This window comes from Emticicia sp. MM (assembly GCF_001649495.1).
Window position 1 is genome coordinate 1 of record NZ_LXHX01000067.1, and the last position, 44,623, is coordinate 44,623.

Annotated in this window: 33 protein-coding genes and 2 pseudogenes; 16 read left to right on the forward strand and 19 right to left on the reverse strand. The window is 36.6% G+C overall.

The features are described 5' to 3' along the window. Both A6M55_RS08275 and A6M55_RS08280 read right to left on the reverse strand, forming a co-directional pair. A pseudogene (locus A6M55_RS08275) lies at positions 1–772 on the reverse strand (F0F1 ATP synthase subunit beta); the annotation flags it as partial. 177 nt (positions 773–949) lie between these two features. After that, positions 950–2,161 (reverse strand): fibronectin type III domain-containing protein, encoded by a 1,212-nt coding sequence (locus A6M55_RS08280; protein ID WP_015028832.1) that lies wholly within the window; start codon positions 2,159–2,161, stop codon positions 950–952. Positions 2,162–2,499: 338 nt separating this feature from the next. Between A6M55_RS08280 and A6M55_RS08285 the strand changes: the two genes are divergently transcribed. Together A6M55_RS08285 and A6M55_RS08290 are read left to right on the forward strand one after the other, a co-directional pair. Next, positions 2,500–3,177 (forward strand): glycosyltransferase family 2 protein, encoded by a 678-nt coding sequence (locus tag A6M55_RS08285; RefSeq protein WP_064197203.1) that lies wholly within the window; start codon positions 2,500–2,502, stop codon positions 3,175–3,177. Positions 3,178–3,214: 37 nt separating this feature from the next. Continuing rightward, positions 3,215–4,687, forward strand: a complete 1,473-nt coding sequence (locus A6M55_RS08290) for a cellulose synthase family protein (protein WP_064197204.1) — start codon at positions 3,215–3,217, stop codon at positions 4,685–4,687. Between the two features lie 82 nt (positions 4,688–4,769). Here the strand turns inward: A6M55_RS08290 and A6M55_RS08295 are convergent, their stop codons facing one another. The 4 genes from A6M55_RS08295 to A6M55_RS08310 form a co-directional block, all read right to left on the reverse strand. Then, the gene (locus tag A6M55_RS08295) at positions 4,770–6,185 is read right to left on the reverse strand and encodes a pitrilysin family protein (protein ID WP_082892962.1); all 1,416 of its coding nucleotides are present in this window, start codon (positions 6,183–6,185) and stop codon (positions 4,770–4,772) included. Positions 6,186–6,216: 31 nt separating this feature from the next. Further along, positions 6,217–7,758 (reverse strand): Do family serine endopeptidase, encoded by a 1,542-nt coding sequence (locus A6M55_RS08300; protein ID WP_015028828.1) that lies wholly within the window; start codon positions 7,756–7,758, stop codon positions 6,217–6,219. Positions 7,759–8,029: 271 nt separating this feature from the next. Beyond that, the gene (locus tag A6M55_RS08305; RefSeq protein WP_064197205.1) at positions 8,030–8,455 is read right to left on the reverse strand and encodes an Hsp20/alpha crystallin family protein; all 426 of its coding nucleotides are present in this window, start codon (positions 8,453–8,455) and stop codon (positions 8,030–8,032) included. 266 nt (positions 8,456–8,721) lie between these two features. Beyond that, positions 8,722–10,047, reverse strand: coding sequence for a vanadium-dependent haloperoxidase (locus tag A6M55_RS08310; protein ID WP_015028826.1), 1,326 nt, complete (start codon positions 10,045–10,047; stop codon positions 8,722–8,724). Between the two features lie 164 nt (positions 10,048–10,211). Between A6M55_RS08310 and A6M55_RS08315 the strand changes: the two genes are divergently transcribed. Further along, positions 10,212–11,039 (forward strand): IS5 family transposase, encoded by an 828-nt coding sequence (locus A6M55_RS08315; protein WP_064197206.1) that lies wholly within the window; start codon positions 10,212–10,214, stop codon positions 11,037–11,039. A 42-nt stretch (positions 11,040–11,081) separates the two neighbouring features. Here A6M55_RS08315 and A6M55_RS08320 read toward each other — a convergent pair whose 3' ends face one another. After that, on the reverse strand, positions 11,082–12,407 hold the full coding sequence (locus A6M55_RS08320; RefSeq protein WP_015028825.1) for a PAS domain-containing sensor histidine kinase: 1,326 nt from the start codon (positions 12,405–12,407) through the stop codon (positions 11,082–11,084). 278 nt (positions 12,408–12,685) lie between these two features. Between A6M55_RS08320 and A6M55_RS08325 the strand changes: the two genes are divergently transcribed. After that, positions 12,686–13,024, forward strand: coding sequence for a PadR family transcriptional regulator (locus A6M55_RS08325; RefSeq protein ID WP_015028824.1), 339 nt, complete (start codon positions 12,686–12,688; stop codon positions 13,022–13,024). 106 nt (positions 13,025–13,130) lie between these two features. Then, positions 13,131–15,647 (forward strand): PspC domain-containing protein, encoded by a 2,517-nt coding sequence (locus A6M55_RS08330; protein WP_064197207.1) that lies wholly within the window; start codon positions 13,131–13,133, stop codon positions 15,645–15,647. 142 nt (positions 15,648–15,789) lie between these two features. Here A6M55_RS08330 and A6M55_RS08335 read toward each other — a convergent pair whose 3' ends face one another. Then, the gene (locus A6M55_RS08335; protein WP_064197208.1) at positions 15,790–16,128 is read right to left on the reverse strand and encodes an L-rhamnose mutarotase; all 339 of its coding nucleotides are present in this window, start codon (positions 16,126–16,128) and stop codon (positions 15,790–15,792) included. A gap of 211 nt (positions 16,129–16,339) precedes the next feature. Here A6M55_RS08335 and A6M55_RS08340 point away from each other — a divergent pair, with 211 nt between their 5' ends. The 3 genes from A6M55_RS08340 (at position 16,340) to A6M55_RS08350 (ending at position 19,658) form a co-directional block, all read left to right on the forward strand. Beyond that, positions 16,340–16,561: a DUF2795 domain-containing protein gene (locus tag A6M55_RS08340; RefSeq protein WP_015028821.1), complete on the forward strand. Its 222-nt coding sequence runs from the start codon at positions 16,340–16,342 to the stop codon at positions 16,559–16,561. A 97-nt stretch (positions 16,562–16,658) separates the two neighbouring features. Beyond that, positions 16,659–17,483 carry an SdiA-regulated domain-containing protein gene (locus A6M55_RS08345; RefSeq protein ID WP_064197209.1) on the forward strand — a complete coding sequence of 275 codons (825 nt, stop codon included), beginning with the start codon at positions 16,659–16,661 and terminating at the stop codon, positions 17,481–17,483. A 42-nt stretch (positions 17,484–17,525) separates the two neighbouring features. Then, entirely contained in the window at positions 17,526–19,658 is a 2,133-nt protein-coding gene (locus tag A6M55_RS08350; RefSeq protein WP_064197210.1) for a S9 family peptidase, read from the forward strand. 92 nt (positions 19,659–19,750) lie between these two features. Here A6M55_RS08350 and A6M55_RS08355 read toward each other — a convergent pair whose 3' ends face one another. The 3 genes from A6M55_RS08355 to A6M55_RS08365 form a co-directional block, all read right to left on the reverse strand. After that, positions 19,751–20,239 carry a DUF2911 domain-containing protein gene (locus tag A6M55_RS08355; protein WP_015028818.1) on the reverse strand — a complete coding sequence of 163 codons (489 nt, stop codon included), beginning with the start codon at positions 20,237–20,239 and terminating at the stop codon, positions 19,751–19,753. A gap of 95 nt (positions 20,240–20,334) precedes the next feature. Continuing rightward, positions 20,335–21,072, reverse strand: coding sequence for an ABC transporter ATP-binding protein (locus A6M55_RS08360; RefSeq protein ID WP_015028817.1), 738 nt, complete (start codon positions 21,070–21,072; stop codon positions 20,335–20,337). 80 nt (positions 21,073–21,152) lie between these two features. Then, positions 21,153–23,729 carry a M48 family metallopeptidase gene (locus A6M55_RS08365; protein WP_064197211.1) on the reverse strand — a complete coding sequence of 859 codons (2,577 nt, stop codon included), beginning with the start codon at positions 23,727–23,729 and terminating at the stop codon, positions 21,153–21,155. A gap of 143 nt (positions 23,730–23,872) precedes the next feature. Here A6M55_RS08365 and A6M55_RS08370 point away from each other — a divergent pair, with 143 nt between their 5' ends. After that, on the forward strand, positions 23,873–24,532 hold the full coding sequence (locus A6M55_RS08370; RefSeq protein ID WP_015028815.1) for a phosphatidylserine decarboxylase family protein: 660 nt from the start codon (positions 23,873–23,875) through the stop codon (positions 24,530–24,532). An 89-nt stretch (positions 24,533–24,621) separates the two neighbouring features. Beyond that, complete coding sequence (locus A6M55_RS08375; protein ID WP_015028814.1) at positions 24,622–24,972, forward strand: YraN family protein; 351 nt, start codon at positions 24,622–24,624, stop codon at positions 24,970–24,972. A gap of 114 nt (positions 24,973–25,086) precedes the next feature. Here A6M55_RS08375 and A6M55_RS08380 read toward each other — a convergent pair whose 3' ends face one another. From A6M55_RS08380 to A6M55_RS08390, 3 genes are all read right to left on the reverse strand, one after another. Then, complete coding sequence (locus A6M55_RS08380; RefSeq protein WP_064197212.1) at positions 25,087–25,782, reverse strand: DsbA family protein; 696 nt, start codon at positions 25,780–25,782, stop codon at positions 25,087–25,089. Positions 25,783–25,909: 127 nt separating this feature from the next. Next, entirely contained in the window at positions 25,910–27,007 is a 1,098-nt protein-coding gene (locus tag A6M55_RS08385; RefSeq protein WP_064197213.1) for a mannose-1-phosphate guanylyltransferase, read from the reverse strand. A 45-nt stretch (positions 27,008–27,052) separates the two neighbouring features. Continuing rightward, entirely contained in the window at positions 27,053–28,105 is a 1,053-nt protein-coding gene (locus A6M55_RS08390; protein WP_064197214.1) for a DUF3089 domain-containing protein, read from the reverse strand. A 133-nt stretch (positions 28,106–28,238) separates the two neighbouring features. On the opposite strand from A6M55_RS08390, the gene A6M55_RS08395 reads away from it, so the two are divergent. The 3 genes and pseudogenes from A6M55_RS08395 (at position 28,239) to A6M55_RS08405 (ending at position 34,241) form a co-directional block, all read left to right on the forward strand. After that, entirely contained in the window at positions 28,239–31,475 is a 3,237-nt protein-coding gene (locus A6M55_RS08395; RefSeq protein WP_015028810.1) for a carboxypeptidase-like regulatory domain-containing protein, read from the forward strand. A gap of 310 nt (positions 31,476–31,785) precedes the next feature. After that, positions 31,786–33,017: pseudogene (locus A6M55_RS08400) on the forward strand (isocitrate dehydrogenase (NADP(+))). 234 nt (positions 33,018–33,251) lie between these two features. Next, a complete protein-coding gene (locus tag A6M55_RS08405; RefSeq protein WP_015028808.1) occupies positions 33,252–34,241 on the forward strand; it encodes a Gfo/Idh/MocA family protein in 990 nt (329 codons plus the stop codon). Positions 34,242–34,312: 71 nt separating this feature from the next. Here the strand turns inward: A6M55_RS08405 and A6M55_RS08410 are convergent, their stop codons facing one another. Together A6M55_RS08410 and A6M55_RS08415 are read right to left on the reverse strand one after the other, a co-directional pair. Beyond that, entirely contained in the window at positions 34,313–34,732 is a 420-nt protein-coding gene (locus tag A6M55_RS08410) for a nucleoside-diphosphate kinase (protein WP_041694004.1), read from the reverse strand. A gap of 58 nt (positions 34,733–34,790) precedes the next feature. Continuing rightward, positions 34,791–36,062 (reverse strand): acyltransferase family protein, encoded by a 1,272-nt coding sequence (locus A6M55_RS08415; protein ID WP_064197215.1) that lies wholly within the window; start codon positions 36,060–36,062, stop codon positions 34,791–34,793. 314 nt (positions 36,063–36,376) lie between these two features. Here A6M55_RS08415 and A6M55_RS08420 point away from each other — a divergent pair, with 314 nt between their 5' ends. From A6M55_RS08420 to A6M55_RS08430, 3 genes are all read left to right on the forward strand, one after another. Beyond that, the gene (locus A6M55_RS08420) at positions 36,377–36,736 is read left to right on the forward strand and encodes a hypothetical protein (protein WP_156511009.1); all 360 of its coding nucleotides are present in this window, start codon (positions 36,377–36,379) and stop codon (positions 36,734–36,736) included. Positions 36,737–36,959: 223 nt separating this feature from the next. Continuing rightward, entirely contained in the window at positions 36,960–39,962 is a 3,003-nt protein-coding gene (gene secDF, locus A6M55_RS08425) for a protein translocase subunit SecDF (protein ID WP_064197216.1), read from the forward strand. Between the two features lie 349 nt (positions 39,963–40,311). Continuing rightward, positions 40,312–42,252 carry a KUP/HAK/KT family potassium transporter gene (locus tag A6M55_RS08430; RefSeq protein ID WP_064197217.1) on the forward strand — a complete coding sequence of 647 codons (1,941 nt, stop codon included), beginning with the start codon at positions 40,312–40,314 and terminating at the stop codon, positions 42,250–42,252. A 33-nt stretch (positions 42,253–42,285) separates the two neighbouring features. Here the strand turns inward: A6M55_RS08430 and A6M55_RS08435 are convergent, their stop codons facing one another. The 3 genes from A6M55_RS08435 to A6M55_RS17430 all read right to left on the reverse strand — a co-directional run. Next, positions 42,286–43,266 carry a GTP-binding protein gene (locus tag A6M55_RS08435; protein ID WP_015028802.1) on the reverse strand — a complete coding sequence of 327 codons (981 nt, stop codon included), beginning with the start codon at positions 43,264–43,266 and terminating at the stop codon, positions 42,286–42,288. Between the two features lie 93 nt (positions 43,267–43,359). Continuing rightward, positions 43,360–44,292, reverse strand: a complete 933-nt coding sequence (locus A6M55_RS08440) for a DUF1080 domain-containing protein (protein ID WP_064197218.1) — start codon at positions 44,290–44,292, stop codon at positions 43,360–43,362. Positions 44,293–44,409: 117 nt separating this feature from the next. Then, positions 44,410–44,623, reverse strand: a 214-nt coding sequence (locus A6M55_RS17430; protein WP_197491678.1) for a hypothetical protein, incomplete at its 5' end; no start/stop codon positions are given.

A 44,623-nucleotide genomic window follows, 5' to 3' on the forward strand; every position in this document is an offset into this window, starting at 1 on the left:
CAACTGTCAAACCAGAAAGAGCTACACGTGCACGTGCACCTGGAGGCTCATTCATTTGTCCGAAGATAAATGTAGCTTGTGATTCTTTCAATGCTTCTTTATCTACAGCACTTAAATCCCAACCACCTTCTTCCATTGAGTGTTTGAATTTATCGCCGTATTTTACGATACCCGATTCAATCATCTCACGGAGTAGGTCATTACCCTCACGAGTACGCTCACCTACACCAGCAAAAACTGAAAGACCAGAGTATGCTTTTGCAATATTGTTAATTAATTCTTGAATCAATACGGTTTTACCTACACCCGCACCACCGAAAAGACCGATTTTACCACCTTTTACATAAGGAGCAAGAAGGTCAATTACTTTGATACCAGTGAAAAGTACTTCAGTAGCAGTTGCTAAGTCTTCAAACTTAGGAGCTGCACGGTGAATAGACATACCTTTAGTATTCACTTCACCTAAACCATCAATCGCTTCACCAACTACGTTGAATAAACGACCTTTGATTTCTTCACCTGTTGGCATTGTGATTGGTGTGCCTAAGTGCACAACTTCCATACCACGTTGTAAACCTTCGGTTCCGTCCATCGCAATTGCACGAACACGGTCTTCACCAAGGTGTTGTTGTACTTCAAGAATTACTTTTTGACCGTTTGCCTTAGTTACTGACAACGCATCAAGAATTGGAGGGATTTGAGAACCTTCGCCTTCAAAGCTTACGTCCACTACGGGTCCGATTACTTGCGAGACTTTACCGATATTTGCCATTTATTGAGAACTTTTAAATTAAAATCAGAAACAGTTTTTAAGATGTACTCTTATTTCAGCGTGCAAAATTAGACAAACAAGTTCTGAAAAGCAAAACTTGTAGCAGAGTTTTTGTATTTTTTTTAGAGAAAAGTTCTTTTTCAGCCCTATTTGTTGGAGTAAAAGAGGAAATTTAGTTTAATTACAGACTTTATATGTGGCGGTTGGGTCTTTTTGCCACCTTATTTGGGGTTGGTTTAAGTTGCTTACACAAATGGTTTGGATTTTATTGTTTTGGCAATATAGGTTTTCCAAAATTGTATTTTTACTGATATCTAAATTTAATAATTGATTTTCCGAACAAGATAGAAGTCGTAATTTTGTGTTTTTACTAACATCTAAACTTGTTAGATTATTAACGAAGCAAGAAAAATTACGCAAAACTGTATTTTTACTTAAATCTAAACGTGTCAATTGATTATAACTACAATAGAACTCGTCTAAAAATGAATTGTTACTAATGTCTAAATTTACTAACGAATTGTAACTACAATCTAAATACCTTAAACCTATATTTTTGCTTAAATCTAAATGTGTTAATTGATTTCCACTACAAGTTAAACGTTCTAAATTTAGGTTATTACTAATGTCTAAATTTGTTACTTCATTTGAAGCAAACGCCAAAGACCTCATAGCTTTATTTTTACTTACATCTAAACTTATTAAATTATTCCCTCCGCAATCTATTTGAATAAGTTTTGTGTTTTTACTAATATCTAAACTATCCAATTGGTTGATATAACAGAATAAGTAAACCAAGTTTGTGTTTTTACTTACATCTAATGAAATTAATTGGTTATAGGTACAGTCCAAATATGTTAAATTTATAAAACTTTCAATTCCAGTTAAACTACTTATTTTATTATTACTCTTGGAATTATTGAGCCTTAAATCCGTAACTTTCTCAGCATTGCTTCTTAAAACCTGCCCGTCTTGAATATCGTCAATCTTTAACCTAATTAAGGCATTTTCAAAATTAATGTCTGGTATTTTAATATATAAGGAGGGTGTTTTGCTACTAAATTGTGCCACATTTGCCCCGCCTTTTAAATCTTTAGCCACAATACTTCCTTTCACTTCAGTATCATAAGGCACGTTTTTTATTATGTAGGTTGTATCATTCAAGTGTCTGATAAGCGTATCTTTATAAACAACTGTATAAGTTACGGCATCGCCGTCGGGGTCTTTGCTCTTTGTCCACTTTAATATGATGTCTTTTCCATTATCAGCCAGTGTTGCCGTAACGGTAAAAGGACTTGGTGGAGAATTAGGTTTAACAACCTCTTTTGTCTTACAAGAAAAACAAACACTTAAAATAAAGAAAGCAGCAAGAAAACGTAGATAATTCATAAAATCAGCAGGTATTTTGTGTGAAAAAAGTAAAATTCTGGTAAATATAATCACTTTGTTTATTTCTGGAAAATCTCAAATTCATATACTTTGTCAGCTTCCTTACCTTTGCGTATGTAGAAAAAGCCTAAATTGCAGTCGAAATAAAATAATTACAATATTGACATCCTCCTACCCCCTTCGAAGGGGGACTTTAAATCGGTAAAGTTTTTCTTTACAGATATTAACAAACGGAAAATTCCCCCTTTGAAGGGGGCAGCCTGACGAAGTCGGCGGGGGATGTGGTGAGCGAGAACATAATTATAAGCAGAAAAGTAGCGTACAACGCCAAAATTTTAATGAAAATAATCGTCATCATTCCTGCTTTCAACGAAGCAAAATCTATTGATAAAGTCATTGCCGAAATTCCACAAGATATTGTTGATGAAGTAATTGTGGTAAATAATAATTCGAGCGATGAAACCTCAAAAGTAGCACAAAGGGCAGGAGCAACAGTTTTAGACGAACTCCGCCAAGGCTATGGTTTTGCTTGCTTGAAAGGAATTGAGTACGCAAAAAAACAAAAACCCAATATCGTTGTTTTTTTAGATGCCGATTACTCTGATTACCCCGAAGAAATGCGTGAACTAATTAAACCCATTACTGAGCAAAACTATGATATGGTAATTGGTTCACGAGCCTTAGGCGAGCGTCAAGCAGGTTCGATGACAGTTCCTCAGATTTTTGGCAATTGGCTGGCTACAAATATGCTACGCTTATTTTATGGTGTACGCTACACTGATTTAGGCCCATTTCGTGCTATTAAATTTGATTCGCTTTTAGCTCTTAATATGCAAGATACCACCTACGGCTGGACGGTAGAAATGCAACTTAAAGCAGCCAAAATGAAAATGAAAACCACCGAAATAGCCGTTAATTACCGCCGCAGGGTAGGAAAATCAAAGATTTCGGGTACTGTAAAAGGCACTGTTTTAGCCGGCTATAAAATCATTACTACTATTTTTAAATACTTGTAGCTCTTTCAACTCTCCTACAGAGGTGGGTTTTATATATATGGAATTATTGTTTTTGATAATTTACGCCATTCCACTGGTTTTCATTTTTTCATATAGCCTAATTCAACTTAGTTTAATAATAAGTTATTTAGGAAGTAAACATTCGGTTGGAAATAGTCAATCAAGCTCATACACCCATACGGTGGATGGTAATCTTCCTTTTGTAACTATTCAACTTCCTATTTATAATGAACGATATGTAGTTGAGCGTCTGATTGATGCCATTACTGCATTTGAATATCCCAAAGAAAGGTTTGAAATTCAAGTTTTAGATGATTCAACCGACGAAACAATTGAGATAATCGCACAGAAGGTAAATGCGTATCAACAACTAGGCTTTCAGATTAATCACATTCGTAGAGCAGAACGGACTGGTTTTAAAGCAGGTGCACTTGCTTTTGGCTTAAAGAAGTCCAAAGGAGAGTTTATTGCCATTTTTGATGCTGATTTTGTTCCACCAAAAGACTTTCTCCAAGAAACTATACGACATTTTTCCTCGCTTGATGTGGGAGTTGTACAAACTCGCTGGAAACACATCAACGAAAATTATTCTTTACTTACGCAGTTGCAAGCTTTTGGCTTAGATGCCCATTTTACGATTGAACAAGGTGGCCGAAATGCCGACAAACACTTTATCAATTTTAATGGAACTGCGGGAGTTTGGCGAAAATCTACCATCGAAGATGCTGGAGGCTGGGAAGCAGATACGCTTACTGAAGACTTAGACCTAAGCTATCGAGCTCAAATGAAAGACTGGCGATTTGTGTATTTAGAAAATGTGGGCTGCCCTGCCGAACTTCCCGTAACGATGAGTGCGGTAAAGTCGCAGCAATACCGCTGGACAAAAGGAGCGGCCGAATGTGTGGTAAAAAATCTTCGAAAATTATTAACTGATAAACATTTAGGGTTTGGCACCAAACTTCATGGGTTTTATCATTTGATGAATAGTGCGGTCTTTGTTGCCGTACTATTACTTTCACTTCTTAGTGTACCGATGATGTTTTTAGGGAAAGATTCAAGTGTTTATGCTTCATTTTTTCGTTATTCGGCCTTATTTCAAGTTAGTTGGGTAATTTTAGGTTGTTTTTATTGGATTTCGTTCCAAAAAACTGGTTTAGGAATTTTTGAGTTTATTAAAAGATTTGTCTGGTTTTTACTTTTTATGATGGGTTTATCGTTTCATAATTCGGTGGCGGTTGTTGAAGGCTGGTTAGGGAAGAAAACGCCTTTCGTACGTACACCAAAGTTTAATGTAAATACCCAAAAAGACTCTTGGCGAGGCAATATTTACATTGTTCAAAGCATCAACAAAAGCACATGGATAGAGCTTTTTTTAATGCTTTATTTTATTTCTGCTTTAATTATTGAATTATCTCTTGGGCAGTGGGGGCTCGTTCCTTTTCATTTGATGCTCATTGTTGGCTATGGAAGCATACTTTATTATACCTTCCTGCAAAATCGAACTGCGTAAGCTGGCTTCTTATTAAAGAAAAAACCACTGACTAATACATCGTATAAATCAGTGGCAATCTTTTGACTTTATCTTATGGCTTTTACTTTCCACCAACCACAACTTCACAAAGCTCAGCGGCTTGAAGATATTTTTGAGCAATTTGCATTACATCTTCTGCTGAAACTCCACTTACTTTCTGAATATAATTCTGATAGAAATCAATTGGTAAAGCTTCGAGTATGACAATTTTTTGGCGGTCGGCTACTTCAAAAGGTGTATTAAGCGACCCCACAAAAGCACCAATCATATAGTTTTGAGCTGTTTCGAGTTCGTTTGCTGAAATTGGTTCGGTTTGTAATCGCACAATCTCTTTATGTATCTCATCAATCGTCTGTTGTGTAAACTCTTTTTTCACATCAGTACCTATTATTAAATACCCACCCTCTCGTTGCGGAATCAATGATGAAGAAATACCATAGGTAAATCCTTTTTCCTCACGTATATTTTTCATTAATCGGCTACCAAAGTATCCGCCAAAAATAGTATTTGTTACTACAAATTTAAAGAAATCTGGGTGTGAGCGATTGAAAAGTCTTCTTCCTAAGCGAATAGATGATTGAAGGTTTTCTGGGCGATTAATTAACAAGTTTTCACCAACTACTGGGCTTTCAGGGAATTGTTCACCTATTTTTTCTGGAGTAACCAAAGGCATTTGACCTAATACTTCATTCAAAGCCGAAATTTCTGTTTCTTCGAAGCTTCCTGATAAAAATATAGTAAAAGCCTTTCCTTTTATTTGCTTCCCGTAAAAATCTGTTACTGCTTCGCGTGTAATATTTTCGATAGTTGCTTGCGTAACCGATTTCCCGTAAGGATGATTTTTACCAAAAATTTGCTCTCTGAAAGCTTGACTCGCCACGAAAGCTGTTTTTTCGAGATTGACTTTGAGTGTCTGTGAGGCAATATTTCTTTGCATCTCAAATTCTTCACTCGGAAAGACCGATTCTGTGATTAATTCTTTCAGCATTGGCAATAATTTAGTCAAATGCTTAGTAAGACCATGCACAGTGATTGTCAGACGCTCAAATGCTTGATTGATTTCAATAAATGCTCCATATTGGTCGAAAAACTCGCTAATCTCAACTGCTTTAAAGTTTTTGGTTCCTTCCGTGAGCATTTTGGAAACAAAGAGCGATTCTCCACCTATGACATCAAATCTACTTCCTGCATCGAAAATAAGCTCTAATCGCACAACTGGCTGTTCGCCAGCACGCACACTGTATATTGTAACGCCGTTATTTAATGTATGTTTATCTGCCTTCGGAATATGAACGGTTTCTACTTTTCTCGATGGTGGAGCAATGGTACGGTCTAAAATCATCAAAAAATCTGAATAATATGCTGTATAAAAAGTGTCTAATTGCCAACTAAGGTGTAAATGTATAGCTAAAAAGATAAAAACCTTAGCCTTTGCATAGAAAAACGCACTTGCGATGATAAAAGTTTTATCAAACACAAGTGCGATGCGTTTATTTAACCGAAAATGCTTATTCTAAGCTAATACCGTAGCAAGTAGTACGAGAAGAGCTTTGATAAGTACCACAAATCATTACACCCTCTTCTTCGTTTTCTTTAGCTGCTTTAATAGCTGCTTTGAAATCATTGGCAGAATTAATGCGTTTATCGCCTACTTTCATAATCACAAAACCTTCACGCATTTGTGTATAGTCAGCAATGTCTCCTTCATAAATTTTCTTCACAATTACGCCATTTTGAATACCCATGCGTTGTTTTTCGCTTGAAGAAAGTTCTGATAATTCAATACCAAGTTGCTCGAAAAGTTTATTTTCAGAAACCACCGTATTTTTCACAATATCTTTTCCACCATCACGATTACGAAGTGTAACCTCATATTCTTTCAATGAGCCATTACGGTTGACTGTTACTTTTGTTGACTCACCCGGACGTTTACGACCTATCATTTCTTGCAATTTAGGACCGCTTTTTGTTTCAATTCCATCAACTTTTACAATTACATCACCTTTTTGGATACCTGCTGCTTTCGCTGCACCATTTTCAACAACATCTGCTACATAGATACCTTCATCAGTTTTGGTCTTTAACTCTTCTGCTTTCTTGCTATCTAGTTCCACTAAATTAATACCCAAATATCCTCTCTGAACATTTCCATACTTCACAATATCAGCTGTTACTTTTTTCACGATTTCAGAAGGAACTGCAAAAGCATAACCAGCATAAGCACCATTTGGACTAGCAATGGCAGTATTAATACCAATTAACTCACCTTTCAAATTTACCAATGCACCACCACTATTACCTGGGTTTACAGCAGCATCCGTTTGAATAAATGATTCGATAGCATCGCTTGTTCTTTGGCGGCCATCTTCACCATAACGACGATACATTTGTTGCTGTTGTTTTTCCGAAAGAATACCAATGCTGCGACCTTTTGCACTTACGATACCCGCCGTAACAGTCGATTCTAAATTAAATGGATTTCCTACCGCCAATACCCACTCACCTACACGTACATTATCTGAATTAGCGAAAGTAATTGCAGGTAGCTTTGTACCTTCAACCTTGATAACAGCAATATCAGTAGAGGGGTCAGTACCCACAATCTTAGCAGTATATGATTTATGGTCGGCTGTTACTACTTCAAGTTCTGTTGCACCTTCAACTACGTGGTTGTTGGTAGCGATAAAGCCATCGTTTGTGATGATTACTCCCGAGCCTGATGATTCTTGTTGTTGACTACGTGGCTGGCCAAATTGACCGAAAGGACTATCTCCACCAAAGAAATCATCGAAGATTGAGCGTTGTTGTGAAACCGCTCTGATAGATTTGGCTTTGATATGCACTACCGATGGAGTTGTGAGTTCGGCCGCATAAGTAAAATCGCCTGGAACACCCGCTGGACCATCATAATTTGCTAAGCGTGCAAGTGATGGTTTTGAGGCTTCGTTGAAAATTACATCATTTCCACCAAAGCCGAGCATACGAAAGCCTCCAATTGTTGCAATACTGCTCAATACTGCAATACCGACTGTTTTTAAATTGCTATTCATTTTCTTGACCGTTAATTTTACAGTTTATGCTTATTTACCTAACTGATTTTCTGATTCAATTATTAGTAAAGTATATTCAAATCTTTGTGTTTATAACGAAATAGGTTTGCTTTTGTTTATTGCAAAGTTAACGTAAAAGTATTGACTAAAATTCGTGTTCTTTGCGATTTTTAACAAATTTTAACGACTAAGATTTAGCCCGCTTCGATACGCAAAAAGCAAGGTATAGATTTTGCTTCTATACCTTGCCTTTTAAAATTAACTACGCTGATTAAGCAATTTCAATTAAACGAGGCTCTTTTGGCTTTGCTTCTTCTTTTTTAGGTAATTCTAAGCCTAATACACCATCATTGTAAGTTGCTACAATTTTATCTGTATCCACTGTTTTTGGTAATGTGAATGAGCGTTTGAAAGAGCTAAAGTTAAATTCTTTGCGAGTATATTTACCTACTGTTTCTTCGGTTTCTTCTTTTTTCTCCGTTGAGATAGTCAATGTGTTTTCGTGAACATTTACTTTGAAATCCTCTTTCTTCAAACCCGGAGCTGCTAATTCGATTTTGAAAGCATTTTCGTTCTCTAAAACATTTACTGCTGGAAATGATTGTTGATAAGCAGGAGCTACACGTTCAAAATCGTTCAAAAGGTTTCCGAATACTGTTGGGAATGCTGGTGCGAAATTTCTTACTAAAGTTGCCATAATCTTTATTGTTTAATGTTTGTTTCTTTATTGGTGCCACTTTATTGCAGCGATGACTCCAATTCATCAATTTGTGTACCACCCACAAAAACAAGACATTTTGTCTTGAAAATAAAAATACAACAATAAAATAAATGACAAATTGTCTTGAATTTATTTTTTATATGTGACGAGAAGTCAGCTTCTAGACATGTGTATATCTATTGAACAACAAAAAAGGATTTGACCAGTGCCAAATCCTTTCTATAGATTCTAAAGATATTTTCTTATTTCAGTGCTTTCTGAACAACCAACTTGCCAATTTCTTTACCAGATTTTAAACCTTCATCACAAGCCGAACGGAAGTGAATACCTCCATATACACGACTAATTGATGCTTGATCTGCGGCTTCTTGAAATGATTTGAATTGACCCACACCGTGCCCAAAACGAGCTTCTGTAGAATCTGTAAACGCTACATTATCTCCGAATAACTCTGTAAGTACTTCAGCCGATGCTCCAGAAATTGTACTATGCCCGCTTGTATATTCTGGGAAAGGTGGTGTTTGTAAAAATGGAACCCATTTCGTATCTACACTTGCATTTATAATTGTCTCTGGGCGAATTTTATGAAAACGATATTTTGTTTCCCAACATTGAATAAAAGCATCACGTAATGCCATCGAAACCAATAAATAGGCCTGTGCCGACTTCGCAAAATCTACTTTCTTATCTTTACATACTGTATGTACAATGGCTAACCAGTGCCCACCAGGGGTCATTTTTTTATCGGCAAACATCACGTGCCCCTGTACGTTCATCACAAAAGCATTGTCATCCCAGAACCAAGCAATACGTTTTTGTTCTTCTGAAAGGGTATTACCCATATTATATACTTCTAAAACTTCTTTCATAAATGGGCTCGTTTTAGCCAAATCATACTTGAATGGTGGAGGTGGCAGAAACTGAGAAGAAGAATCAATAATCATTGGTCTGATTTTTCCCCAGTTCGGCTCAATGGCATCGGCATACGAAGGAGGTGTTGGTGTCCAAGTACCTGGTTTATTCTGTAAAGTATAGCGTAAACCACGTGTCTGCGGGTAATTATCTTTTTTAGCATAAGCCAAAACAGCTTTTCCCATTTCTGTTCCATAAGCAACCGAACGCTCAATTACCTCGCTTGGCACTCCAGCCGCTTCAAATTTCTTATCTAAATCTTTTTCGAAAGCATCATATCTATCAACTGAAAAAGTTAAACCACGTGCAACAGTCATGAAAGCCTTAATACTAGCCAACTGATAGCAATACTCTTTTCCTGCTTCTGGCTTGGGGGCTTCATTAAAGTCTTTTACTTTTCCAACCATCGAAGGATAGTCTTTATTTCCTTGAACTAAGGCCTCATAGCCAGCCAAAGTAGCGTAAGAATAAATACGACTGGCAACTGGTGGTGTAAAAATATCATGTACGATTACATCTGTAAGTTGATTCACACAACTATGATAAAAATCAGCATTGTTTACTTGCTCGGCATACTCGGCAGCACTTTTTTGCTTACAGGCGTTTGTCAATGCCACAAACGCAAATACTGTTAGCAGGGTTTTAAGAGGTTTCATTGTTCAGACTAAAGTAAATGGTTAGTTTGCCCCCTCTTGGGGGCGTCACAAAAATACATGGTTTTCTTTAGAAAATATAGAACTTGTTTAAGATTATTTTGGGATTCAAATAGATGCTCAAGAAATAGGTAATTTTGTTTTGCGAATCAAAATATCTAAATCAAATGAGCATCTTAAGCAAAGATAGAGTTAAAAAATATATTCTACCTTATTTAAGCCAAGGTAAAAGAGGTAGAAACTTAACAGAAGATAAACGAGTAAGTATTGTTTTATCTATTTTTCATCGCTTAAAGACAGGTTGTCAATGGCGAGAATTACCATTAGAAAAATATTTCAAAGAAAATTATAGTTATGAATCTGTCTTTTATCACTTTAATAAATGGAGTAAAGATGGTTCTTGGGAAAGAATGTGGGCATGTTTATTGAATAAATATAAAACTTATTTAAACTTATCCAATATCCAGTTAGATGGTTCACAAACCAGAGCCAATAGAGGTGGTAATAAAGTAGGTTTTCAGTTCAGAAAAGCTGATGAGACTACTAATTTCCTGTATCTATCTGATAGTCAGGGTATTTTAATAGCAATTTCAGAACCAATAAGTGGTCAGCATCATGATTTAGCAGATATAAAACAACAATTTAGCCAAATGATAAATTGGCTAAATAAAGCCAATATTAGAACTGATGGATTATTCTTAAATGCAGATGCTGGTTTTGATAGTCAAGAATGCAGGTGTATCTGTACACAATTTCAAATTGAAGCTAACATAGCCTTCAACACAAGAAATGGTTCGATTAATGACAGAAAAGAGTATTTTGATGAACTTTTATATGAAAATCGTTATGTTATCGAGAGGGCCTTTGCTTGGTTGGATGCCTTTAAGGCTTTACTTATCAGATATGAAACAACAGCAATTAATTGGTTGAACCTCAATATTATAGGAATGATAGTCTGTTTCGTTCGAAAAATATCCTCTAAACTAAAATGTTAAACAAGTTCATATTTAAACTTCTGATTTAATGGAAAATGTATTTTAGAAGATAACTAGAAATTTAGTCCCTTCGCCCAATTTGGAAACTACCTTCAAATTTCCCCCGTGCATTTGCATAATTTGCCGAGAAAGACTCAAACCAATGCCCGAACCTGTTTTTTTAGTTGTGAAAAATGGAATAAAAATCTTTTCGATAGCATCAGGCTCTATACCGATTCCGTTATCAGAGATTTCTATAAACCTTTGATTATCGGCCTGATACAATCTTATTCTAATTTCAGGATTTAGCTTATTTTCAACTGCTTCAATGGCATTTTTCATCAGATTTATCAAGACCATTTCAATATGTTCAGCATCAACAACTAAAGAAAAATCATATTTTAAATCAGTTTCTAACACAATTCGCTTCTTTTTTAATTGGGGTTGAATCAGATTCAGCACTTGGCCGACCAGCGTTTTAGCAGTAGTTTCTGCAAAAATTGGTTTCGGAATTGTTGTAAATTCTCGATAAGCATTGACAAAGTTCATAATGCCTTTACTTCGATTTTCGATAGTTTGAAGAGCTTCTTTTAAATCATCGACCGTTTCTTTTATTTCCGTTTTTTCGGATAAATCAATTTCGATAATTTCTCGCATCGTGCTTGCTAATGAAACGATTGGCGTAACGGAGTTCATGATTTCGTGGCGTAAAACCTTGGTGAGGTTTTGCCAAGCATCTAATTCTTTTTCTTGCAACTCTGACTGAATATTTTGCAAGGAAACTAGCTTAATAATTCTCCCGCGTAAACTTACCGTAGTAGAGCTAATGGTAATTTGTTGCTCTTTAGAAGTTTCATAAAGAGCCTTTCCGCCAGAAGGTAAATCTTTCAGAATCTCAAATAAACGATTGTGCGTATTATTATTTAATTCATTGATATTACGTAATCTATAAATACCCAATGTTCGGAAAGCTGCATTATTAATAAGTTCAATCTTTCCAGAAGCATCAAACGACAGTAAACCCACATTGACATGCTGAACAATGGTATTAATAAAGTGAAGATTGGCTTCTTTTTCAGCACGTGCTTGACGAAAAGCATCTAGTACAGCATTTAGTTGTTGATTTATTTCCTGAAAACTTTCGCCTAAACTGTTATCCGACCTAAACTTAACTGTAAAATCAGCATAACGAACTGATTCAAAAAAACGAACCAACTTTCGGTTTACAGAAACAACGTAGCTGTAAGTTATATAAAACATGATTCCAGCCAATATAATTAATAAAGAAGCGGGCAACCACTGTTTACTCATTGCAAGGTTTATTCCCGTAAGCAACAATAGTGTAAGCATGGCCAACCGCCACAATACTCCTATCGAAAAATGTTTCATAACTGCTTCATGTTTAATGTAATAGCCTTTTATTAAATTATTGATTTTTGGAAATGATATTACTACAAATCATGTAATTTTCTATCATCAAAAATACGTCTTTTATATATTCTTTTTTACCACTCATCAGAAAAAGACAAAATCTTTCACCAAGTATCTTGCATTGCATAGTACCTTATTATATCTTTGTATCGTCAACTTCGGAAAGAAGCTGCTGAAAATAAAGGAAACTTAAACTTTTTAAATTCCCCCCTTTGAAAAAATAAGGGATTAAAGATATGGATTTAGAAAACGCACAAGTGCAGATGCGAAAGGGTATTTTGGAGTACTGCATCCTGCACATAATTTCGAGGGGCGAAATTTACGCTTCCGAAATTTTATATGAGCTCATCAATGCTAAGATAATGGTTGTTGAGGGAACGCTCTATCCGCTCCTAACTCGCCTCAAAAACGCAGGCTTATTAGATTATAAATGGGTAGAATCGACGTCAGGGCCACCAAGAAAATATTATGTATTGACCGATACAGGCCAAGTATTCCTTGATAACCTCAATAATACTTGGAACGAATTATCTGAATCGGTTTCAACAATTATCAGCAAAAAACAAAAGGATTGAGGGGGTTGCTAATATTTGAAAATATCTCTAACAACAGAACATAAACCGATAAGTACTCTGAAGTATTTTTGCTTCAGTCTATCGCTCAATCATTCAGCATAATACAATGAAAAAGACTATTCAAATCAATATAGCCGGCATGGTTTTCAATATTGAAGAAGATGCCTACGAAAAGCTTAACAACTACTTAGCTTCTATTAAACAATATTTTTCGAGCTACGAAGGTAGTCTAGAAATTGTTTCAGATATTGAAGCACGTATTGCCGAAAAATTCTGGACTAATCAAAAATCTGATGTTCAACCCGTTATCACAACTGAGGCAGTCAATGACCTCATCAAATCAATGGGCAGTGTAGCTGATTTTGAGGCGATTGAAGAAGAAGAAGACTTGAGAAATAGTACTCAAACGGCAACTAACAGTTCGCAATCAGGTACACACAACCAAACATTCACTGAAAATCCACAAGCACAAACTGGTAGCACACAGTCCGCACAACCAAAACGCCTTTACCGCGATGTAAAACGCAAAGCTTTAGGTGGAGTTTTAGCTGGATTGGCTCACTACTTCAATATTGATGTGGTTTGGGTACGTATCATTTTCTTATTCCTATTCATGGGGCTTCCGCCAATCAGCGAAGACTTTGGGCCGTTCTCTGGATTTGTATTTTTAGGTTATTTTATTTGTTGGATTGTATTCCCACCAAACTATAACCTCGATGAAGACAAAAAAATCAAAAAGTTTTACCGCGATAATGACGATAAGGTTTTAGGTGGCGTATGTAGTGGTTTAGGAGCATACTTTGGCGTAGATGCTACCGTTATCCGTTTATTATTTGTTTTAGGTGTATTCTTATTTGGTACTGGATTCTTAGCTTATATCATTCTTTGGATTGTGGCTCCAAAAGCACAAACACTTACCCAAAAAATGGAAATGAAAGGTGAGCCTGTAACTTTATCGAATATAGAAACAAATATCAAAGAAAGCATCAATGTGGATAAAAACGCTCCAGAAAATAGCTTAACAAAAGTGCTTCTTTTCCCTTTCAGATTGGTGGGTATGGTTATCAAAGGTTTAGGTGAAATCTTGAAACATCTCGGACCAGTTGCACGTGTATTAGCTGGTGTAATGTTAATGCTGTTCTCATTAGTGGCAATTGTTGGTGTGGTAGCAGCCGTAGCGGCTTTCTTTGGGGTAACTTCAGGTATTGAAGGAACAGAATTCTTTGATAACAGTCCATTCAAGATGTTCTCGCAAGATATTCACCCAATGGCTGGTTTCTTCGCTTTCTTGGCAATGTTCACACCATTTTTAGCACTTTTATTGACAGGTCTTACACTTTTATCAAACAGACGAATAGGCAACCGTAATTTCTGGATTTCATTATTGGGTCTTTGGTTGGCGGGTTTGATGGGTACGGGTATTTTAGCAACTAAATATGCCCTTAACTTCAAGAAGAAAGGTCGTGTTGAACAAGTAAAAAATTATCCTTTTACTTTGGTAGGAAAAACCTTGGTTTTAGATGCTAACAATAATCAAATAGATGATTTTGACGAATTCCATGTGAATGATGATGTAGAAGTTTATTTAGAAGGATATGATGGAACAGATTTGAAATTAGAACAACGTTTCGAATCCTCGGGCCCTACTCGTGCAGAAGCAGAAAATAATGCCAAGAACATTGTGTATAATCTTTCACAGAAAGATTCAACGCTTACTTTCGACCAAAAAATTAAACTTGCGGAAAATGCACGTTTCCGTGGCCAAGAACTTGAAATGACTCTTTACATTCCATTCGATAAACCATTCAAAATCACGAAGTCTTTCTACCATAGTGTATATAGAAGAGATTGGAACAAACATGATTTTGATATTGATGGCGATGATGTTGATAAATATACGTATGTCATGAAGCGTGACTCTGGTATGGTTTGTCGTGATTGTCCTAAATTAAGCGATGAAGAGCGTGAAGCACTCAGAGAGAGTAATTACGATGATGGAGATTCAGCTTTTGATTACGATGTTTTCGACCAAAAAGGTCAACACCAAAAGAAATTCGCTGATTTGAAGGGTTTTGACAAACTAAATGTAGCGGGTGCATTTGTTGTAACCGTTCATCAAGGTAGTTCATTTGAAGTGATTGCCGATTCTGACGACCAAGACGTTTTAGATGATATAGACTTTGATTTACGTGGAAATACGCTCGAAATTGACCATAAGGATAAATTTTCTTTCGGTCGCAGAAATTCCACTATTAGAATCAATATCACATTGCCAACTTTAGAAAGACTCGATGTTTCGGGAGCATCTACAATCAAGGTATTAGGATTCAAAGATAAAAACCGTGACTTAGCCATCGAGCTAACTGGTGCTTCAAAAGCGGCTATTGATGTAGAAGCTCGTAAAATCGAATTCGATGCTTCGGGTGCATCAAAAGCAGATTTAAGAGGCTCGGCTGAAAAAATCAATGTTGATGTTTCAGGAGCTTGCCAAATCAATGCCACGCGAATGGAAATTAAACAAGCCAAAGTTGAGGCAAGCGGAGCAAGCCATGTAGATTTCGGAAAACTTGAAGATTTAGACTCAAATACCAGCGGAGCAAGTAAGGTTAGTAGAGATAATTAGTAGAAACTTGAGGCATCTTAAATTTTGAAAGAAATATTACTCATTGCCGTCAGTTAACTGACGGCAATATACATCAATTACACTAAGCTTTTTTAGTAGATAATACACTTTTGTGTGAAGAGGTTTGGGATGATTATTTTATTTATTGGTCAGTAAGCTTAAAGATTCGTTCCATTAAAATCCACTTTTCTCCAGTTTTGGCCATGGGCAAGGCTTGTTGATATTTCCACATTAGTGCCTCCCATTCCTGTACTTTAGGATTATCGGCATCCATTGCTGACTTCTTCTCGAACGAAAAATCATCAGTAGTATCCATAATCATAAACAAGCGATTTCCTACCCGATAGATTTCCATTTCCGTAATTCCTGCATCGGTTATACTCTTGGCTATTTCATCCCAAATTTTCTTATGATAGGCCTCATATTCGGCTATTAATTGAGAGTCATCTACCAAATCAAGGGCAAGTGTGTAGCGTTTCATAGGGTATTTTTTGAATATTTTTATATTTATAAATTACTGATAGTCAACATTTTCATCGAAAAACAAAAATGTTTTTTTCGTTTTCAACAATATTTTTCGTAAAAATCGTTTGAAATTAAACAGATTTTTTCGTTATTTCATTTGAGAAGTAAATATTTGTTATACTTTTGCAGCCTTAAATTTTTTGTAACACTAAAAAGGATTAAATACTATGTATTGGACACTCGAACTTGCGTCGTATCTGGAGGACGCCCCGTGGCCCGCTACAAAAGATGAGTTGATAGATTTTTCGATTCGTTCGGGAGCACCCATTGAAGTGATAGAAAACCTACAAGAACTTGAGGACGACGGACAACCCTACGAGAGCATTGAGGAGATTTGGCCAGATTATCCGACCAAAGATGACTTTTTCTTTAATGAAGATGAATATTAAGCAGAGTTTCTGATTCAGTAGCGTATTCTGATTTAAAAACATTACCTATAAAGCAGCAGTTAGACCTCTAATTGTTGCTTTTTTATTTCTCACTAACATGAACTTTGTTTCGAGCATTATCATCCTGCTGGCTTTAGCTTTGGTCGTTTACGCTTGCCTTCCAAAGAAAAAAACAGAAAATTACGTTTTCAAATACAATATCAAAGCACCCAGTGCTAAAATGGAATTACCCCAAAATTTAAAGGAAATTTCAGGGCTTTCGTTTTATCAAGAGAATCAACTCGCCTGTGTGAATGATGAAAATGGGAGCGTCTTTATCTATGATTTAACTCAAGAAGCTGTCATTGAAAAAATTGATATCGGTAATAACGCCGACTACGAAGGCATTGAAGTGGTTGATGGAGAAATATTTATCATGAAAAGCAATGGAAAAATCAAAGGTTTTAGAATAAGCGATGCCACCGAACGAAAAATAGACTGTACAGATAAAGATGTAAAAGAATATGAAGGCCTTAGCTATCATCCCCAAACTCAAAGCCTTTTGTTGGTGAGCAAAGAAAAAGATAAGGATAAAAATGACAAGAAAACGATTTATGCCTATTCTTTAAAAACAGAGCGTTTTGGTAAGTTCTTGAGTATTGATGAAGACCTCGTACGCGGAAACGATGGTAAAAAAACATTTGCCCCTTCAGGCATTGCCATTCACCCGATAACTGGCGAGATTTTTATCATTTCTTCCCAAGGTAAAAAACTAATAGTACTCTCAGCAAATGGGGATAAAAATTGCCTAATCGAACTTGACCCCGAAACATTTGTTCAACCCGAAGGTATCTGCTTTACACCCAATGGAGATTTATATATTTCTTCGGAAGGAGAAAACGAAAATGGGTATATTTTGAAGTTTGAGTATCAACAAAGGTAATTTTTGTAATTTTACTCATGTAAACTTCAAAAACAATCAATCATGAGAATAATTCTAACCCTTATCTTCATCTCAAACTTTGTATTTGCTCAGGTTGGCAAAGAAAAAGTTTTAGTAACTGATCTTACAAAAATTAAGCAAATTGGAGCAATCAATGTTTCTCCTGATGGTAAAAAAGCTATTTACTCAGTTCGTACTACCGAACAGTCGGAAGAAAATAAGCTTGAATATGATTACCGCTCGCATCTTTACCTAACCGATTTTCAAACTACCAAACAAATTACTCGTGGTACAGAAAGTGTAGGAAGTGCTGTTTGGTCGCCAGATAGTAAGCAAATTGCTTTTGCTAGAAATGTAAAAGGCAAATCGCAGATTTTTATAATGCCTCTTGATGGTGGCGAGGCATTCCAACTTACTGATGTAAAATACGGTGCATCAAACCCTAATTGGTCGAAAGATGGTTCAAAAATCTCGTTCAGTGTAGGGCTTTCTCTTTCAGAACTTGTAAAAGATACACTTCTTAATCCTACGAAAAGCCTTCCAGCTTGGTCTTTAGAAAAACCAGGTTTTGCGAAAAACGAATTTTTAAAGCCTTCAAAAGGTGTAAAACCAAACCCTGATGGAACTATTGAAGAAATTAGAGCTTATTTAGAGAAAGATGTTGAAGATAAAAAAGCAAAAGTAATCAATCGTCTGAATTTCCAAGGAGAAGCTACGACTCAACCCGAACTCAATTTTTCACATATCTACGTAATTGATGCTCGTGAAGGTGCAAAACCAATGCCTGTAACCGCTGGTTTTAATAGTTTTGGCGGTGGTGCGTGGCTTCCAGATGGCAGATTAGCTTTTGTAACAGCTCTTGATTCTCTACAACACCCAGACCGCGAACAAGACAACAAAGTATCGTTAATGAATGCCAATGGCTCAAACCGCAAAGTGATTTTATCTGAAAAAGGCAAATCTTTTGGCGGTGTTTCTTTTTCCCCCGATGGGCAAAGTATGGTTTATACTAAATCGAATTCACAAGGTGTGAATATTGGAGAACTCTTTTTAGCGAAAGCTGATGGTTCTAATTCACAACTTATTAAATTTGACCGCTCGGTTAGTGGACTTACTTGGTCGAAAGATTTGAAATATGTTTACTTTACTGCTCAATCGAATGGTGGACAACCTATTTATAGAATTGATGTAAATAGCAAAAAGGTTGAACAATTGACTGATTTCGATTCTGGTATTCTTGGCTTCGACCTTTCTGCTGATAAAATCATTTATTCAAAAACTGAAGTTGCCAATCCAAATGAACTTTATGTAGCAGATTTACAGATGAAAAACCCTGTAAAAATTACATCAATCAATGATTGGGTAAAAAATAAAGCTCTTAGTTTTCCAGAAAAACGTACTTATACCAACTCAAAGGGGCAAAAAATTGAATATTGGATAATGAAACCAAGCAATTTTGAGGCAGGAAAAAAATATCCACTTTTATTAAATATGCACGGAGGCCCAACTGCGATGTGGGGCCCTGGAGAGTTTTCGATGTGGCATGAGCATCAGTATTTTTGTTCACAAGGCTACGGTGTAGTTTACGCCAATCCACGCGGTTCAGGCGGTTATGGTTTAGAATTTATGCGTGCTAATATTAAAGATTGGGGAACTGGCCCAACAGAAGATGTATTGGCCGCTGCTACCGATGCAGCTAAAGCAGCATGGGTTGATACTGCTCGCCAAGTAATTACTGGCGGTTCTTACGCTGGTTATCTTACTGCTTGGATTGTTGCTCATGACCACCGCTTCAAAGCTGCATTTGCCCAACGTGGTGTTTATGACCTCACCACATTCTTAGGTGAAGGTAATGCGTGGCGTTTGATTCCAAGTTATTTTAATTATCCGTGGAATGATACGCAAGAAAAAGTATTAGAAAGTAACTCTCCTTATACATTCGTTGATAAAATTCGTACGCCATTGCTTATCAAGCACGGAGAAAATGACCTACGTACAGGGGTAATTCAAAGCGAAATGATGTATAAATCAATGAAAATAATGGGCAAACAAGTAGAATACGTACGTATGCCGGGTGGAACCCATGAACTTTCTCGTTCGGGGAATGTTCGTCAACGCATTGACCGTATGCTTCGTATTTATGAGTTTTTTGAAAGATTTGTTGGAACGAAGTAATTCCCTTCGGCTTCGCTCAGGGAACGGAGACTAAAAAGACAAAAAAAGCCGAGGCAAGACCTCGGCTTTTTATTACTACACTTACCTAAACCCTAAAACTCCATAGGTACGCTCACACTCGTCGTATCCCAGGAAATGGTTAAAGTCTTATCATCAGTAGTGATTGTTAATTTTTCCACTACATCACTTAATTTCTTTACAGGAACAGTTACTTCTGCAACATTTTTATCTTTGATTTTCTCGTAACCGTAAGCACCCCACTGTTTCAATTCGCTATTAAGAATGATTGTCCATTCTTTTTCACCTAATTTCGAGAATAATGAATACGTACCAGCTTTAACTGATTTTCCTCCAAACTTCACATCTTTCTTAAAAGTAATTTCGGTAGCTTCATTGGCACCTGTACGCCATACAGTTCCGAACTTCTCTAAACCGCCAAAAACTACACGACCTTTTTTAGATGGTTGACCATACGACACTTTTACGTTAGTACTTTCAGCTGAAACTCTTGGGCTAGCTTGTCCAATTGCTAAAGTGCTGATTGTAAGCATTAAGGAGAAAAAGAATAATACTTTTTTCATATAAGTTATTAAGATTGAAAATTAGTTGATTTATTTCTATTAACGTGAAAACTTGTCTTTTAGTTTGAATAGTTTATAATATTTATATTAAGCGGTTATTCTTTTACTCGCTCTGCAAAAATCTTAGCCATTTCTCGTGGATTAGTTGGTTCAGGATTAATTTTATCCGATTCTACTAATCCATCTCTTAAACGAATAATACGGTGAGAATATTTGGCAATATCTTCTTCGTGAGTTACCATTACGATGGTGTTTCCTTTTGAGTAAAGTTGGTCGAAAAGCTCCATAATTTCGTACGAAGTTTTGGTATCTAAGTTTCCCGTTGGCTCATCGGCTAATAAAATACTTGGGTCGTTTACCAATGCACGGGCAATGGCTACGCGTTGGCGTTGTCCACCCGAAAGTTCGTTGGGTCGGTGATGTGCACGATTATCTAAACCTACATTTTTTAATGCCAACATGGCTTTTTCCGTACGCTGAGATTTGGTATAACCTGCATAAATGAGTGGTAATGCCACATTTTCAAGAGCAGATTGGCGTGGAAGTAGGTTAAAGGTTTGGAATACAAAGCCAATTTCCTTGTTTCTAACCTCCGCCAATTCGTTTTCTGACATTCGGCTTACATCATTATTGTTCAGAATATATCTACCTCCTGTAGGCGAATCTAAGCAACCAATAATATTCATGAGTGTTGATTTCCCAGAACCTGATGGCCCCATAAATGCCACATATTCGCCTTTATCAACCGATATAGTTACCGATTTCAAGGCATCAATTATTTCGCTACCCATGATGTAGCGTTTTGAAATATTGGTGGTTTCGATAATTTTCATGAAGCCCTACCTTTTATGAAAGATTGATTGTTTCGTTAAATAAAAAGCCCCCAAAGAGGATTGAGGGCTAAATTACAGAATCATTTAAAATCGTCGTTTGTTTTTTCCATCAATGCTTTTTGGGCTTGATAGATGGAAAGAAATGCTTGGTAATCGGTAGGAGGACTTAGTTGCTGAACTTTACTGAGGCCATCTCCGGCATAGTCTTTCATACCAATTTTCAACGATTGTAGCGTGTATAACTTCCACAGTTCTACGGAGTTATCGTTTACTTCAACTGCCCTGAAAATTGCCTGATAGGCTTCATTCGGCTTTTTTAGCTTTTCATTATAAAATTCTATATAATTTCTCAAGACTATCGAATTGAGCGGCATTTGAGCTAAAACTTTATCATAATGCTCTTTTGTTGCTTGAGTATTTTGCTTAAGCGAATTTACTAATTCATTACCTTGGTCTTCTTGAAATTCGGCGAGTGTTTTTTGATAATCCTGCTGTTGAAGGAGCTGTACCGAAGATATATCACTAGCACGGTTTAGGTACGAAAGGGCTTTATCATAAATACCCTGTTGTAAAAACCACATTCCCACTACTTGATTATAAAGAGGTTTGTGTTTGGTTGAATCGTTGGCCAGAACTGCTAATTGCTTTATTCCTTCTAGTTTGTTTTCGGCATAGTAATTTCTACAAGAAATAGCAAATTCTAAATCTTCAAAATAAGAATTATTCAACTCTTTCTTTTGAATATTTTGTAGTTCTTTCGTGCTATAACTAAACTGATAATTATTGAATGTAGAAAGATTATAAAGTAAAGCAAACTGACTCACATTCAACAATGAATCTTTTGTTAGATTAAGATTCGTAGCAGCTACTCGCTTTGAGAGCTTATCAAATGCCGCACGATTAGCTCTCAAACTTGTATAAGTAGTAGTATTATTTTCAAATTTCAATACTTTCAAATCTTCGGTGGTGTTGGCTTTATATTTTAACTGATAAGCCAGTAAATTAGATTCTGTCAATTCGCAATTTTCACAGTGCTCTTTAGCTAGGTTCAAATAGTAAAAGGTCGAATCAATCACTTTTGTTTTTTCATACAACTGTGCTAAGTTCGTAAGAATAGCCTCATTTGTTGGAAATTTACTTACCCCTTCTCTTAAAGTAAAGAGTGCGTCAAAGAACATATCTTTTTCCTGCAATACCTTACTCAAACCTACATACGCAAACGCACTTGCATTTTTTTCCAAAGCATTTTTCAGAAAAACACCAGTATTTTCTTTATCGTTGTTCTTTTGAGCTAATGAAGCTAAAGCATAATTTGATTTATGATTACGAATATCGAAGTGTAAGGCTTCTTTGTAAAATGTTTCAGCAGCTTGTAAATCATCAGTAGCTAAATAATAATCAGCAATTGCATTATAATAACCAGCTTTTGCTTGAAAGAAATTATTATAATTCTTAAATGAAATAAGCATGAAAACACCGATAGCAGCAGCCAACCTAAAAAGCATCAGTTCATAAAACTTAGGTTTGTAGATAACCTTATGTACTTCTAAACCTTTTTGTAGTGGCTGGATGAAATTTATAAGGATATAAAAAACAAAGCAAATGCCCATTGATAAATGTGCATAAGAGATAAAATCTTCAAATGCTTCGATGAGTGGGTCGTTGGCTGTTGCATAGGCAAAAGTAAGCATAAGTGTGGTGATAATAGCTAAACCTAAATATAACCATGCTGTAATGGTGCGAAAATTAAACCAATTAGCTTGTTCGGTATATTCTCTAAAACCCCAGATAGCCAAAAGCATGGAAATACCATACAACACCAATGGACTTATCGAAATAATATTCCAATCTATATATTGAGATTTTTCGAGATAGATAAGCAATACATTAAGTAAGTAGATACTTGAGATAGTTAAAAATGAAGGTAAATGATTGCGATTTTTCACGCCCGCATTAGATACAACCCAAACTAAAGCTGCTATGATTTCGTGAGAAATAAACAGTATAAAAATAACCGAAAATACAATTGCGGAAAGTAAACCATAGGAAACAATCGCCAATGCAGGCTGCTGCACCTTACTTGTTATACCAATACCGATTGCTACTAATACAATTAAGGCCGAAAAACTCCCAAAACGTCTGAGGGCGTTTGTACTTGGAGCATAATTATTAAAATAGAATGATAAACCTGCCAATAATGCAAAAGCCACTAAAAATGGCCACTGATTAGTTGCTTGAAAAATAATTTCAAGATGAATTGTTATTAACATTCCAGCCAAAGCAACCATTCCTCCTAAAAACCAATATCGACTCATCGTTGAAAACGCTGTGAGCAATAAAGCTAAACCCAAGCCTAAGCCAAATGCCATTGCATAATTGGCCCAATAATTGACATCCATTGTTGAGGCCAAAAACCTTTCTTTAACAATATATGCGTTTCCATTGACAACAAATCGGAGTTTGCCATCTGAGAAGGTATCAATCGCTGCGGGAATTTCATCGAGCTCACTTAGTATATCCCAATGAATGACATTTTCTAAACCTCGAAACCAAGTGAATGAAAGATATAAGATACAAACAGCAAGAATTGAAAGAATTATACTAAAGCTAATTTGTTCGTTTTTAGGCCAATTTCGCCAAAAAATGAGTTTTTGCATAAATACATTTAGAGTTTTCCACGTGAAACACCTACTTATCCACAGCTTTTACACATTTGCTGTAAATATTTGAGCCGTGAAGATAACGTAAAAACATTGTTTGATTATATTTGCGGTTCTAAAAAACTAAACACCTCAAAGCAATGACACTTCATAAGGAAGGAACAGGCACTATTTCACTTACAATTATCGGACTATTGGCAGCCAATGCCGCACTAAGATATTTTTTACCCGAACAAGAAATTCTTCATACTTTACTACTTGTAGTAAGTATGTTTTTATTTGTAATTGTCGTTCAGTTTTTCCGTAAACCGACACGCGTTACACCTAAAAATTCAAAACACGTAATTGCCCCGGCTGATGGCAAAGTAGTAGTAATAGAAGAAGTAGTAGAAACTGAATATTTCAAGGGCCCACGCCGTCAGGTTTCTATTTTCATGTCGCCACTTAACGTGCATATAAACTTTAATCCTATTTCGGGTATTGTTTCTTATGCCAAATACCATGCAGGAAAATACTTAGTTGCTTGGCATCCAAAATCAAGTACAGAAAACGAACGCACGACAATCGTCGTGAAACACGAAAATGGAACGGAAGTTTTATTCCGTCAGATTGCTGGAGCTTTGGCTCGTAGAATTTGCTGGTATGTAAAAGAGGGACAAGCGGTTGAACAAGGCTCAGAATTTGGTTTTATTAAATTTGGTTCAAGAATTGATATTTTCTTACCACTTGACGCCAAAATTTTGGTAAATATTGATGACAAGCCCGTAGGCGGCGAAACGGTCATCGCAGAATTAGTGTAGGACAGGTTTTTAACCTGTCTTTTTTTCTTATTCTTTTTATCAACGATGTAATTATTGACAGGTTAAAAGCCTGTCCTCTACATGCGGCGATGGCAGAACACAACGAAACAGGAAGTAAAGCCGAAGCAATGGCTGTTGGCTATCTACAAAAGAAAGGTTACGAAATACTTGACCAAAATTATGCTCACGGCAAGGGAGAAATTGATATTATTGCCTTAAAAGATAATTGGTTGGTTTTTGTTGAAGTAAGAGCTCGCTCTGAGGTCGCACATGGGTTTCCTGAACAGACTATTTCAAAAGCAAAAGCGAATTTAATTATTAAAACTGCTGAAAATTATATCTATCAAAACAACTGGCATGGACACGTACGTTTCGATATTATTGCAATTACCGTAGGCAAATATTTCGAGATTGCTCACTTTGAAGATGCATTTTTCTAAAAATACTCCTTATACAAGACTTTCGCTTGTAAGTTTATATCGTTCAAACAGCACAAAACCAATGGAAGAAATAAAATACCGTTGTTTGTATTTAACAAACAACGGTAAACATCATTAACAATTTTTATCATTAATGTCGCAGGCTTCACCAACAGCCTCAACAGGTTTCATTTCAGCTGATACTTTATTGAGTGTATCTAAGAACACACTGGTCGGTTGTGCCCCGCTAATACCATACTTTTTATTAATAATAAAGAACGGAACACTCGAAATACCCAAATTCTGAAAATGCTTAATTTCTTGTATAACGTTATAAGAAATTTCTTCGCTGCTTAAAACACCTTCTGTTTTCTCTTTCGTCCATCCAAACTCTTCCATAATAGCCACTACTTGTTGGGTATTCGTAAAATCTACGCCATCAGTAAAGTATGCTTTGAAAAAACGTTCTTCCAGTTCATTCTGAAAACCTTCTTCATGAGCAATATGTAAGATTTTGTGTAAAGGAATTGTATTCATCACCTTCGGCATTTTATCAAACTTGAATTGAATACCCGCTTGCTGCCCAACACCAACTACACGCTCAAACATAGGTTCAATTCTCTCTTTACTTCCGAATTTATTGATGAAGTATGTTTCTCTATCTAAACCCTCCATTGGAATTGTTGGGTCGAGTTGAAATGGATGCCAAGTAATCTCTACTGGCTGGCTATCAAAATTTTCAAGTGCTTTTTCTAAATGTTTTTTTCCAATATAACACCACGGACAAGCAACATCCGAAACAATATCTATTTGCAATGCTTTTTTAGTCATACTCTATTCTTAATTTTCAAATAAAACCTACGTAGAAAAAATTTGGTTCAAAAAAAAGGATTCGAATAATCGAACCCTCTTGTAAATTACTAAAGTCTTAGAAAAAATGCTCAATGGGCTTCGACTATTACACAAACTCCTTCCCTTTCACTCCTGCCGACGCCACAAACTCCTTCACTTTTTGTTCATCATCTTTCTTACAAATCATCAAAACATTGTCATATTCTGCCACAATATAACCATCTAAGCCATTAACAACCACCAAGCGGTCTTTAGGGGTTTTTATGATACAATTTTTGGTATTATAAAGCATTGTATGGGCATCAATCGCATTCTCATTTTCATCTTTATCTGAAATTTCATACAATGACTTCCAAGTTCCTAAATCTGACCAACCGATATCCGATAATACCACAAAAACATTCTCAGCACGTTCCATAATACCATTATCAATTGAGATATTCTTGCACTGAGGATACGCCCTATTCAATGATTCTTCTTCTCTTTCTGAATAAAAATCTCCTTTTATTTCTTCAAAGGCCTCAGCCATTTCAGGTAAAAACGCCTCAAAACACTTTTTAATAGCATTTACATTCCAAATGAAAATACCAGCATTCCAAACAAATTCGCCGCTTTCAACAAACTTAACCGCCCATTCAAGATTTGGCTTTTCGGTGAAAGTTACCACTCGTTTAATATCACCTTCCGATTCTAAAAATTGGATATAACCATAACCTGTATCTGGACGAGTTGGAGTAATACCCAAAGTAACTAGTACATCGTTTTTAGCCGAGAAATGCAACGCAATACTAATACGTTTGCGAAACTCCTCCTCTTTCAGGATAATATGGTCGGCAGGGGCAACTACAATGTTGGCTTCAGGATTTTTAGCTCCAATCTTGTAGCAGGCATAAGCTATACAAGGAGCAGTATTTCGGCGACTTGGCTCAAGTAGAATTTGGTCATCGCTCAAATACGGTAATTGCTGCTTGGTTATATCGTAATATTCTTTGCTCGTAACAATGTAAATGTTTTCTTTCGGACAAATCCCGTCAAAACGCTCAACCGTTTGTTGAATCATTGTTTTGCCAATACCCAATACATCATGAAATTGTTTGGGGTTGGTTGTTCGGCTAAATGGCCAGAATCTCGTTCCAACTCCACCAGCCATAATAACTACATAATTGTTTGCAGGATTATTTTTTTGGGTATCTGTTTGTTGCATTTCTAATGAATTGTCTTTGTTATAATTTTTGTAAATAGCTAACCACTATGGCTTTGTGGTATTTTTTAAAAAGCTTTCCAAACGTAAAGCTACATTTTCTCTGATATTCATCCAAAAAAGATTTATATCAGCTATGTGCCATACCTTCATATTTATAAATATACGACCTTTGATATATGGTTTATTTATCCATAAAACACCTTTATGATTTTGTGCATCGGCAGCTTGCTCTACAAATGTAAACTTATAGCCAACCCCTCCTTTATTTAGTTCTTTAGGGGCAAAATCTTCATCTAAACGCCATGTAAGAGGGTTTGTACTTACAGATGTACTTAGGCCATCTTCGTAATATTTGGGCAGGAAATCTCTAGCAAAAGTATTCCATGAAACAAATCCTCCTATTTCTTCTGCCGATTTACTTGCTTGAATATTTTCAAAAGTATTAGGTTGCGTAGCAATACCGATGAGATAAGCCTCAACTAATTGTTTTTGTAATGGCTTCCCATCAAAAAACTCTTTCAGTAATCTTTTTGCATGAATAGTTCCCTGACTATGAGACGCAATAATAATTGGGCGACCTTGATTCCAATTTTTTAAATAATATTCAAAAGCTGCCTTAATATCGGTGTAGGCCAAATCAAGGGCTTGTTTTTTATCATCTTGATTGGGTGTCAGAAAAGTGTAGTAGTGTGCCTGACGATAACGAGGTGCATATACTTTTCCAGAACCATTGAAAGCTGAGGCTTGATTTAAAATGGTTGAATTATCTGTTTTTTCATTCAATTCTACATCATTTACATCTCCATTCCATTCATATTGGTTACGAGGTTTATAGGTAAATGTAGTAGGATGTAAAAAGAATACATCTGCTTTAGCTTCAGTTTGATTTTCGTTTACATATAAACCGTTCGGAATTCTATCGGCGGGGTCATTTTTTGTTGGCAAGGCAGCCCACGCATCATTCTGAGCATAATTAGGGGCTGGGGGCACATTTTTAGCATCAAAATGAGTAGATAAAATAGCGTTTTTTTGAGCTTGAGTCTCAAACAAAAACGTACAGAGTGAATAAAATATTACTAGAAAAATTGTCTTTTGCATTGGATATAACTATTTTTCGTTAAAATTGTATGATTTTAATACAAACTACCAATAGTATGCTTGCATATTATTATTTTCTTTTCTATGTTTGACACAAAATTACGTTTTGTTAACCACTAACCAAATATTCTATATGTACAAACTTTCCGTAAAAAATTGTTTGCTCGGAATTTGCTGCTTTCTCATAACACAGCTCTCGTTTGCTCAAACAAAAGTGTCTGGGACGGTTACCGATGCTACCACTAAAGAACCACTTATTGGGGTAAGTGTTCAGGTAAAAGGTAAAGTGATTGGAACAATCACAAACTCAAAAGGTGAGTTTTCTTTTAATGTATCAACTCCTCCGCCATTTACAATAGTTATTACTTCAGTTGGCTACGAATCTCAAGAAATGAGTGTATCGGGTAATAATGCAGCCATTAATGTTTCGCTGAAAGAACAAGCAATCATGGGTCAAGAAGTTGTTGTAGCTGCTTCAAGGGTTGAAGAATCTGTAATGAAATCACCTGTAACAGTTGAGAAATTAGATATTCGAAGTATCAAAGAAGCTCCAGCTCCATCTTTTTATGACGCCCTTTCAAACATGAAAGGTATTGACATGACTACGCAAGGTTTACTTTTTAAATCTGTAAATATGCGTGGTTTTGGTGCTACTGGTAACCCTCGTACCGTACAAATGATTGATGGTATGGATAACCAAGCTCCTGGCTTAAACTTCCCAGTTGATAATATCGTTGGTATGCCTGAGCTAGATGTTGAAAGCGTTGAAATTCTTCCAGGTGCGGCTTCGGCCCTTTATGGCCCAAATGCCATCAATGGTTTGATTTTGATGAATAGCAAAAGCCCATTCTTGTACCAAGGTGCAAGTGCAACGGTAAAGACTGGCGTAATGAGTGCAAGTAATAGAGATGTGAAGACAACTCCTTTTTATGACTTCTCGTTTCGTTATGCTAAAGCTTCAAAAGACAACAAATTCGCCTACAAAGTAAACTTAGCGTACATAACAGCTAAAGACTGGCAAGCAAATGACTACTCTAACTTAAACGTTGGTGGTTCGGCTGACCCTACTCGTTTTGCAGGAGCCGACACTGACTATGATGGTGTAAACACTTATGGTGATGAAACAAGAAGAGTTGTTTCTGGTGTTCCAGTAACTCGTACTGGTCTTTTAGAAAAAGATTTAGTAGATTATAACACAAAATCTTTTAAAACAAATATTGCTCTTCACTATCGTATCAATGAAAAAGTTGAGGCTGTTGGTCAAGTTAACTATGGTTTCGGTACTACTGTTTACACAGGTACTGGCCGTTATGCACTTCGTAACTTCAATCTTACACAAGCTAAACTCGAACTTCGTGGTGATAACTTTACCTTAAGAGGTTATACTACTCAAGAGCGTTCGGGTGATTCTTACACTGCTGGTTTAGTTGCTTTAGCTATGCAAAGAGCCGTTAAGACTGATGACCAGTGGTTTGCTGCTTACAAATCAGAATACGACAAATCTAAAGACCCAATTGCGGCAAGAAAAGCGGCGGATGCTGGCATGCCAACTCCTGGTACTGCGGCATTCCAAACAGCTTTAGACAATGCACGTAATGCGTCTATCAACACTGGTGGTGGTGGTTTCTTAGATAAAACTAACCTTTATCATGCAGAAGGCATTTATAACTTCAAAAATCAAATCAAATTTATGGAGTTATTGGGTGGAGCTAACTTCCGCCAATACCAATTGCGTTCAAACGGTACATTATTCTCTGATACAAAAGAAGGCCGTAATGGAACTATTCCGATTAACGAATATGGTGCTTTCTTACAAGCTGCTAAAAGCTTATTTAAAGACCACTTGAAACTTTCGGGTTCATTACGCTACGATAAGAGTAAAAACTTTGATGGATTCTTTACACCACGTTTATCAGCTGTTGCTTCGTTTGGACAACATAACATTCGTGCGTCATTCCAAACAGGTTACCGTATTCCTACTACTCAAAACCAATACATCGACCTAGCTACGCCACTAGGCATTTTGATTGGTGCAACTCCAGAATTTGACGCAAGATATGGCCTTGCTTCTGGTATTAACCGTGCAACTTTGGTTGATTTCTCAGCAAATCCATCAAAATATATCACAGCCGATGTATTAGCTAAAGCTCAAGCTTATGCAACTGCAGCCGTTACTGCACAAGCAACACCTGCTATCACTGCGGGAGTTACAGCCGCTATTACGCAGCAAGTTACAGCTGGGGTTACACAACAAGTTAACTCAATTGTTACACAACAAGTAACTGCTGGTGTTACAGCTGCCGTAACCCAACAAATTACATCTGCCGTAACAGCACAAGTAAATGCTGCAGTTGCCGCTGGAACATTAGCTGCCGAACAAGCTGCTGCTGCTATCCAAGCAGGGATTGCTTCTCAATTGGCCCTTCCTGCTACTCAATCAGCTATTCAAGCTGGAGTCGCTCAGCAAATTGCACTTCCTGCAACGCAAGCAACAATCCAAAGCAATATTCAAGCAGGTGTAAGTGCTACTTTACCAGGTGCACTTGCTGCTAACTTCCAACCAGCTTTCAATGCTGAGTTAGCAAAAGCTCTTGCTGCAAATGTACCGGGAGTTACTGCACAAGTTGCTCCAGCATTTGGATTGGCAGCATTACCTAAATACCAAGCGAAAAAGTTAGTTCCTGAAAAAATCGAATCGTATGAAATTGGTTACAAAGGCTTAATTGCTAAAAAATTATTCATTGATTCTTATTTCTATACAAGTAAATACAGAAACTTCATCGGTGGAACTGTAATCGTGGTTCCAACTGCACCAGCAGCACCAGGTTTACCAATCGAATCAGGTATTGGTGCAGGTTTGTTGAAAGGATATTCTCGTGTATCAAATACAAGCGAAGATATCAGAGCAAATGGTTTTGCGATTAGTGCGAACTATTCTTTATCGAAAGGGTATAATGTTGGCTTGAATTTCGCTCAAAATAATCTTAAAGGATTTACTCCAACGCCTGACCAACAATATGCTGGTTTCAACACGCCTAAGAATCGCTATAACGTTAGCTTCGGAAAACGTTTGGGAAGTGGAGAGAAATTTGGTTTCAACGTAAACTTACGTCACCAAGACCAATTCACTTGGGAAGCAAGTTTTGTTCAACCATCTGATGCAACTCAGGCTTTATTTACAAATACAAAAGTGCCTGCAATTACAAACCTTGATGCACAAATCAGCCTTAAATTACCAAGCATGAAATCGGTATTGAAAATCGGTGGAACAAACATCGGTGGCAAACCATACATCCAAGCATTTGGTAGTGCGGCCGTTGGCACAATGTATTATGTAGCACTTTCATTCGATGAATTATCAAATAAATAATTCCCTGAAAACGTTTTTATTAATTTTCATAATTTTCTTTGGTTTAAGTCAGAAAAGAGCTTCCATTTGGAGGCTCTTTTTTTGTTTGCCCGAATCTTAGAATATTTATATAAATCGTATTACCTTTGTGGCAGTAAAAAATTATTCGTGTCAATAAGTGGGTAACTCGAAGGTTTTTAAGGGTAATTCTAGCATCTAATATGCTTACTTTTAATGTTTTTCTCGGTTATTCGTTATAAATTCCCCAAGACACATATATATAACTTATAAATCTTTGCTTCTCCTTGGGGGTGGAGAGCTTCTCGGAAAAATGGAAAAAATTAAAGTTGCAAATCCAGTTGTTGAGCTTGATGGCGACGAAATGACTCGTATCATTTGGCGTTTTATCAAAGAAAAATTGATTCTTCCTTACCTTGATGTTGATATCAAGTACTATGACCTTGGCATTGAGTACCGTGATGAAACCAACGACCAAGTAACTATTGATGCTGCAAATGCAATCAAAGAATACGGTGTTGGTATCAAGTGTGCCACTATTACACCTGACGAAGCTCGTGTTAAAGAATTCAACTTGAAACAAATGTGGAAATCACCTAATGGAACTATCCGTAATATCTTGGATGGTACTGTTTTCCGTGAGCCAATCGTTTGTCAAAACGTACCACGTTTAGTTTCTAACTGGACTTCACCAATTATCGTTGGGCGTCATGCTTTTGGTGACCAATACCGTGCAACTGATTTCGTTGTGAAAGGAGCAGGTAAATTAACCATGAAATTTGAAAGCGAAGACGGAACCATACAAGAATACGAAATCTACAACTACAAAGGTGGTGGTGTAGCAATGGGTATGCAATAACTGACGAATCAATCCGTGGTTTTGCACACTCTTGTTTCCAAGTTGCTTTGAACAAAAAATGGCCTCTTTATCTTTCTACAAAAAATACAATTTTGAAGAAATATGATGGTCGTTTCAAAGATATTTTCGAAGAAATCTACCAAGCAGATTACAAAGCTAAATTTGAAGCTGCTGGTATCGTTTACGAACACCGTCTAATTGACGACATGGTTGCTTCGGCATTGAAATGGAATGGTTCTTTCGTTTGGGCTTGTAAAAACTACGATGGTGACGTTCAGTCTGACTCAGTAGCACAAGGTTTTGGTTCGTTAGGCTTAATGACATCAGTATTAGTTACACCAAGTGGTGATGTAATGGAAGCTGAAGCAGCTCACGGAACCGTAACTCGCCACTACCGTGACCACCAAGCTGGTAAACCAACTTCAACTAACCCAATCGCTTCTATTTTTGCTTGGACTCGTGGTTTAGAGTTCCGTGGAAAGTTAGACAGCAACCAAGCTTTAGTTGATTTCTGCCAAGCACTTGAGCAAGTTTGTGTTGAGACTGTTGAATCTGGTAAAATGACTAAAGATTTAGCTGTTTGTATTCACGGAAATAAAGTGAACCACGGCGAGCACTATTTATATACAGAGGAATTCTTAGAAGCAATTGACCAAAACTTAAAGGTTAAATTAGCGGCAAAATAATAATAAACCCCTCTATAAAAACCCAGATGCCTCAACTGTAATGGTTGGGGCATTCTTTTTTCATAATACTTTTGGGCAAAGAATTTTAACACAAAACTTTAAATATTAGCTTTACTGCTTGTTAAACAGAAGTTTTTTCTATTTGCAAAATGTTCGGCAGACTTACTCCGAAAAAACTATTATCCGATAATAATTTTTTCATTAAATTCGCTCCAAAAAAGAAACTAACTTAAGATGAAAAAAAATATAAAGTGGGGAATTATCGGAGTTGGTAAAATTGCCGAGAAATTTGCCACCGACTTAAAGTCTGTTAAGAACGCTCAACTCCACGCAGTTGCATCCTCATCTTCGCTTGAAAGGGCACAGGATTTTGCCAATCGTTACAATGCCCCATTCGCTTACGATTCTTACGAAAATATCTTTCAAACGCCCGATTTAGATGCCATTTACATTGCAACGCCACATACTTCGCACGCAGACAATACTCTTTTATGCTTAAAACATAAAATACCAGTTTTATGTGAAAAACCTTTTGCCATGAATCTTAAACAGGTTCAAGAAATGGTTGAATCTGCCCGAAAAAATGATACTTTCTTAATGGAGGCCATGTGGACAAGATTTATTCCTGCCATTAATAAAACCTTAGAATTAATTAAAGAAGGGGCTATCGGACAAGTGAGAAATATTCAAGCAGATTTTGGATTCAATGCTCCTTTTTTACCCGAAAAAAGATTGTTAAATCCAAATCTTGGTGGCGGTGCTTTGCTTGATATTGGAATATATCCCGCTTATTTAAGCTTATTGATTTTAGGTTATCCTTCAGAAGTAAAAGCTATTAGCAATTTTGGCTCTACGGGAATTGACGAAACAACGAGCTTTATTTTGGATTTTAAAAATGAAGCAACAGCTAATTTAAGTTGTACGCTTAGGTCTCGAACACGTACAGAAGCCCTAATCTACGGAGAAAAGGGGTACATTCATATTGAAGGCCGTTTCATGGAAGCTAAAAAAATTACGCTTTATGTGACAGACCAAAAGCCAGTAAAATTTAATTTTCCAAGAAAAACCTTTGGCTATAATTTTGAAATCGAAGAAGTGAATGAATGTTTGAGAGCAGGAAAGAAAGAAAGTGATAAAATGCCGCTTACTATGAGTGTGAAGCTAATCAGCTTATTAGATGAGATTCGAGAAAAGGCTGGAATTTTTTATGATGGAATTGATTAATGAAGTTTAAAATAAAAAGAGACGCTGCCTTCGACTATGCTCAGGTAGCGTCTCTTTTTTATCAAAATCAATTAATATTGCTCAATAGAAGCAAAGAAAAATGCACCTTCGATAGCAGCGTTTTCATCTGAGTCTGAACCGTGAATAGCATTCTCGCCCATTGATTTAGCATATTTCTTACGAATTGTTCCTTCTTCTGCATTCGCTGGATTTGTAGCACCAATCAAAGCACGGAAATCTGCTACGGCATTATCTTTTTCTAAAATCATCGGAACGATTGGTCCCGAAGACATCATTTCACATAATTCGCCATAGAAAGGTCTTTCTTTGTGTACTTCGTAGAATTTACCAGCTTGTGCTGCTGATAATTGTGTTTTTTTCATTGCCACGATTCTGAAACCAGCCGCCTCAATCATCGCCGTAATTCCCCCAATGTGGTTATCAGCCACTGCATGAGGTTTAATCATCGTGAAAGTTCTGTTACCTGCCATAATAAAATGTATTTGGTTTAAAATTTTAACAAAATTACTCATTTTTGGGCAGATTCAATCAAACCTTAAAAATCATTTTCTTTTTATCAAACCATAATAAGATTAAAAACCAAATGAAAAGATAAGTCAATGCTCCAGCCAAAGAAGCATCTTTAGGTTCGGCAAAAAATGGTTCTATCCAATGTCTATAAAGCCATTCTATTAAACCAGTATTGGGGGTTTCTACATTTTCTGGCTGGGCAATCTTAATCATATTCAAGGCTCTAGGAATGATTCCTGAAAAGAAAAACACCACCATTGGGTTTACGCCAAAGATTACAAAGGGTTTCGTCCATTTTTCAAAACCTAAAACATCAATGATGAAATATAAAACGCCCAATACCAACAAAGCCCAACCAGCTACATAAAGCACATAAGAGCTTGTCCAAAGAGCTTTATTGATTGGAAAATAATCATTCCATAAAAAACCAATCATTACACCTATTACACCCGCAGAAAGTAGATAGATGGCCTTTTTGTTTTTGGGAAAGTCATTAGTTAATAGCTTTCCTGTAAAAACGCCTGCCAAAGCGGTTCCGATAGCAGGAATAGTGCTTAAAATACCTTCGGGGTCCCATGTTTTAGAAACCGACCATAAATGCCCTGGAAGTAATAAATTATCAATCCAAGCGGCTAGGTTTGTGCCTTTTTCGAAATTGGCCGCCCCAAAATTAGGTACAGGAACTAAAGCCATTAAAGCCCAATAACCCAACAGACACACCAGTCCAACAACAATTTGAGTAGTTGTGTTGGTAGTGGCATATAGCACCGATACTATTAAATACACCATGGCAATTCGTTGCAAAACACCCGGAATTCGTACCGAAGCAAAATCTTCAATCCCGCTAAAACAGAGGGATATCATGAATACGAATAGGCCAACCGCTGCATAAAATTGTTTTTTCTTATCAAAATCTCCCAATAAAAGCACGGTGGCAATTCCTGTGAATACTAATCTTATGAGCATCAACGGCACTCCTTCAAGCGTTCCAAGGTGGATTTTTGAGAAAAAGTTAAGAAATAGCCCCAGCAAAAATATTCGTAATGCACGGGTAATTATTCTCTCAAAAGTATGGCTATCAAATCTCTTAACAGGACTTGAAAGAACAGTAGAAATACCTACAATGAACAAGAAAAACGGAAAAACTAAATCGGTTGGTGTGCATCCATGCCATTCAGCATGTTCGAGTGGAGCGTAAATATGACTCCAATCTCCGGGGTTATTTACAATAGTCATGAGCATGATAGTCATGCCTCTGAAAACGTCGATAGAAGTTAGGCGTTGTTTCATTAATGTTTAGCGTTTGTCGATTTTCTATAGTTAAGAAGTTATTATACGCAATTTTATTGAAAATTTAAGTAAAATTTGAATAAATTAGAAAATCAACAATGAAATAAATAGCAAACGATGTATGTTCCAAACTCTATAAAGATACTTGAAATGTTTTACGTAAACCCCTAATAAAGTTATATAAGACTACCGAAAAACCGGTCGAATAACTATCTGAATTTTATTTTTCAAATTCATCTGAATGCTTTTTTTAGATTTTTTGGTATAAATTTTGACTTATTTCCAGAAATTCTTGTAGCTTTGCGTTCTTAAAAATGAAGAGATACTCCTACATATCGCGTACTTTTGGACTTTTAATGTTCATGATGGTGATGCTGACGAGCGTTTTCGGAAAGCAGCTACCCAAACATCATGCACAAAATAATAAAGCCCCAAAAGAACAAAACGGCAATACCAAACCAACTGAAAACCAAACAGTTGTTAGCGAATTGTCGTTGGAGGTGGTTGTACCCAGCCATGCGTTCGACTTCACCCACGACGCAATCATTCTTCCTACTCCGCAAATTATTTATTTAGATATTGAAACAAAGGCAAAGGTTTTTACTAAACCTATCTTTGTTATTTCATATTTCGAAAACCTCTACGAGCATTTTATTGCTCCCAATGCCCCATAATTGGCGGTTATTGGGTTAATGATTACTTTCTACTCATATTCATTAACAATCTTCTCTTTTTTGTTAAGACAAAATAATCTTTGTTTTTACAAAATGATACAATTCTGAGAATTGTAATGCAATCAATCTGTATATTCTAAAATCATGTTTTCAAACTAACCCTCAAAACATGAAAATAATCCATAAATAGTCCTCCCATCGGGGGTTAGGGGGCATCAAAATAATGAGAAACAAAGGTGGTATAGTCGCTCTATTGGTGGCTTTTTTAGCAATTAGTGTTTACTTCTTGGCTCGTACTTGGAAGGCAAACGACATCAGAAAAGACGCAGAAGCGTATGCAACAGACAAATCAGGTAAAGTTGATTACACAAAAAAACAACGTTATTTAGATTCTCTTTGGAAACAACCCGTTTTCTTAGGAATGACTACAACTGAAGACCTAATGAAACAAGAATTAGGTTTAGGCCTTGACCTTCAAGGGGGTATGAGTGTTATTTTGGAGGTATCACCTACAGAAATCGTTCGTGCATTGGCAAATTCTCGTGACCCTAAAGTAGCCACGGCTATCTCTAAAGCACAAGAAAGAGCAGCTAATAGCAGTGCTAATTTTGTAGATTTATTTGCTGAAGAATTTAAGAAAGTAGCTCCTGATACAAAATTATCTAGTATTTTCTCAAATAGTTCAAATCGTGGTACACTAAGTTTGGAATCTTCTGATAGCCAAGTGATAAGTTATATCAAAAAAGAAGTTGATGGTGCTTTCGACCGTGCATTCCGCATTATCCAAACGCGTGTTGATAAATTTGGTGTTGCTAACCCTAACTTACAAAGACTTTCGGGAACTAACCGTATTCAAGTAGAATTGCCGGGTGTAGATAATCCTCAACGTGTTCGTAAACTCCTTTCTGGTGCTGCAAAATTAGAGTTTTGCGAAGTATATAGCATGCAAGAAATTGCTCCAGCGTTTGATGGTTTATCGGCTATCTTATTACAAATGGATGCTGAGGCAAAGGCTGCTGCGAAAACAGATTTAAATAAAATTGCAGGAAAAGGTGATAACGAAGCAGTAGCTACAAATGATACTTCAAAAAATAGTTTAGCAGCTAAATTGGCTGGGGGAAGCAAAACAGATACTTCGAAAAAGGATTCAACTGCTCTAGCTCAACGCCAATCAAATGCATTTAGTAATTTATTCGTTGGAACTGGATATGGCGTAGCAGTACGTGTGAAAGACACTTCACGTGTAAACCAAATCATGCGTCGTCCGGATGTTCAATCATTGTTCCCAGCTGATGCAAACTTTGTATATGATGTAAAACCACGTGCCAATGGTACAAACGCAAACGAAGATATTGTTGATATTTACTTTGTTAAAGATTTAGGTAAAGCTCCATTAGAAGGAGATGTTGTAACTAACGCTACTCAAGACTTCGATGAAAGAGGAAAGCCAGCAGTAGAAATGCAAATGAATGCTGAAGGTGCAAGAAAATGGAAAGCATTAACAGCTGCAAACGTAGGCCGTCAGGTTGCTATTATCCTTGATAACTTTGTTTATTCTGCTCCAGTTGTTAATGGTGAAATTGGCGGTGGTCGCTCGAGCATAAGTGGAAACTTCACTGTTGAAGAGGCTCTTGACCTTGCAAACGTATTGAAGGCTGGTAAACTTCCTGCCCCAACAAATGTAATTTCAGAAGATATCGTAGGTGCAACCGTAGGTTCGGAAGCCGCTCGTGCAGGTATTCTTTCTTCAATTATTGGCGTATTATTTGTATTAGCTTTCGTAATGATTTATTACAACAAAGCTGGTTTGATTGCCAATATTGCCCTTATTGTAAACTTATTCCTATTATTAGGTGTAATGGCTTCATTTGGTGCAACACTTACCCTACCAGGTATCGCAGGTTTAGTATTATCAGTAGGTATGTCAGTCGATGCCAACGTATTGATTTATGAGCGTATCAAAGAAGAATTAGCTTTAGGTAAGACATTTGCTACGGCTGTTCGTGATGGTTTCCAAAATGCAATGTCATCAATTATTGACTCAAACGTTACTACGCTCATTACCGGTGCGGTATTATTTATCTTTGGTTCAGGCTTAATTCTTGGTTTCGCTACTACGCTCTTAATTGGTATTTTTACTTCTTTATTCTCCGCTATTTTTGTATCAAGATTATTATTTGAATACTACATTGGTAAAGGAAAAACAGTATCATTCTACACGAAATTTACTGAGAAACTATTCAAAGACTCACAATTCGATTTCGTTTCTAAGCGTAAGTTATATTACACTATCTCAAGTGCCATTATCATTGCGGGTATTGTTTCGATATTCTTTAAAGGCTTTGGTTTAGGTGTTGACTTCCTAGGTGGTCGTACATATGTAGCAAAATTTGAAAAAAGTGTAAACACAGAAGAAATTGATGCTGCCTTAAAAGGAACATTTGAAGGACAAGCCATCGAAGTAAAAACTTTTGGTGGATTCGACCAAGTAAAAATTACAACTCCTTACAAAATTGAGAATACAAACCCTGAGGTTGAAAAACAAATCGAAAGTAATGTAAACAATGCATTGGCTAACGTAAATGGTAATAAAGGTAAAGTTACAAGCTCCTCTAAAGTTGGACCAACCATTGCAAACGACGCCATTGGTGGTGCATTAAAGGCTATATTACTTTCAATTGCATTGGTATTTGTCTATATATACGTACGTTTCCGTAGCTTAGCATTCGGTTATGGGGCATTAGTGGCGTTGTTCCACGACGTGGCAATTATCCTCGGTATTTTCTCAATTTTCCGTGGCTTCCTTCCATTCTCACTTGATGTTGACCAAGCATTTGTAGGTGCGGTATTAACAATTATGGGTTACTCAATGAACGATACCGTAGTAGTATTTGACCGTGTACGTGAATATTTACGCGAAAAACGCGGCGTAAGAGAAGATATTCCTACAGTAATTAACAACGCCTTAAATAGTACATTGAGCCGTACGGCGGTTACTGGTTTCTCTACATTAATCGTACTTTTAGTATTATTGATTTTTGGTGGTGAAACTATCCGTGGCTTCGTATTTGCGATGTTCGTTGGGGTAATCGTTGGTACATATTCTTCATTGTTCGTAGCCACACCAATCGTTGTTGATGCGATGCAACGTGATATTAAAAATGAAGATGCGAAATTAGCGGTAGTACCTGCTGAAGCTGATTCAAAAAAAGGTAAAAAGGCTTAGTAATAGCTAATTTTTAGCATTTATCTACGCTCCCAATATATCTCAAAAAGATTATTGGGAGCGTTTTTTTTATCTTTTTTATTAAAAGATTATTATTTGCCCTTTTTTTCGCACTGATTTGTATTTGAATCACTATTTTCCTTTCAATAATTAGTTTAGTAGTATTTCAAAACAAAAAATTATTCTTAATATTATTGGTATTTTATTTGGATTTTTTTATACTTTTTTATGAAACATTAAATTTGCAATCTTTTTTACATAACATATCCCATAAAAAAGTCCGAAAAAATATTGCAATTTCCTACAAACCAGTACATTTGCACACTTTTTTACTAAATATCATATAATAATGAGCCACAATCACAAAAACCTAGATAGGGTTACGGCCGCAGGATTGCTTATTACACTTGGTATCATTTTTGGAGACATTGGAACATCTCCACTCTATGTAATGCAGGCCATTATTGGCAAAGAAAAGATTGATGAAGAAATAGTCTTTGGTTCGTTATCACTCATTTTTTGGACACTTACTTTACAAACTACACTTAAATATGTTATCTTGATTCTTAGAGCAGATAACAATGGTGAGGGAGGAATCTTTGCTCTTTATGCACTTGTAAGAAGACATGCCAAATGGTTAACGGTGCCGGCAATTATTGGTGGAAGTGCTTTGTTGGCCGATGGAATTATTACCCCACCTATTTCTGTTTCTTCAGCGATTGAAGGGTTACAGATTGTTTATCCCGAGATACAAACCATCCCAATCATCATTGGAATTATCACAACACTTTTTTTAGTACAAGCATTTGGTACTAATGTTGTTGGTAAGGCATTCGGGCCAATAATGTTTGTATGGTTTACGATGTTAGCTGTCCTTGGTATTCGACAAATTATAACAGACCCTGCCATATTTCAAGCTATTAACCCCTATCATGCTTATCGCTTACTATTCTTCCATAAAGATGGTTTTTGGTTATTAGGTTCGGTGTTTTTGTGTACAACAGGTGCGGAAGCTTTATATTCAGACCTTGGGCATTGTGGTCGTGGTAACATCAGAATTAGCTGGATTTATGTAAAGATTTGTTTATTACTTAATTATTTTGGGCAGGGCGTTTGGGCCATTTCTATGAATGGTCAGTATCTTGATGGTCGCAAACCTTTCTACCAACTGATGCCAGATTGGTTTTTGCTAATTGGTATTGGTATTGCTACGGCCGCAACCATTATTGCTAGTCAAGCTTTAATCACAGGCTCCTATACGCTTATTTCAGAGGCTATTCGTCTTACTTTTTGGCCAAAAGTTCGATTAAAATATCCTTCAGACCACAAAGGACAACTTTATATCAGAAGTATCAACTGGTTATTATGGGCTGGTTGTGTGGGCGTGGTTCTATATTTCAAGGAGTCTGCTAACATGGAGGCCGCCTATGGTCTAGCTATTACACTCACGATGTTAATGACTACCATTCTTGCTGCCTATTACCTTTACACCCATCGTTTCAATAAGTTTTGGATTGTAGCATTTTTAGTAGTTTATGTACTAATCGAAGGTGGTTTTTTAGCAGCCAATATGCTCAAGTTTTCGCATGGTGGATGGGTTTCTGTATTTATTGCGGCTGTCATTGCTATGATTATGATAATCTGGTATCGCTCAAATATTATCAAAAATCGTTTGACTGAATTTGTGAAGTTAGAAAAATATTTGGATGGCTTAAAAGAATTGAGTAAAGATGAATCTGTACAGAAATATTCTACTCATTTAGTGTATATGAGTAATGCCCATAGAGTATCTGAAATTGAATCGAAAGTGATGTATTCGATTTTCGAAAAACGCCCCAAACGTGCAGATATTTATTGGTTTATTCATGTTGATATTACCGATGAGCCTTATACTATGAAATACAAGGTTAATATCATTGAACCAGATGATGTCATTAAAGTAACTTTTAAACTTGGTTTCAGGGTTGAACAAAAAATTAACCTTTACTTTAGAAAAGTTATTGAAGAAATGGTGAAACGTAAGGAAGTAGATATCCGAAGCCGCTATGAATCATTACATAAACATAATGTTGTAGGTGATTTTAGATTTGTCGTTTTAGAAAGATACCTATCTAACGAAAATAAACTTCCTTTCTGGGAAAGGTTAACAATGGAGGCCTATTTCTTCATTAAAGGCTTTACGAACTCTGAAGATAAATGGTTTGGACTCGATACCAGTAATGTAAAGGTTGAGAAAGTTCCGCTTATTCTTCGTCCAATAGATAATATTTCACTCGAGAGAGAAGATTAATAAAAAGGGAGCCTTTCAGCTCCCTTTTTATTATTATATCAAACAGTCTTTCAATTTCACTTCAAAAACCAGCCAATCTAAATCATAATTAGCAATAAGTTCAATGCGACTATCTCGTCTATAAGCAATATATTGTATTGAAAATTCTCCATCTATTGCATTTATCAAAACCCAATCTTTACCTATTCGAAAAACACCTTTGGCACGTTCTACTCCTTGCATTGAACTGAAAAATTGACGGAGTTTTGGTAAACTAAAAACTTCTTCGGGCGAAAAAAGCCACCCACAACTATACATTCCTAGACCTTTACTTAGTTTTTTTACTGGTTTTCCGACCTCAGCTAATTCATTTTCTTCTTCATTATGATGGTGATGCTCATGCGTATGTGCTTGTGGAAAGGCTGATTTTCGGCCTTCAAATGGTTGTATATCAAGCCAATCAATATTTATTTCACCATTCGAAACTGAGTCTATCAACAATTTGGGCGGATACAGGTTTTCCGACCAAAGCTTAAACTTGCTTACCAATTCTTCCCCTGCAACATCAGCTTTATTAGCTACCAAAACATCGGCTAAATTTATTTGGTCTTGAAAGGTCTCATGGGCACGTACATTTGCATCTATCCATTTGCGTGGGTCAACCAAACAAATGGTGGCTCTTACTTCAAGAATGTCTCTTAGGTATTGGTTTTGTAATAAATCTAATATTTTTTCGGGATGCCCCATTCCTGTTGGCTCTATCAGAATTCGGTCTGGTTTTTGGCTACGTAAAAGGGTAGTGAGCGTAACCTGCATCGGTAAATTGGCAGTACAACAAATACAACCTCCAGCAACTTCTCTAATTGTCAGGTCATCTTTTTCTTCAATAGCTGTGTGGTCGATAGATACGGCACCAAATTCATTGATTATTACCGCCCAACGCTCGCCTGAGGGTTTATTGGCAAGAATATGCTTAATGGTAGTGGTTTTTCCTACTCCTAAGAAGCCTGTGATAATATTAACGGGTATTTTCATAAAATGAGGATTCTTTTTCGATATAAAATCAAAAGGAAGGCTTCGCTAATAGCGAAGCCTTCCTTAGAAATAACACCATTTATGCAAAAAAGTTTACTTAGCAGGCGTAAGGATAATATTTCGATATTCGATAGGGCCGTGGTCGCCTTGGAAAAAGATTGGACCTGGTTCGCCTTCATTACTATCTAAAGCTCCGCCCGTAATTCCTGGAATTTCGTTTTTATAAATAATCGTTTTGCCATTCAAAACAACCGTTACTAATCTTCCAACTAAGGTAATATCAAAACTTTGCCATTCGCCAGCACTTTTAGCTGGCATTTCGATTGGAGCAATAAAACCATAAATTGCACCTAATTGGTCTTTTAATGGTTCACGGCCCTTGCTATCGGTTACTTGTACTTCATAACGACCTCTGAGATAAACCCCACTATTACTACCTTCTGGGTATTTGAACTCTACATGTAATTTGAAGTCATTATAAGTTCCGATTGTGCGTAAGTTTGCCCCTGATTTTGGACTTTTCAGAATACCATTCTCTACAACCCATTGGTTTTCGCCACTTACGGCTTGCCAACCATCAAGGTTTTTTCCATTGAAAAGTTTGATAGGAGTGCCCCAAACTGGTGTTTTAGTACTATTTAACTTCGGTGCACGTACGCCTTCCCAACTCAACACTTCACCGCTTGGCGTATTCATAGTACCAGTAAGCTTGTCATTTTTCAAAACAGCCTCAACCACTAAATCTTTTTCGGCTCTATCCCATTGTGGCGGAATTGAGAAAGATATTTTATCATCCGCAAAATTGATGCGTGAAATTGGTCTGGCACTTCCACCATCTCCAACAAAATGACCATTTAAATATTTCTCTCCTGAATGACTTACTTCTAACCAAGATGGCATCTTTTTATTGCCTTTGGTAATTGTAATGTCCCAACGGCCTTCGATGCTCTTGATTGGAGCTAATTGTGCCATGAGAGAGTTGCTGATAAGGATTGCTCCTAAAAATTTTACAAAGTTTTGCTTCATGTTTGTTTTTGGTTGAATAAAATTTGGTTAAAATTGGATTGTAGCACAATTCTCCGAATTGTGAGTTACGCAAAACACAAGCGGAACGCCGCCCTTTCAGAAAATTGTGCTACAAAGTTACTTCTTCGTTTCTTCAAAACCCATTTCTTCGTACCATTCTTCAAATTCTTCTGGCGAAGCTGTTGGTTTCGGACTCGTTGCTCGACGTGAACGACGCTCCGATGCTTTGATTTCAAGGTCTTTTTCTACTTTTTCGCCATTGAGCTCGATGATAAGCTTATATTTTCCTGGGCGGAAATAAATTTTCTTATCATCGGCAAGCTCCAGTTTG

What these genes read in the sequence shown, in the direction of transcription:
- A6M55_RS08335 (WP_064197208.1), bottom strand. Translation starts at nt 16,128, where the DNA reads ATGAAACGCTACACACTTGCCCTTGATTTGGTAGATGACTCTCAATTA.
- A6M55_RS08385 (WP_064197213.1), bottom strand. Translation starts at nt 27,007, where the DNA reads ATGCAACAAACAGATACCCAAAAAAATAATCCTGCAAACAATTATGTA.
- A6M55_RS08290 (WP_064197204.1), top strand. Translation starts at nt 3,215, where the DNA reads ATGGAATTATTGTTTTTGATAATTTACGCCATTCCACTGGTTTTCATT.
- A6M55_RS08435 (WP_015028802.1), bottom strand. Translation starts at nt 43,266, where the DNA reads ATGAAAATACCCGTTAATATTATCACAGGCTTCTTAGGAGTAGGAAAA.
- A6M55_RS08440 (WP_064197218.1), bottom strand. Translation starts at nt 44,292, where the DNA reads ATGAAGCAAAACTTTGTAAAATTTTTAGGAGCAATCCTTATCAGCAAC.
- A6M55_RS08415 (WP_064197215.1), bottom strand. Translation starts at nt 36,062, where the DNA reads ATGAAACAACGCCTAACTTCTATCGACGTTTTCAGAGGCATGACTATC.
- A6M55_RS08395 (WP_015028810.1), top strand. Translation starts at nt 28,239, where the DNA reads ATGTACAAACTTTCCGTAAAAAATTGTTTGCTCGGAATTTGCTGCTTT.
- A6M55_RS08370 (WP_015028815.1), top strand. Translation starts at nt 23,873, where the DNA reads ATGACACTTCATAAGGAAGGAACAGGCACTATTTCACTTACAATTATC.
- A6M55_RS08410 (WP_041694004.1), bottom strand. Translation starts at nt 34,732, where the DNA reads ATGGCAGGTAACAGAACTTTCACGATGATTAAACCTCATGCAGTGGCT.
- A6M55_RS08310 (WP_015028826.1), bottom strand. Translation starts at nt 10,047, where the DNA reads ATGAAACCTCTTAAAACCCTGCTAACAGTATTTGCGTTTGTGGCATTG.
- secDF (WP_064197216.1), top strand. Translation starts at nt 36,960, where the DNA reads ATGAGAAACAAAGGTGGTATAGTCGCTCTATTGGTGGCTTTTTTAGCA.
- A6M55_RS08320 (WP_015028825.1), bottom strand. Translation starts at nt 12,407, where the DNA reads ATGAAACATTTTTCGATAGGAGTATTGTGGCGGTTGGCCATGCTTACA.
- A6M55_RS08365 (WP_064197211.1), bottom strand. Translation starts at nt 23,729, where the DNA reads ATGCAAAAACTCATTTTTTGGCGAAATTGGCCTAAAAACGAACAAATT.
- A6M55_RS08405 (WP_015028808.1), top strand. Translation starts at nt 33,252, where the DNA reads ATGAAAAAAAATATAAAGTGGGGAATTATCGGAGTTGGTAAAATTGCC.
- A6M55_RS08355 (WP_015028818.1), bottom strand. Translation starts at nt 20,239, where the DNA reads ATGAAAAAAGTATTATTCTTTTTCTCCTTAATGCTTACAATCAGCACT.
- A6M55_RS08345 (WP_064197209.1), top strand. Translation starts at nt 16,659, where the DNA reads ATGAACTTTGTTTCGAGCATTATCATCCTGCTGGCTTTAGCTTTGGTC.
- A6M55_RS08390 (WP_064197214.1), bottom strand. Translation starts at nt 28,105, where the DNA reads ATGCAAAAGACAATTTTTCTAGTAATATTTTATTCACTCTGTACGTTT.
- A6M55_RS08380 (WP_064197212.1), bottom strand. Translation starts at nt 25,782, where the DNA reads ATGACTAAAAAAGCATTGCAAATAGATATTGTTTCGGATGTTGCTTGT.
- A6M55_RS08280 (WP_015028832.1), bottom strand. Translation starts at nt 2,161, where the DNA reads ATGAATTATCTACGTTTTCTTGCTGCTTTCTTTATTTTAAGTGTTTGT.
- A6M55_RS08305 (WP_064197205.1), bottom strand. Translation starts at nt 8,455, where the DNA reads ATGGCAACTTTAGTAAGAAATTTCGCACCAGCATTCCCAACAGTATTC.
- A6M55_RS08375 (WP_015028814.1), top strand. Translation starts at nt 24,622, where the DNA reads ATGGCAGAACACAACGAAACAGGAAGTAAAGCCGAAGCAATGGCTGTT.
- A6M55_RS08360 (WP_015028817.1), bottom strand. Translation starts at nt 21,072, where the DNA reads ATGAAAATTATCGAAACCACCAATATTTCAAAACGCTACATCATGGGT.
- A6M55_RS08340 (WP_015028821.1), top strand. Translation starts at nt 16,340, where the DNA reads ATGTATTGGACACTCGAACTTGCGTCGTATCTGGAGGACGCCCCGTGG.
- A6M55_RS08420 (WP_156511009.1), top strand. Translation starts at nt 36,377, where the DNA reads ATGAAGAGATACTCCTACATATCGCGTACTTTTGGACTTTTAATGTTC.
- A6M55_RS08325 (WP_015028824.1), top strand. Translation starts at nt 12,686, where the DNA reads ATGGATTTAGAAAACGCACAAGTGCAGATGCGAAAGGGTATTTTGGAG.
- A6M55_RS08330 (WP_064197207.1), top strand. Translation starts at nt 13,131, where the DNA reads ATGAAAAAGACTATTCAAATCAATATAGCCGGCATGGTTTTCAATATT.
- A6M55_RS08285 (WP_064197203.1), top strand. Translation starts at nt 2,500, where the DNA reads ATGAAAATAATCGTCATCATTCCTGCTTTCAACGAAGCAAAATCTATT.
- A6M55_RS08315 (WP_064197206.1), top strand. Translation starts at nt 10,212, where the DNA reads ATGAGCATCTTAAGCAAAGATAGAGTTAAAAAATATATTCTACCTTAT.
- A6M55_RS08430 (WP_064197217.1), top strand. Translation starts at nt 40,312, where the DNA reads ATGAGCCACAATCACAAAAACCTAGATAGGGTTACGGCCGCAGGATTG.
- A6M55_RS08350 (WP_064197210.1), top strand. Translation starts at nt 17,526, where the DNA reads ATGAGAATAATTCTAACCCTTATCTTCATCTCAAACTTTGTATTTGCT.
- A6M55_RS08300 (WP_015028828.1), bottom strand. Translation starts at nt 7,758, where the DNA reads ATGAATAGCAATTTAAAAACAGTCGGTATTGCAGTATTGAGCAGTATT.